Origin of the sequence: Pseudomonas fluorescens (assembly GCF_001708445.1) — a bacterium.
In the GTDB taxonomy this organism is placed as follows: Bacteria; Pseudomonadota; Gammaproteobacteria; order Pseudomonadales; family Pseudomonadaceae; genus Aquipseudomonas; species Aquipseudomonas gorinensis.
Map to the genome: position 1 here is coordinate 2451207 of NZ_CP015637.1, position 57671 is coordinate 2508877.

45 protein-coding genes and 2 pseudogenes (2 of these 47 cut by a window edge) are annotated in these 57671 nt (G+C 61.6%); 16 read left to right on the forward strand and 31 right to left on the reverse strand.

Annotated elements, in window-relative coordinates; genetic code table 11:
- Nucleotides 1–1275: the 3' portion of a TonB-dependent siderophore receptor gene (locus A7317_RS11075; protein ID WP_069075801.1), read on the forward strand. Its footprint begins 1098 nt before the window's first position; only the last 1275 of its 2373 coding nucleotides appear in the window; the start codon falls outside the window, past its left edge; it ends in the stop codon at nucleotides 1273–1275.
- Nucleotides 1276–1417: 142 nt separating this feature from the next.
- On the opposite strand, the pseudogene A7317_RS11080 reads toward A7317_RS11075, so the two are convergent.
- A pseudogene (locus tag A7317_RS11080) lies at nucleotides 1418–5755 on the reverse strand (amino acid adenylation domain-containing protein); the annotation flags it as partial.
- Nucleotides 5756–5836: 81 nt separating this feature from the next.
- Between A7317_RS11080 and A7317_RS11085 the strand changes: the two are divergent.
- A complete protein-coding gene (locus A7317_RS11085; protein WP_024076005.1) occupies nucleotides 5837–6361 on the forward strand; it encodes a hypothetical protein in 525 nt (174 codons plus the stop codon).
- A gap of 240 nt (nucleotides 6362–6601) precedes the next feature.
- Nucleotides 6602–7021, forward strand: coding sequence for a hypothetical protein (locus A7317_RS11090; RefSeq protein ID WP_069075802.1), 420 nt, complete (start codon nucleotides 6602–6604; stop codon nucleotides 7019–7021).
- Nucleotides 7022–7297: 276 nt separating this feature from the next.
- Here the strand turns inward: A7317_RS11090 and A7317_RS11095 are convergent, their stop codons facing one another.
- The gene (locus tag A7317_RS11095; RefSeq protein ID WP_024076007.1) at nucleotides 7298–7735 is read right to left on the reverse strand and encodes a DUF3995 domain-containing protein; all 438 of its coding nucleotides are present in this window, start codon (nucleotides 7733–7735) and stop codon (nucleotides 7298–7300) included.
- Between the two features lie 92 nt (nucleotides 7736–7827).
- Between A7317_RS11095 and A7317_RS11100 the strand changes: the two genes are divergently transcribed.
- Nucleotides 7828–8217 carry a DUF2946 domain-containing protein gene (locus A7317_RS11100; protein ID WP_041160960.1) on the forward strand — a complete coding sequence of 130 codons (390 nt, stop codon included), beginning with the start codon at nucleotides 7828–7830 and terminating at the stop codon, nucleotides 8215–8217.
- 94 nt (nucleotides 8218–8311) lie between these two features.
- Nucleotides 8312–10438 carry a TonB-dependent receptor gene (locus tag A7317_RS11105; protein ID WP_069075803.1) on the forward strand — a complete coding sequence of 709 codons (2127 nt, stop codon included), beginning with the start codon at nucleotides 8312–8314 and terminating at the stop codon, nucleotides 10436–10438.
- Nucleotides 10439–10638: 200 nt separating this feature from the next.
- Here the strand turns inward: A7317_RS11105 and A7317_RS11110 are convergent, their stop codons facing one another.
- Both A7317_RS11110 and A7317_RS11115 read right to left on the reverse strand, forming a co-directional pair.
- Nucleotides 10639–11649 carry an ABC transporter substrate-binding protein gene (locus A7317_RS11110; protein ID WP_069075804.1) on the reverse strand — a complete coding sequence of 337 codons (1011 nt, stop codon included), beginning with the start codon at nucleotides 11647–11649 and terminating at the stop codon, nucleotides 10639–10641.
- A 133-nt stretch (nucleotides 11650–11782) separates the two neighbouring features.
- Nucleotides 11783–12232 (reverse strand): hypothetical protein, encoded by a 450-nt coding sequence (locus A7317_RS11115; protein ID WP_051448895.1) that lies wholly within the window; start codon nucleotides 12230–12232, stop codon nucleotides 11783–11785.
- 803 nt (nucleotides 12233–13035) lie between these two features.
- Here A7317_RS11115 and A7317_RS11120 point away from each other — a divergent pair.
- Together A7317_RS11120 and A7317_RS11125 are read left to right on the forward strand one after the other, a co-directional pair.
- A complete protein-coding gene (locus A7317_RS11120; RefSeq protein WP_069075805.1) occupies nucleotides 13036–13266 on the forward strand; it encodes a hypothetical protein in 231 nt (76 codons plus the stop codon).
- Nucleotides 13267–13340: 74 nt separating this feature from the next.
- On the forward strand, nucleotides 13341–13577 hold the full coding sequence (locus A7317_RS11125) for a DUF2789 domain-containing protein (protein ID WP_024076015.1): 237 nt from the start codon (nucleotides 13341–13343) through the stop codon (nucleotides 13575–13577).
- Between the two features lie 6 nt (nucleotides 13578–13583).
- On the opposite strand, the gene A7317_RS11130 is transcribed toward A7317_RS11125, so the two are convergent.
- From A7317_RS11130 to A7317_RS11190, 14 genes are all read right to left on the reverse strand, one after another.
- On the reverse strand, nucleotides 13584–13787 hold the full coding sequence (locus A7317_RS11130) for a hypothetical protein (protein WP_024076016.1): 204 nt from the start codon (nucleotides 13785–13787) through the stop codon (nucleotides 13584–13586).
- A gap of 115 nt (nucleotides 13788–13902) precedes the next feature.
- Nucleotides 13903–15585: a methyl-accepting chemotaxis protein gene (locus A7317_RS11135; RefSeq protein WP_370531076.1), complete on the reverse strand. Its 1683-nt coding sequence runs from the start codon at nucleotides 15583–15585 to the stop codon at nucleotides 13903–13905.
- Nucleotides 15586–15680: 95 nt separating this feature from the next.
- The gene (locus tag A7317_RS11140; RefSeq protein ID WP_003191666.1) at nucleotides 15681–16085 is read right to left on the reverse strand and encodes a TraR/DksA family transcriptional regulator; all 405 of its coding nucleotides are present in this window, start codon (nucleotides 16083–16085) and stop codon (nucleotides 15681–15683) included.
- 360 nt (nucleotides 16086–16445) lie between these two features.
- On the reverse strand, nucleotides 16446–17468 hold the full coding sequence (locus A7317_RS11145) for an ABC transporter permease (RefSeq protein ID WP_024076018.1): 1023 nt from the start codon (nucleotides 17466–17468) through the stop codon (nucleotides 16446–16448).
- A gap of 58 nt (nucleotides 17469–17526) precedes the next feature.
- A complete protein-coding gene (locus A7317_RS11150; protein WP_069075806.1) occupies nucleotides 17527–19080 on the reverse strand; it encodes a sugar ABC transporter ATP-binding protein in 1554 nt (517 codons plus the stop codon).
- A 64-nt stretch (nucleotides 19081–19144) separates the two neighbouring features.
- Nucleotides 19145–20080, reverse strand: a complete 936-nt coding sequence (locus A7317_RS11155) for a sugar ABC transporter substrate-binding protein (protein WP_024076020.1) — start codon at nucleotides 20078–20080, stop codon at nucleotides 19145–19147.
- A gap of 48 nt (nucleotides 20081–20128) precedes the next feature.
- Nucleotides 20129–20308, reverse strand: coding sequence for a hypothetical protein (locus A7317_RS31030; RefSeq protein WP_081329184.1), 180 nt, complete (start codon nucleotides 20306–20308; stop codon nucleotides 20129–20131).
- Nucleotides 20309–20435: 127 nt separating this feature from the next.
- A complete protein-coding gene (locus A7317_RS11160) occupies nucleotides 20436–21464 on the reverse strand; it encodes a Gfo/Idh/MocA family oxidoreductase (protein WP_069075807.1) in 1029 nt (342 codons plus the stop codon).
- A gap of 198 nt (nucleotides 21465–21662) precedes the next feature.
- Nucleotides 21663–22673 carry a Gfo/Idh/MocA family protein gene (locus A7317_RS11165; protein WP_069075808.1) on the reverse strand — a complete coding sequence of 337 codons (1011 nt, stop codon included), beginning with the start codon at nucleotides 22671–22673 and terminating at the stop codon, nucleotides 21663–21665.
- A 19-nt stretch (nucleotides 22674–22692) separates the two neighbouring features.
- A complete protein-coding gene (gene iolD, locus A7317_RS11170) occupies nucleotides 22693–24624 on the reverse strand; it encodes a 3D-(3,5/4)-trihydroxycyclohexane-1,2-dione acylhydrolase (decyclizing) (protein WP_069075809.1) in 1932 nt (643 codons plus the stop codon).
- A 10-nt stretch (nucleotides 24625–24634) separates the two neighbouring features.
- Complete coding sequence (locus A7317_RS11175; protein WP_024076024.1) at nucleotides 24635–25450, reverse strand: TIM barrel protein; 816 nt, start codon at nucleotides 25448–25450, stop codon at nucleotides 24635–24637.
- A 23-nt stretch (nucleotides 25451–25473) separates the two neighbouring features.
- Nucleotides 25474–26262 carry a 5-deoxy-glucuronate isomerase gene (gene iolB, locus A7317_RS11180; RefSeq protein ID WP_024076025.1) on the reverse strand — a complete coding sequence of 263 codons (789 nt, stop codon included), beginning with the start codon at nucleotides 26260–26262 and terminating at the stop codon, nucleotides 25474–25476.
- Nucleotides 26262–27152: a myo-inosose-2 dehydratase gene (gene iolE, locus A7317_RS11185; protein ID WP_069075810.1), complete on the reverse strand. Its 891-nt coding sequence runs from the start codon at nucleotides 27150–27152 to the stop codon at nucleotides 26262–26264. The genes iolB and iolE overlap by 1 nt, the downstream gene beginning before the upstream one ends.
- 179 nt (nucleotides 27153–27331) lie before the next feature.
- Nucleotides 27332–29269 carry a bifunctional 5-dehydro-2-deoxygluconokinase/5-dehydro-2-deoxyphosphogluconate aldolase gene (locus A7317_RS11190; protein WP_069075811.1) on the reverse strand — a complete coding sequence of 646 codons (1938 nt, stop codon included), beginning with the start codon at nucleotides 29267–29269 and terminating at the stop codon, nucleotides 27332–27334.
- A 284-nt stretch (nucleotides 29270–29553) separates the two neighbouring features.
- Here A7317_RS11190 and A7317_RS11195 point away from each other — a divergent pair, with 284 nt between their 5' ends.
- Nucleotides 29554–30474, forward strand: a complete 921-nt coding sequence (locus A7317_RS11195; protein ID WP_024076028.1) for a MurR/RpiR family transcriptional regulator — start codon at nucleotides 29554–29556, stop codon at nucleotides 30472–30474.
- A gap of 213 nt (nucleotides 30475–30687) precedes the next feature.
- On the opposite strand, the gene A7317_RS11200 is transcribed toward A7317_RS11195, so the two are convergent.
- Nucleotides 30688–31593 carry a hypothetical protein gene (locus tag A7317_RS11200; RefSeq protein ID WP_024076029.1) on the reverse strand — a complete coding sequence of 302 codons (906 nt, stop codon included), beginning with the start codon at nucleotides 31591–31593 and terminating at the stop codon, nucleotides 30688–30690.
- 491 nt (nucleotides 31594–32084) lie between these two features.
- Between A7317_RS11200 and A7317_RS11205 the strand changes: the two genes are divergently transcribed.
- Nucleotides 32085–32768, forward strand: coding sequence for a response regulator transcription factor (locus tag A7317_RS11205; RefSeq protein WP_003219726.1), 684 nt, complete (start codon nucleotides 32085–32087; stop codon nucleotides 32766–32768).
- Nucleotides 32746–34140 (forward strand): sensor histidine kinase, encoded by a 1395-nt coding sequence (locus A7317_RS11210; RefSeq protein ID WP_069075812.1) that lies wholly within the window; start codon nucleotides 32746–32748, stop codon nucleotides 34138–34140. Before A7317_RS11205 ends, A7317_RS11210 begins: the two co-directional genes overlap by 23 nt.
- Before the next feature lie 153 nt (nucleotides 34141–34293).
- Here the strand turns inward: A7317_RS11210 and A7317_RS11215 are convergent.
- Nucleotides 34294–36744, reverse strand: a pseudogene (locus A7317_RS11215) (DUF6531 domain-containing protein); the annotation flags it as partial.
- An 80-nt stretch (nucleotides 36745–36824) separates the two neighbouring features.
- On the opposite strand from A7317_RS11215, the gene A7317_RS11220 reads away from it, so the two are divergent.
- From A7317_RS11220 to A7317_RS11235, 4 genes are all read left to right on the forward strand, one after another.
- Nucleotides 36825–38021, forward strand: a complete 1197-nt coding sequence (locus A7317_RS11220) for a hypothetical protein (RefSeq protein WP_069075813.1) — start codon at nucleotides 36825–36827, stop codon at nucleotides 38019–38021.
- Entirely contained in the window at nucleotides 38018–38782 is a 765-nt protein-coding gene (locus A7317_RS11225; protein ID WP_069075814.1) for an IclR family transcriptional regulator, read from the forward strand. The genes A7317_RS11220 and A7317_RS11225 overlap by 4 nt, the downstream gene beginning before the upstream one ends.
- 9 nt (nucleotides 38783–38791) lie before the next feature.
- Complete coding sequence (locus tag A7317_RS11230) at nucleotides 38792–40000, forward strand: amino acid deaminase (protein WP_069075815.1); 1209 nt, start codon at nucleotides 38792–38794, stop codon at nucleotides 39998–40000.
- Between the two features lie 101 nt (nucleotides 40001–40101).
- Nucleotides 40102–41010 carry a sugar kinase gene (locus A7317_RS11235; protein WP_069075816.1) on the forward strand — a complete coding sequence of 303 codons (909 nt, stop codon included), beginning with the start codon at nucleotides 40102–40104 and terminating at the stop codon, nucleotides 41008–41010.
- A 139-nt stretch (nucleotides 41011–41149) separates the two neighbouring features.
- Here A7317_RS11235 and A7317_RS11240 read toward each other — a convergent pair whose 3' ends face one another.
- From A7317_RS11240 to A7317_RS11290, 11 genes are all read right to left on the reverse strand, one after another.
- Entirely contained in the window at nucleotides 41150–41425 is a 276-nt protein-coding gene (locus A7317_RS11240) for a peptidylprolyl isomerase (protein WP_010564624.1), read from the reverse strand.
- A gap of 43 nt (nucleotides 41426–41468) precedes the next feature.
- On the reverse strand, nucleotides 41469–44006 hold the full coding sequence (locus A7317_RS11245) for a PAS domain-containing sensor histidine kinase (RefSeq protein WP_024075087.1): 2538 nt from the start codon (nucleotides 44004–44006) through the stop codon (nucleotides 41469–41471).
- A gap of 143 nt (nucleotides 44007–44149) precedes the next feature.
- Entirely contained in the window at nucleotides 44150–46102 is a 1953-nt protein-coding gene (locus A7317_RS11250) for an acetoacetate--CoA ligase (RefSeq protein ID WP_069075817.1), read from the reverse strand.
- 192 nt (nucleotides 46103–46294) lie between these two features.
- Complete coding sequence (locus A7317_RS11255) at nucleotides 46295–47068, reverse strand: 3-hydroxybutyrate dehydrogenase (RefSeq protein WP_069075818.1); 774 nt, start codon at nucleotides 47066–47068, stop codon at nucleotides 46295–46297.
- 7 nt (nucleotides 47069–47075) lie between these two features.
- Nucleotides 47076–48467, reverse strand: a complete 1392-nt coding sequence (locus A7317_RS11260) for a GntP family permease (RefSeq protein ID WP_024075090.1) — start codon at nucleotides 48465–48467, stop codon at nucleotides 47076–47078.
- Between the two features lie 292 nt (nucleotides 48468–48759).
- Entirely contained in the window at nucleotides 48760–50157 is a 1398-nt protein-coding gene (locus tag A7317_RS11265; protein WP_069075819.1) for a sigma-54 interaction domain-containing protein, read from the reverse strand.
- A 122-nt stretch (nucleotides 50158–50279) separates the two neighbouring features.
- On the reverse strand, nucleotides 50280–51851 hold the full coding sequence (locus A7317_RS11270; RefSeq protein WP_069075820.1) for an ABC transporter ATP-binding protein: 1572 nt from the start codon (nucleotides 51849–51851) through the stop codon (nucleotides 50280–50282).
- Nucleotides 51852–51861: 10 nt separating this feature from the next.
- Complete coding sequence (locus tag A7317_RS11275) at nucleotides 51862–52884, reverse strand: ABC transporter permease (RefSeq protein WP_024075093.1); 1023 nt, start codon at nucleotides 52882–52884, stop codon at nucleotides 51862–51864.
- Nucleotides 52884–53945, reverse strand: coding sequence for a microcin C ABC transporter permease YejB (locus A7317_RS11280; RefSeq protein WP_024075094.1), 1062 nt, complete (start codon nucleotides 53943–53945; stop codon nucleotides 52884–52886). The genes A7317_RS11275 and A7317_RS11280 overlap by 1 nt, the downstream gene beginning before the upstream one ends.
- Nucleotides 53945–55804 carry an extracellular solute-binding protein gene (locus A7317_RS11285; protein WP_024075095.1) on the reverse strand — a complete coding sequence of 620 codons (1860 nt, stop codon included), beginning with the start codon at nucleotides 55802–55804 and terminating at the stop codon, nucleotides 53945–53947. Before A7317_RS11285 ends, A7317_RS11280 begins: the two co-directional genes overlap by 1 nt.
- Before the next feature lie 131 nt (nucleotides 55805–55935).
- Nucleotides 55936–56217: a peptidylprolyl isomerase gene (locus A7317_RS11290; RefSeq protein WP_069075821.1), complete on the reverse strand. Its 282-nt coding sequence runs from the start codon at nucleotides 56215–56217 to the stop codon at nucleotides 55936–55938.
- Between the two features lie 487 nt (nucleotides 56218–56704).
- Here A7317_RS11290 and A7317_RS11295 point away from each other — a divergent pair, with 487 nt between their 5' ends.
- On the forward strand, nucleotides 56705–57226 hold the full coding sequence (locus A7317_RS11295) for a GNAT family N-acetyltransferase (RefSeq protein ID WP_069075822.1): 522 nt from the start codon (nucleotides 56705–56707) through the stop codon (nucleotides 57224–57226).
- A gap of 153 nt (nucleotides 57227–57379) precedes the next feature.
- Nucleotides 57380–57671 carry the start of an MFS transporter gene (locus A7317_RS11300; RefSeq protein ID WP_024075846.1) on the forward strand. It continues 1112 nt past the right edge of the window, so the window shows 292 of its 1404 coding nt (coding positions 1–292); it begins with the start codon at nucleotides 57380–57382; the stop codon falls past the right edge of the window.

Sequence of the window (57671 nt, forward strand, 5' to 3'; positions counted from 1 at the left end):
GGCCCGAAATGGGGTTCATGGGAGCAATACAGTCGTACCGCTTTCGCGACCCTGGAACACACCTTTGACAATGGCTGGGTCACCAAAGGCCAGTACAACCACCAGATCAACGGCTATAACGCGCCTCTGGGCTACATCTCCCAGGACTCCGCCACCGCCAGCTCCATCTACGCACGCAAATACGTGGGCGACACCACCAGTGACAGCCTCGATGTGTACGCCTCGGGGCCATTCGAGCTGTTCGGCCGCGAACACGAACTGGTGATCGGCCAGTCCCTGTCCATTTCCAAATGGAAAGCCAAGGACTACACCGCGACCACTTACTTCAACAACTCCTATGACTTCTACAATTGGAATGGCCAAGCCATCGAGCCGCTGTGGACCGCCACCAAGATCAATGACGAAACCACCCGCCAGACCGGTACCTACGTCACGGGTCGCTTCAGCCTGACGGACGAGCTGCACCTGTTGCTCGGCTCACGTATCGCCAACTACCAGGTCACCGGTACCAGCGACACCCAGGAAAGCGGCAAGGTGGTGCCGTATGCGGGCCTGACGTATGACCTGAACGACAATTTCACCGCGTATGCCAGCTACACCGAAATCTTCCAGCCCCAAACCCAGTACCGCACCCGCACACGCGCCATGCTTGCCCCCAACGAGGGCAAGAACTATGAGCTTGGCGTCAAGGGTGAATTCTTTGGCGGCCGCTTGAATTCCAGCCTCGCCTACTTCGAAGTGCACGAAGAAAACCGCCCGCTGGCCGACACGGCGTGGAACTCCCAGCCGGGCGTCGACTATTCGTACATCGGCACCAAGACCAAGACCAAGGGCTACGAAGCGGAAATCTCCGGCGAATTGGCCCAGGGCTGGCAACTGCAAGCGGGCTACACCCACAAGATCGCCCGCGATGACGATGGCAAGAAGGTCGCGACCTGGGAGCCGGAAGACCAGGTCAGTTTCTATACCACCTATAAACTCCAGGGCAACCTGGACAGGCTCACCGTCGGCGGCGGCGCGCGCTGGCAGAGCGCTGGCTGGCAGACCGTCAACAACTGGGGCTACCCCGGTGGTGGCCGCTCCGAGAAATTCACCCAAGACCCGTACTGGCTGGTTGATTTGATGACCCGTTACCAAGTGACCGATAACCTTTCGGCCACCCTCAACGTCAACAACCTGTTCGACAAGCACTACTACACCAACATCGGTTTCTATGACTCGGCTTACCCTGGCGACCCACGCAACGTGATGCTCACCACGCGCTGGGACTTCTAGCCCCGCAACCCGCAAAGCCCCTGGTCACTCCGTGGCCAGGGGCTTTTTTGTGCCCGCTGCGCAAGCCTGGATGAACACGCGGTATCAGACAGCAAAACGCCCCTGGCCATCGCTGGCCAGGGGCGCCCTTTACAGCAACCGCTTACTCCATCGCTGCCACAAAGCTGCTGATGAACTCAGCGTTATCCACGATCCGGTGGTGAGTCGTATCGATCACCACCGAACGCCGGATCCCCGCCTGGCCAATCACCTCGCGCATACCGGACTCGATCAACGCCTGGTGGATACCGCCCTCGCTCAGGGCCGCCCACCAGCAATTGACCGGCGCCCGGATGGCGCGGTAATCGGTGTCTTGCAGGCGCTCATCCAGCACCTGCTTGAGCGCCCAGGAGCGCTCGGTTTCGCCGCCCGACAGCAACTCATCCTTGAGCACGCGGAAGCTATCGCCCAGGGTCCGCTCAGCCCAATCGGACACCTGCTGCCATTGCTCATCCTGGCTGCCGCACGTCGCCTGCCACACCGCGTGGATCTGCTCGGCGTACGCCGGGAACATCACCGCCAGCAACTCCACGCGCCGCTCGGCCGCAGACGTCACCCGCTGATCCAACTGCGCCCCCTGCTGCCAGAACGCAGTAAAGCGGGCCGGGGGCGGCGCATCGATCCAGCCCACTGATTCCACCACGCGGCCCGCCTGTTCCAGGCGGTAAGCCACCTCCATGGCCAGGTTGCCGCCCAGGGACCAGCCGGCCAGGCGGTAAGCGCCGTGGGGCTGTGCGCTCAACAATTGCTGGGTGTAGTCCTCGACCATCTGCGCCCAGGTCGGCACTTCAACGCTTTCGTCCACCAGTGCCCGGCACATCACGCCCAACACCGGACGCTGCTCACGCAACGCCAGGGCAATGGCCTTGTAGCAATGCACCGAGCCAAAACTTGGGTGGAACAGGTACAGCGGCGTGCCCTGGGCCTGGCTATTGAGCCGGACGATCAACGAGCGCTCGCCCTCGCCCTCGAGGCAACGCGCCTGAGCCGCGACCGTCGGGTGCAGCATCAACTGGTTGACGCCCAGCGCGACACCGCACACCTGATGAATGCGGTCCTTGAGCATCAGCACCAACAGCGAATGACCGCCCAGCTCGAAGAAGTTGTCATGCAACCCGACACGTTCGACTTGCAGCACCTGCGCCCATGCCGCGGCAATCTGTTGTTCGGCCTCAGTCTGCGGCGCAACGTACTCGCGGCCAGCGGCCTCGGGCTTGGGCAGCGCCTTGCGGTCCAGTTTGCCGTTGGGGCTCAGCGGCATGTGCTCCAGCACTACCCATTGCGCCGGGACCATATAGTCCGGCAGGTGGCTGGCCAGGTGGGTGCTCAAGCGCTCGCGCCAATCGTCACCGTTCGGTTGCAGCACCACATAAGCCACCAGTTGCTTGCCATCAACCACCTGCACGCTCGCTTCACGCACAGCCGGGTGTTCCAGCAGGCGCGCTTCGATTTCACCCAGCTCGATGCGCAAGCCGCGCAGCTTGACCTGGTGATCGAGGCGGCCCAGGTATTCGATGACGCCGTCGGCACGCTGGCGTACCCGGTCGCCGCTGCGGTACAGCCGCGCCCCAGGGTGGAACGGGCAAGGCACGAAGCGCTCGGCGGTCAAGCCCGGACGCCGATGATAACTACGCGCCAAGCCTGCGCCGCCCAGGTACAGCTCACCGGCAACTCCGACCGGCACGGGTGACAGGTCGGCATCCAGCACATGGGTGCGCAGGTTGGCAATCGGTTCGCCGATCGGCACCGTGTCGTGCCCCTCGTCGACGCAGGTCCAGTGGGTCACGTCGATGGCGGCTTCGGTTGGGCCATACAGGTTGTAGAGGCCGGCTTGCGGCAGTTTGGCAAAGACTTGCTGCTGGGCGTCGACCGGTAGCGCCTCGCCGCTGCACACAATGCGCTGCAGGCTTTGGCAACGGGTCACCGCCGCATCCTGGAGGAACGCCTGCAACATCGAGGGCACGAAGTGCACTGTAGTGACCTGCTCGGCGGTGATCACACTGATCAACCGGGCCGGGTCGCGATGATCCCCCGGCGCTGCAACCACCAGGCGCGCACCGCTCATCAGCGGCCAGAAGAACTCCCACACCGACACGTCAAAGCTGAACGGGGTCTTTTGCAGCACCGTGTCGCTGGCACCGAGGCCATAGGCTTCCTGCATCCATTGCAGGCGGTTGGTCAGGGCCGAATGCCGGTTGCCCGCGCCTTTGGGCTGGCCGGTGGAGCCGGAGGTGTAGATCACATAGGCCAGGTTTTCGCCGTCCAGGACGATACCTGGGTTGCTATCGCTGTAGCCTTCGAACCACGACTCACCCAGCACCAGATGATCCAGGCCCTGGGGTATGGGGAGCTGTTGCAGCAGGTGCGCTTGAGTCAGCAGCAACTTCACCCCGCTGTCTTCAAGCATGTACGCCAGGCGCTCACGTGGATACTCGGGGTCCAGCGGCACATAGGCGCCACCGGCCTTGAGCACCGCCAGCAGGCCAACCACCATTTCGATGGAACGCTCCAGCGCCAGGCCCACCAGCACGTCCGGCCCGGCGCCAGCCGCGAGCAAACGATGGGCCAGGCGGTTGGCGCGGCGGTTCAGTTGCGCGTAGCTCAGACGCTGCTGGCCAAACACCAGGGCCGGCGCATCCGGCGTGCGCGCGACCTGTGCTTCAATCAACTGATGCACGCAACGCTGCAACGGGTAATCGCGAGCGGTAGCGTTCCAGTCGTGGATCACTGCTTGCTGTTCCTGGTCATCCAGCAACGGTAACTGGCCGATACGCTGCCGGGTGTCCTGGGTCATGCCGTCGAGCAGGTTCAGCCAATGGCCGGCCATGCGTGCCAGGGTGGCCGGCTCGAACAGGTCCGTGGCGTAGGTGAACGAGGCGGCAAGCCCCTCGGCCGACTCATGGGTATTGAGGCTCAAGTCGAACTGGGCCGTTTGGCTGTCCCACGCCAGGCCGCTGACCTGCAGGCCGGGCAACGGCTCAGCCTGGTCGGGGTCACCGGCTTGGGTCTGATGATTGAACAGCACCTGGAACAACGGGTTGAAGCTCAGGTTGCGTTCCGGCTGCAACGCCTCCACCAACTGCTCGAACGGCAGGTCCTGGTGGGCCTGGGCCTCCAGCGCGCGCTGTTTGACCTGGGCCAGTAACTGGGCAACCGTCTGCTGCCCGTCGATATCGGCCTTGAGGACCTGGGTATTGACGAAAAAGCCAATCAGGCGCTCGGTTTCCACGCGGTTGCGGTTGGCGATGGGCACGCCGACGCGGATGTCCCGCTGGCCGCTGTAGCGGTGCAACAACGCCTGGAATGAGGCGAGCAGGAGCATGAACAATGTCACGTCCTCACGCTGGGCCAGCGCGCGCAACGCGGTGACCCGTGCCGCCGGTACGTGGATGTCCAGGCTCGCGCCGCGATGGCTTTGCTGGCTCGGGCGGGCGTGATCCAGCGGCAATTCCAACACCGGTTGTTCCCCCCCCAGCAGGTCTCGCCAGTAAGCCAGCTGGCGCGCCTTCTCGCCGGCTTCCATCCACTGGCGCTGCCACACCGCATAGTCGGCGTACTGGATCGGCAGGGCCGGCAATTGCGGCTCCTCGCCCTGGCTGAAGGCGGCATACAACTGCACCAGCTCGTCGACCATCACCTGCATCGATCCCCCATCGGAGATGATGTGATGCTGTACCAGCACCAGCACGTGGTCGTCAGCAGCCACACGCAGCAGCCACACCCGCATCAGCGGGCCCTGGGTCAGGTCGAAAGGCTGCGCAATGTAAGCCTCCACCTGGCTGCGCAGGGCCGACGCATCCACATCGACCTGGGCGATCTCAACACTGGCCGGCGCGCCAATCACCTGCACCACACGCCCGTCGTCCGGTTTCAGGTGGGTGCGCAGGCTTTCGTGACGCGCAACCAGGGCGTCAAAACTGCGCTGTAGCGCCACGGGATCCAGGCGGCCTTTGAGGCGCAACGCGCTCGGCACATGGTAGGCCGCGCTGTGCGGGTCCAACTGCCAGAGGAACCACTGGCGTTCCTGGGCATAGGACAACGGCAAGGGCAGCCCTCGCTCCACTGCGACCAGGGGTGGCGCCAATGGCATGCCGCTTTCGGTCGACAGCGCTGCGACAAACCCCTGCAGCCGTGGGTGTTCGAACAGGCTTCTGAGCGCAACCTCTCGGCCCAACACATTGCGCAGGCGGGAGATGACTTGCATCGCCAGCAACGAGTGGCCGCCTCGCTCAAAGAAGTGATCATCCAGCCCGACCCGCTCGACACCGAGGATGTCAGCCCAGAGGGCCGCGACCTGTTGCTCAAGCTCCGTCACCGGCGCGACCCAGGCGTGTTGCGACTGGCTGGCGTCGGGTTTCGGCAGCGCCTGGCGATCCAGCTTGCCGTTCGGATTGAGCGGCATGCGGTCGAGGAAGATCAGGTGCGCCGGCACCATGTAGTCTTCTGATTTTCAAAACCGTTCATCCAGCCGCTTTTCGCTGCGGCAGACTCCGACGCCTTGCCTTCTGCCGAGACGTCACGGATGACCAACGCTTCCCACATTGCCCATATCGAACATGAGCTGGATGGCTTCCATCAGAGCCTGGTGACGTATCGCCAGCAACTGGGGGCCTGGTATTCGCGCGCGCTGGATTCGGTGAGCCACGCCGCTGATTTACCGTCGTTGCTGGGGATGGATCGGGTGTTGCGCGCGGGGAATTCGCAACGTTCCGTGAGCCTTTCCGATACCGACTTCTCCACCGTGGCCCGCTGCCCGGCGGGCGGTATGTTGCAGATCGAAAGCAAGTTCGAGTCGGTGTATGACGTGCCGATCGGCGATATCCCGGTTGAGGTGATCGGCCTGGATGACGGCAGTTCTACCGTGGTCATGCTCGATGAACAGGGTAAAGGCTCACACCCATGCGTCGCGGGCGCGCGCTACCAGGTACGGGTGCAAGGCGGCGTGTCGGCGCAACAGGTGGACGCGTTGTTTGTGTCCTACGCCGGGTTGACCGCAGACCTGGAGCAATGGCTGCGGTCGCAGTGGGAAGGGTTCAAGCCGCATTGACAACAGTCGACGGCCAGCGCGATTGGCAGCGGGATATTGGCCGGCAGTTGGGCGGCATACTGGCGTCGACGACAAAAAAACAACATCGTGCGTTTAAAGCTACTAGGAGCTGGAAGTGGCTACAGACCAAATAAAAAGGACCCAGACAATCCAATTTTTAATCCATCCATGAACGGCGCAGAAATGAAATTTCGTGAAGAGGGCACGCCTTTCACTCTGTTTCCAACCTCGGAATAAAAAATGTTATTTCACCCAAACTCTGACCATATCCCTTTCGACGCCAGCTTGTACTATTTCGTAGGCGTCTTTGACATTTACGACAGAGAGGAAACCAAGGGGGAAGAGCTCGCACACTACAACCCCAACAACAATAAAGACAGAGAAGCCCTCATACTTAAATACTGTCTGGGTCCTTCCAGCAAGTTTTCATATCGCCACAGATATAAATTAATGGAAAGTTTACTCAGCGCACTAAAAACCGAAAACTTTAACTTTCACTCTTATTTCGAGAATGACCCAGAGAAATACTCAACAATGGCATGGGACGAAACAGAAATAGCCGATCCACGGGGTTTCTTCGTTGATATCTACCGGTTAGCCAGCGATGCCTGGAAAGATGACCTCCAAAAAGCTAGCCTCGAAGACCAATCAGAGTGGTAACGCCACCACTTTCCCAGACCACTTCCTTTTGTGCAAGCTTGCTCGCACTGGGTGTCTAAGCGACCCCAGTCAGAAAAAGGAAAAAAGGGGACAGGAGTAGAAAGGGTACAGAACTACTTACAGGCTAAAGGTTCGATTCACTATTTGATTAAACAAATCCTTCCCCGTCTCCCAAGAGATAAACAATTAAAATCGTACATATAAATGTATCTGGAGGTGAGGCCAGAGGAAAGCATACACCCAATAAATGATGCGAGATTCACAACCTCCCCCCCATCACCCCCACGCCACCACCAACAACCCCACCCCCAACACCAAACACAACGGCGAATAAAACCACGTATCCAACCGCGCAAACCGCGACCCGCTGACTTTCTTGAAAAACCCAACCAACTCCGAATCCCCAATCGCCCTGGCAAACATGAGCACGGCAATCGCGCTGATCCCCCATTGCAATGCGCCATGGGACACCGGCGAGAAATACAGCCCTGCCCGCAGGCACACCAGCAATGCAATCGCGACCAACCCCATCGCCACCAGGAAAGTGCCCAACGCCGAGGGCTTGAACGCCGGGCGTGGCCCGCTGGCAAATTCGCCGGGCAGTTGGGGGATGGCGGCGAGACTGCCAAGTTTGCCGCCGGCGGCCCAATACAGGTGGACCATGCTGATGCAGGTAAAAATGCCGACGACCCATCGTGCAACGACGAAGCTCATGGTGGTTCTCCCTGAAAAGATGCGAAGTAGGATAGCCCCCCTGAAATTTTTTGCAGGCATTTCGTCGGCGGCTGATGGTAAAGTGCCGCCCCATGAAACTTGCCCGTGCCGACCGCTCGATCATTGCCTGGATGCTCTACTGCTGCGTCCTGTTCAATGTGTTCGCGTGCAGTATCGGGCATGGGCAGATGGTCGGGATGCAGCTCAATGGCCTCGGCGGTCAGTTCTGTACGGTGGACCCGCGCACCCAGGCGCCCACGCCGTCCAACTCCACCGATGAAAGCCTGCCAACCCTGTCCAAGGCGTTTGGTTGCCCGCTGTGTTCGACCGGCGGCATGGGCCCGGCATTCAGTTCCAGCCTGAATGTGGCGGTATTGCCACAGCCTCATGCCCCCCCTCCGGCCATTGTCGCCACCGCTGACCTCCCCGCCCGCTTTACCTGGCCAACGGCCCATCCTCGCGCGCCGCCCGCCTTTGCCTGATCCCTTTGCTTTCTGATCTGCACTGACCACCGTTTCCGCGAGGAAGTACGGCGGCCGTGCGTTGTTTCAAGCCAAGTTTTTCAGGATTCAACTCATGAAACATTTACCCCTGTTAGCAGGCCTGTTCGGCTGCCTGCCTGTCTGCGGCTGGGCCGTTGAGCTGGCCCCAACCACTATTGATGGCGAACAAACCGCCGAGCCCGGCCTGGCCTTGGACCAACCCAGCGGCATGGCGTCGCGGCTGGGCCTGAGCGTGCGGGAAACCCCGGCCTCGGTGGCCATCGCCACACGCAACGACATCGAGCGCCATGGCGCCAGGACCTTCCGCGACGCCGCCAACACCTTGCCCGGTGTCAACGCCAGTGCACCGCCAGGGTTTGGTGGTTTTGTGTCGTATCGGGGATTTACCAGCAGCCAGATCACCCAGATGTTCAACGGTATCAATGTGGCGACCGGCCTGGCGCGGCCAGTGGATGCGTGGATTTATGACCGCGTGGAACTGGTCGGCGGCCCCTCCTCGCTGATCAACGGTGCCGGCTCCGTGGGGGGATCGCTGAACTATGTGACCAAGCTGGCCAGCCGCGAGGAACAGGCCGCTGAAGGCCAACTGACCTATGGCAGCTACGATACCGCCGGCATGGCCTTCGGCCTGAACCATGCGCTCACCGAGCCAGGCGCCGACGTGCAGCACTATGCCCGCCTGGACGTCAGCCGCAACACCAACCACAGCTATATCGACCGCGACCAGCGCGACGCCTGGAGCGTGGCGTTTTCCCTGCTCAGCGACTTGACCTCCAACCTGTCCCACACCCTGGCCCTGGAATACCAGGATGAACACGAAGACAGTCCTTACTGGGGCACGCCCGTGCTCAACCCCAAGGCCGGTGAGTTGAAGATCGACACACACAACCGCTTCAATAACTACAACGTCGCCGACGGTCGTTACGAACAACGCACCCTCTGGGCACGCTCGATCATCGACTACCGGATCAACGACAGCACCACGTTGAAAAACACCCTTTACCACCTGGACAGCCAACGCGATTACCGCAACCTGGAAACCTACCAGTACAACGCCGACAACAGTGCGGTGAACCGTTCAACCGCCTACCAGGTGCGCCATCAGGGCGAACAGCACGGTAACCAGTTCGAGCTGCGTCATGAAGACCGCGTCTTTGGCCTGTCGACCACTTGGTCCGGGGGCTTCGAGTACAAGGTCAATAGCACCACCAACAGCCCGCTCAGGGCGGCCGGCAATAGCACAGTGGACCCTGATCACTACGACCCTGGGCACTTCTACGACATCCCAGGTACACGACCCGGCTTTACCAGGGACAAGACCAACGAGGTCACGACCAAGGCACTGTTCGTGGAAAACCGCCTGGGCCTGACCGATAAATTGTCACTGCTCACTGGCCTGCGTTACGACGCGATCGACCTGGACGTGACCAACCACGGCAGCGTGACCACCACAAACCCACGCCACTTCACGCGCAGTTGGGAGCCGGTGACCGGCCGGGTTGGCCTGACTTACCAGTTCATCCCCTCAGCCAACGTGTATGTGCAATACAGCACCGCCGCCGAGCAGCCGAGTACCACGACTCAAGTGTTTGACGTGTCGACAGGCAAGCAGTGGGAAGTGGGCAGCAAGTTCGACTACCTGGACGGTCGCGGTTCGGCCACCGTCGCCGCCTACAAGATCGAGCGCAAGGACTTTGCCGTCACCGATCCGCTGGACCCGAACAACAGCATCCCGGTCGGCGCGCAATCGTCCAAGGGGATCGAGTTGGCCAGTTCATTACGCATCACACCCAGGCTGCTCGCCGAAGGCAACTTCGCCTGGGTGGATGCCGAGTATGAGGAGTTCAACGAGAAGATCGCCAGCGGTGCGGTGGTGTCGCGCAAGGGCAATACGCCCACCAATGTGCCCAAGCGCGTGGGCAACCTGTGGCTGACATACGATTTTGCCGAAGATTGGCAGGGTGGCGTGGATGCGCGCTACGTCGCCGAAGTGTACGCGGACAATGCCAATACCCAGACGGTACCGGCCTACACGTTGTTCGGCACCTTCCTGCGCTACAAGGTGGACGCGCGCACCTCGGTGACGGGCCGGGTGCGCAACCTGACCAATGCGGTGTATGCCGAATTTGCCCATGTGTCGCCAGCGTATTACCTGGGGGCGCCGAGGACGTTTGAGGTGGCGGTACAGACCCGGTTCTAACGCTGTAATGCGAACAAAATGTAAAAGGGGCTTGCTCCCGACAGCGGTGCATCAGCTGGATATGGAATAGTCCTTACACGACCGCATTCTTTGTGGCGAGCGGGCTTGTTGTGGCGAGCGGGCTTGCCACAACAAGCCCGCTCGCCACAACAGGCCCGCTCGCCACATTTTTAGCACTCCCGCGGTCGAGAGAGGGAACGTTACCTCAAGCTGGCTTCGACTTTCTGCGCCACATCCTCCGTCAACCACGCCTTCCACACCTCTGGGTATTCCTTGAGGAACGCTTGGGCGACCTCCCGCGGCGCGGTGTGATTCTCGCTCATCGTCGCCAAGGCCTTGTTCAGCGGTTCAATGGGGAACTCGACCTTCTCGAAGAACCCGGCGATCTGCGGATGCGCCTTCTGGAATGGCGTGGATACGCCAATGCTCAATTTGGATGCCAGCGAACGTGTCGGTTTCGGATCGGGATTGTCCGCGTCGGTCAGGGTCTTCCAGGCCTCAGCATCAAATGGCGGTTCTTCGAGCTGGATCAGCTTGTAGCGCCCCATCAGCGGCGTCGGCGACCAGTAGTAGAACAACACCGGCTTGCCACGGCGAATCGACGAAGCGATCTCGGCGTCCAGCGCCGCGCCCGAGCCGCTGCGGAAATTCACATAACTGTCGTCCAGGCCATAGGCCTTGAGCTTCTGCTTGTTCACCACTTCGGAGGTCCAGCCAATCGGGCTGTTGAGAAAACGACCCTTGCCGGGTGATTCCGGGTCTTTGAACACGTCCTTGTAACGCGCCAGGTCCTTCACGCTCTTGAGGTCCGGTGCCAGGGGCTTGAGGCCTTTGGCAGGATCACCCTTGACCACGTATTCCGGCACCCACCAACCTTCGGTGGCCCCCTTGACCGTATCGCCCAGGCCCACCACCTTGCCTTCAGCCTCGGCCTTGACCCACACCGGGCTGCGCCCTGCCCACTCTTCGCCGATCACCTGGATATCGTTCTTGGCCAGGGCGGTTTCCAGGGTGATGGTGGTGCCTGGCAAGGTGTCGGTGGGCAGGTCATAGCCCTTCTCGACGATAAACCGCAGGACCTCGGTGATCAGGCTGCCGCTTTCCCAGTTCAGGTCGGCAAAGTGTACCGGCGCCTCGGCAGCCGATACCGAGGCCACGGATAGTCCCAGGGTGGTCAGGGACGCGGCCAACAGCGATTTCAATCCTTTCATGCCTTTGCACCTCGCATTTTCTTGCAGCCATGGCGGATGGCTTTGCTGCAATGCGCGAAGCCTCTGAATAGTTAAGTCAACTCAACTGTAGTAGAGGTTCCGAGGGACAAAGGATGTTCGTGGTATTGACCGATTACTCACTGGCCTTGAAGGTCACCAGCTCACCCTTGCGCCATTTGGCGGCCTTGCCGGTCACGGCCTTCAGGGTCTTGGTCAGGCCCTCCTGCAGTTGCTCATGGGCGGCAAATACCAGCATCACGCTGTGGCCTTCCTTGAAGACAATGCCCTGACCCTCGGCGCAGGACACAAAGGCGTAATCACCCAGGCCATACACCGTCAACTTGATATCGCGGAACTTCAATTCAAACTTGCCGCCTTCGCGACTGGGTAATACCGCGGCGCGGAAATGGTCACCGACCTTGAGTTCCAAACGCGGTTTATCATCCACCACCAGTGCGGTTTCGGTATCGATCTCGGCGATATAGATACCTTCCGGCGTCTGCTCAGTGATGTAGACGAAACGGGATTGAAACTGCTTGACCAACTTTGCGCGCAAATCACCCAGCACGAATAACGCGTGCATATCCAGATTACTGACTGCCAAGGAAACGCCCCCACATCGAAAAAAGCACCGTCCGCCAGAGCGGGCAGCACGAAAAAACGGCCGTAACGGCACGATCACACAACACATTCTTTGAAAAAAACTGAAGAAAATCCCGCTGCTGCGCCGTAAGACTAGTACAGGCGTGCACGATGGACCTCTTGCAAGGTCATCAGGCGTCACAGGAAATCACAGGTTCAACGACACGAGAATACGTGCCGACCAGCTTCAGAAAATAACCCCATTAAAAACGCAGTTTCCGACAACTCATACAAACACACACACCTTGGCATGGAACCAGGCAGCGGCCACTGGCGACAATACTAAAACAGCAACACGGGTCAAAACCACCCGAAACGCTGGTGGTGAGTCCACAAGATAGATCGACAGGAGCTGACCATGCTACGACAACAACACGACGCTACGTCTTCCCGCACTCGTTCATCATGTCACGACGAGCGCCAATACTACTGCTTGCACAGCTCCAACGGGTACTCGAATTCGGTTCTTTACCAAGTTGTTCCGGCCGGCAGGAATTTCTTTCATATCCTCGAAGTCACCAGTGGCAGGATCCGAGGATTTCGCAGCGACCACAACCAGGCCTGCGAATTGGCCAAGCAATTGGAGAGCGCCCTGCACGCCCTGCACGGCGGAATCGTTTCGTCACCTGGATGACTTTACTGCGCCACCGCCCTTCAACAACTGCCATACTGGCCCGTCCATTGAAGTTTGCCCCCCGCGGGTCAGGTTTCATCAGTGCAGTTACCTTGAAGGGAAGGCTATACGTGACGGAATTTGATATTGGCGAATTTTTTATTCATGGCGATGCCAGGGAAGTAGACGGGGAGTTTCAAGCAGTTATCGTGATGCGCGCCAAGCCGCCCTTGACCACCGTTACAACGCACCAAGTCGAAAAAGACCGCTGGTTCAAGACACTCGACACTGCCGCGATCGCGGCCAAGGAAGCCGCCAAGGCCCTCAAGACCGCCGTCGATTGCGGGGCACTGACCTCCTGACAATCCGATCGAACTCTACCGCGCCCCAAGCCTCCGATGCATACCCCACCTGAAAAACCTGCACGGAGAACGATATGGACGCGCCGATACCTACGCTGGAAACCCTATTTGCACAACTGGGCCTGGATTCAACCCCGGAAGGCATTGACGAATTCATCGCCGGGCATCCTTTGCCCGCGGGCGTGAAACTCATCGATGCGCCTTTCTGGTCGGACCGGCAGGCACAGTTTCTCAAGGAAGAGCTGCGCGAAGACGCCGAATGGGCGATCGCGGTGGATGAACTGAACCAGCGCCTGCATCAGTCGCAATAACCTCCCTCAATGCAGGCTGCCTGATTGTTCCAGGCGCAACAACGCTTGCCAGGCAGCCCTGCACGCTTGCGCTTCATCCCGGCTGGCGAAGGCGGTGCCACGCGGCTCACCGTTGACCAGCACCACCCAACACGCATTCTGGCCCAGCGCACGCAGGCTTGGCGGCACGCCACTGCCAATCATCACGGCCACATCGACTTTGTTTTGCATGAAGCTTCTCCGCAACATTAGTTAGCTGGCTAACAATATTGCCCATGCTACGGTTTTCCTCCCGTTGGAAAAAGCCATCTTCGGAACAGCTTCCTTGCATAAACCGCAATAATCCCTAGCGCGCGGCCTTGGTGCCTTCCGGCTTGTAGCCCAGGCGCAAACCGCCCCAATGCCGGCCCCGGACCATGATCGGCACCGACAGGTCGTGCATCAGCTCGCCGGTATCGCGGGTGTAGGTCTGGAGCAGCACCGCTTGCTGATGGCTGCCGCAGCGAATTCCGGTACGGTCATCGAACTTGCGCTTGGTGCGGTTCTGCACCGCATCGACCTGGGCATCGCCCGTCAAGGCCTGAGAAAACGCCTTGTTGTGGGTTGGCACATAACCTTGTTGGGTGCAGGCGATCGCAAACACCAAGCCTTCATGACGCGGCAGCAATGCTTCCTGGATCGCCGGCAGGACCTGGTCGGTGTAACCGTCGAACCGCGTGTGGTATTTGCTGGGGCTGGTGTTGGGGATCAGCGTGTAGCTGCGGTCGAACAAGTCGTCCAGGGTGATGCGGTTTTGCAGCACATCCGCCTCGAACTGCTCGGCAATCCGGCTCGCACCCTCGCGCGCCAGGTCATAAACACGCTGGTGATAGTCATCCAGCCCGACGGCGGCCAGGCGTTCGCTGATGGTTTCGGCCTGCCCTTCCATCTGCACGGCGGCGCCGGCCAATTCACGGGTTTGCTGGTCGCTCACGTCCAGGTCGCTGCGCATCTGTTCCACCGCATGGAACAGGCTGTCCAATTGTGCGCGGTTGGTGTCGGTGCCCTGGGCGATTTCATTGACCTGCCCTTCCACGTCCGCCGCCAGGCTGGCGATGCTCTCCAACTGCTCGCCTGCGTGTTCCACCTGTTCGACGCCGGTGTGCAAGTCCACCGACAGTTGGCGAATCTGCTCCACCACCTGTGTCGTACGTTGCTGGATATCCGCAACCATCAGCCCGACTTCATCGGTGGCCGTGGCAGTACGGCCGGCCAGGCCGCGCACTTCGTCGGCGACCACGGCAAACCCGCGGCCATGCTCACCGGCCCGCGCCGCCTCAATGGCCGCATTCAACGCCAGCAGGTTGGTCTGGCTGGCGATGGATTGGATCACCAGGGTCACACGCTGGATTTCCTCGCTGCGCTGGCTCAGCGCTTCGATCAGCTCGCGGCTGGCATTGGCGCGCTGGCTGAGTTGGCGCATGCGTGTGATCGACTGAGTCAGGACCTCACGCCCCTCCGTGCTGCGCTGATGGGCCTGACTGGCCGCGCCCAGGGCTTGGCGGCTGAGCTGGGAAGTGACTTTTTCAGTATCAATCATCACTTCGGCGTTGCTGACGATCTGCTTGGCGGCACTCAATTGTGATTGCACGCGAGCGGCCAATTGCTTGACCGAATAGGCCACGCCGGCAGCGGACAACGCGTTATGGCTGGTGGTATAGGAAAGATCGCGCGTCAGGTCACCGATGGCATCGGCGGCGTCGGACGACGAAAGGCTAAGGGCAGGTTTTTTCAGGCGTGGCAGCCAGATCACCAGCAAGGCCAGTGGCACGCACAGGTATATCGGCAGGCTGGCGAACGCAAGGCCCAGCAGTACCAGCACCAGGGCGGTGCTCTGCAGAAGCGGCGTCAACCAGCCGGGCAGCCCGCGCACCACCGCTTGCGGAGGCACTGCTGCGCCCATCAGAGATCCGTCTCCAGCCATCTTCGTCACCCCGCTGTTTGTCATTGTTGTCCCTGCATTAAACGCCACTATCCAGCCATTATCCATGGGCCTTTAGTGGGGTAGCTTGCAGCAGATCAATAGACGGGGGCGTAACGGTATTTCCCCGGGGCACCGCAGTCGCGGTCCCCGGCTTCAATGCATCAGGCTTGGCGCTGGTGCTTGTCGATCTGCTCGTGGCGCTCTTGCGCTTCGATGCAGTATTTGGTGGTCGGGCTGATCAGCAGGCGCTTGAGGCCGATAGGCTCGCCGCTGTCATCACACCAGCCAAAGGAATCTTCCTTGATGCGTTCCAGTGCGCGCTCCAGTTGCGGCAGCATGCGCTGGTCGCGGTCGATGGCGTTCACCAGCCAAGTGCGCTCTTCCTCGACGGAAGCGGCGTCAGCCGGGTCCGCCGGGGTGTCCAGGCTTTCAATGGCGATACGGTTCTGTTCAATGCGCTCGTGGTGTTCGACTTTCATGTCCTGCAGCAACTTCTCGAAAAAAGCGTGCTGTTCGGCATTCATGTAGTCATCCGCCGGCATGGCCAGCAACTTTTCCTTTGTCATTGATTTCTCTATAAAAAATACGTGCATTAAGGCGAATAAGGGAGCGTTCCGGTCGACCTGTGCAAGTCTCGGAAAGGCGCCGTCCATTTCAAGCGCCACCCGGCACTCAATTTACGAGGGGCGGCAGTCTAAGGCCGACTTGAGGGCTCAGCAACTGAAAAGACAGGCATTTTTTCCGGGACAACCCCCAAAGGCACCAGGACGGGCTTGGTGAACGGGTCATCGGAGTGTGTTTATAGCAAGAAATTCAATGTTGTGGAGCTATATAGAAGACAAACGGTTGAAACAGACTGTTAATCATAAAATGTGGGAGAGGGCTTCCCCCCTCCTGCATTCAGTGCTCAACAGTCGCACGTTCATTTAGCGCTTAAGCTTGCGCTTGTTGCGGTATTGGTCGATCACCACCGCGACCACGATGATCAGGCCCTTGATGATGTCCTGGATGTAAGCATCCACCCCGACGAAAGTAAACCCGCTGGCCATCACCCCAAGGATCAGCGCGCCGATCACGGTGCCGGTAATGCGCCCTACGCCGCCGGCCAGGCTCGTGCCGCCGATCACCGCAGCGGCAATCGCGTCCAGCTCATACGACATCCCCATGCCGGCCTGGCCGGTGGCCGCACGCGCCGAAGCGACCACGCCGGCCAGGCCCGCCAGCAACCCGGCAATGCTGTAGACGATGATCAAGTGACGCTTGACGTTGATCCCCGAGGTACGCGCCGCCTGCATATTGCCGCCGATGGCATAGGTGTACTTGCCGTACTTGGTGTAGCGCAGGGCGATATGGAAAATCACCGCCACGACCAGGAAGATGATCACCGGCATCGCGCCATGGCCGATGGCCGTGTAGGAGTCCGAAAGCATGCTCACTGGCTGGCCTTCGGTGTAGTAACGCGCCAGGCCACGGGCCGAGACCATCATGCCCAGGGTGGCGATAAACGGCGGGATACCGGTGACGGCAATAATGCTGCCGTTGATCGCCCCCGCCAGCAGCCCCACCCCGAGGCCCATCGCCACCGGGATCCAGACCGGCAGGTCGGTCAGGGACGGAAACACCGCCCGGGAAAAATCGGAAGTCTGTGCCAGGCTGGCGGCGATCATCGCCGATAATGCGAGCACCGAGCCGGAAGACAGGTCGATGCCGGTGGTGATGATCACCTGGGTCACACCGATGGCCAGCAGGCCGATGATCGATACCTGCAGAATCATCAGCACCAGGCGCTGGGAGTTCATCAGGAAGCTCTGGTCGCGCACGATCCAGCCGAACAGCTCAAACACCAGGCCGATACCGATCAGCACCAGGAAGATGCTCAGTTCGGTTGGCAAACGTCGACGGTGCTTGACCGGTGCCGTGGCAGGCTTGTTATCTGTTATTGCGTTCATAGCCAATCACCTTCTTATTCTATGGCGCGGACCAACCGCAGGCCCGCGCGGCTGTTCGTCAGTGGACCACCGGCAAACCGGAAGCCAGATGCATGACTTTTTCCTGGGTCGCGTCCGCACGGTCCAGGGTGCCCATCAGTTCACCCTCGTGCATCACCATGACCCGGTCGCTCATGCCGAGCACTTCGGGCAGCTCCGAGGAGATCATGATCACGGCCATGCCTTCACTGGCGAGAAAGGAAATCAGACGGTAAATCTCGGCCTTGGCCCCCACATCGATACCGCGGGTCGGCTCATCAAGGATCAACAACCGAGGGTTGGTCATCAGCCAGCGTGCCAGCAGTGCCTTTTGCTGGTTGCCGCCCGACAGGGTGTCGATGCACTGTTCCAGGGACGGGGTCTTCACCCGCAGCTTCTTGCACATGTCTTCGCACAACGCGCGCAAGGCTTTCTGCTGGATAAACCCATTGCCCGAATACAGCGGCAGCACCGCCATCTCCATGTTTTCCAGCACCGACAGGCACGGGAACAGGCCGCTGAGCTTGCGGTCCTCGGTCAACAGGGCAAAGCCTTTCTCGATGGCCATGTGCGGGTCGGTGATACGCACCGGCTGGCCATCCAGGGTGATCTGGCCGCTGGAGCTTGGGGTGATCCCGAAAAGGGTTTCCGCCACATTGGTGCGGCCCGAGCCCATCAACCCGGCGATGCCGAGGATCTCGCCGGCATGCAGGTCGAACGACACATCCTTGAACACACCGTCCAGGCTCAAGTCGCGCACCGACAGCAGCAGCTCGCCGATCGGCGCTTCGCGCACCGGGAACAACTGGCTGAGTTCACGGCCGACCATCATCGAGATCAGGCTGTCGCTGTTCATGCTGTCGGCCCGCTGCAGGCCGATATAGTGACCGTCGCGGAACACCGCCACCTCGTCGGCGATGGCGAACACTTCGTTCATCTTGTGGGTGATATAGACAATGCCTTTGCCCTGGGACTTGAGGTCGGCAATGATCGAAAACAGGTGCTCGACTTCCTTCTCGGTAATCGCCGACGTCGGTTCGTCCATGATCAGGATGTCGGAGTCATAGGACACCGCCTTGGCAATCTCCACCATCTGCCGCTCAGCGATGCTCAGGTTGCCGACGTGTTCCTCGGGGTCCAGATTAATACGCAGGCGCGCCAGCAATTCGGCGGTGCAGCGGTGCATTTCGCGGTGGTTGACCATGTGCAGGCTGTTGAGCTGCTCACGGCCGATCCAGATATTCTCGGCGATGCTCATATGGGGCATCAGGTTGAGTTCCTGGTGGATCATCGCGATCCCGGCCTTCTGCGCGGCCAACGGTGTCTCGAACACAATCGGCTGGCCCCGCAGGCGGATTTCCCCGCTGTCGGGCTGGTAGATACCGGCGATGATTTTCATCAGCGTCGACTTGCCCGCGCCGTTCTCGCCCATCAACGCCAGCACCGACCCGGGGCGTACACGCAATTGCACATCGGCCAGGGCCACGACGCCGGGAAAGCCTTTGCTGATGTTGACGATTTCCAGCAGGTAGGGTTCGTCCAGCGGCAGGGGCTGGATACCCGGAGACTGCGAGACAGTGGCTTGAGCGAGCATAAGGGGTACTCCATCTGCAGGGCGGCCGTAACCGCCCTGCCGGCTTATTGTTGTTATGTCAGGGCTACTTGAAGTCTTTGACGTTGTCCGGGGTGATCAACTGGAAAGGGATCACCACGTTCTGCTCCACCGGCTCGTGCTTGGCCATCTTGCGCGCCGCTTCCACCGAACCCACCGCCTGGCCCTTGGCATCCTGGAACGCCGATACGGTCATGTCGCCCTTGGTGATCGCGCTCAAGCCGTCCGGCGTGCCGTCGACACCCGCGATCAGCACACTGCCCTTTTCCTTACCGGCCGACTTCAGGGCCATGGACGCACCGATGGCCATCTCATCATTGTTGGCCAGCACGGCATTGAATTCGCGGCCCTGGGTCAGCCAGTCGTTGACCAGGGTCATGCCCTTGTCACGCAGCCAGATGCCGGTCTGCTCCTGTTCGATCTTGATCCCCGGGTACTTGGCCAGCACTTCCTTCACACCCTTGGTGCGGTTGGTGGTGGAGTTGTTCGCCAGGTCACCCAGCAGGATCACGATCTTGCCCTTGCCACCGAGCTTTTCGGCGATGTACTGCATTTGCAGCTTACCGGCCTCGACATCATCGGAGGTGACGGCGACGACGTCCTTGGGCAGGTCTTTCTGGTCCGGACGACGGTTGACGAACACCAGCGGAATCTTCGCGGCGGTGGCGGCCTTGATGATGTTGGCGGTCGACGCGGTGTCGACCGGGTTAACGATAATGGCGTCGACGTTCTGGCTGATGAAGTTCTCGACCTGGCTCAGTTGCTTGACCACGTCGGCGCGAGCGTCTTCGAATTGCAGTTGCACGCCATCGCCCTTGGGATAGGACTTGGCTTGCTTGTCCATGTCTTCGCGCAGGTAGGTCAGGAAGGTGTCATCGAATGCGGACATGCTCACACCCACCTTGAGATCGGCAGCCGTGGCAAAACCGCTGGCCAGCATCATGGACAGGGCCAGCGCGGTAAAACGGATCGGGGTCTTCATGAACGGTCTGTCTCCAATTTCTTGTTGGTTTTGTGGACGTTGCGTTTATCAGAGCGAATTCGAGGGCAGTCGCACAATCGAGGCCCCGGGAATACAGCAGACCAGGGCGCCTTTGTTTTCGACGCACAGCACATTAAGGAAGGAGAAGTAGAATGGCCGGGCGCGGGGCAGGCCGCGTGGCGCAAGGACGGGGCGTAAAACTCGCAGTACAGCGCTGAAGATTTTCATCTGACGGTACCTGGTTGTTTTTGATCTTGTTTTTGTTGAGTCGCCCGAATCGAGTCCGAACGTACTTTCTGCAACCTGGAAAAGACTTTATTAGAAAATAATTTCCATATCAACCTGTTTTAGAATTTTATTCCATTTTTGTTGAAACCACCTGCTGGCGCTCGGCACTGAGGCGTGCGGCATCCAGTAGCCGGGTGGTTTCCAGTGCGTCATAGGCGTCCACCGGCAGCGGTCCCCGGCCTTGCACGGCGGCTTGCAACTGCCGATAGAACTGGGTCCAGCAGCCCTTCTCCGACGGTACCCGCTCGCGCTCCGGCCCCTGTTCGAACCACCCCCAGCGCCGATGCTCCTCAGCGCCCCAGTGCTCGCCTTCGGTTTTCGGCGACTTACCGGCCATCAGCGCCTCTTCCTGGCCATCCAAACCATCGACGGTGTAGCAACCCAAGGTGCCACTGACGCGAAAGCGCGGCGCCTGGCTATTTTGCAGGGCGCTGCCCCATAAGTGGGAAATCACCCCGTTGGCGTGGGTCAGGGAAACGAAGAAGCCATGGTCGAGGGTGGGATGTTGCGGGGTGAACTGCAACTGTGCGAATACCCGATCCACCGGGCCGAACAGTTGCAGTGCCTGGTCCACCAGGTGGCTACCCAGGTCGCGCAACCAGCCGCCACCGCTGGCATTGCCCACCGCTTGCGGGCTGTAGCGCTCCACACGGGACTCGAAGCGGGTGATGGTACCCAGCGCACCGGCGTCGATCAGTTTGCGCAGGGTCAGGTAGTCCGAGTCCCAGCGCCGGTTCTGGTAGACGCTGAGTAACACGCCCTGGCGTTCGGCGGCGGTGATCAGCGCCTGGGCCTGCTCGGCGTTGGCGGCGAAGGGCTTGTCGCTGACCACCGCCACGCCATGCTCGATGGCTTCCAGCACCAGGGCCGGACGGCCCTTGAGGGTGGTGGAAATCACCAGGGCGTCGACACCGGCTTCGACGATCTGGCCGATGCTGTCAAAGGCCTTGACCCCCGGAAGATCAGTGCTCAATTGCTGGCGGCGCTCGGGTGAACGCGTCACCACGCCGACAAACGTGGCGCCTGGCAACGTTGCAATCAGCGGCGCATGAAAGAAGCGTCCGCCGTGGCCGTAGCCGACTAGTCCGATTCGCATGATCAACTCCTGAGTTGAATTGGAAACCCAATCAACGGTGGGAGGGGCTTGCCCTAATGCCAGTCATTAAGGCTTTTTTGTAGGAGCGAGCTTGCTCGCGAAAAACTCACAGGCGCCGCGTTCATTCAGGAAACACGCGTTATCGTTGACGTTCTTCGCGAGCAAACTCGCTCCTACACCTCCCACATTGACCGAGTACTAGCCGTAGAAGCGTGGGCGATCCGGCAGGCTGACCTTGACGATCTGCCCACTGCCCTGCGCTTCGATACACGCATCCGCCGCCACCGCAGCCGCAAAGCCATCCCACGCCGACGGCCCGCCGACGTGCCCCGCCAGCACGCTATCAATGAAGGCCTGCAATTCCACGTCATAAGCGCCGATAAACCGGTCTTTCCAATCCATCAGAATCGCATTGGACAGTTTGGCGCCACTGCGCAATTGCACCTGGGACGGTTCCGGCAGCTTGGCGATGCCAGTCTCCCCCACCACTTCGCACTGGATGTCGTAGCCGTACTGGCAGTTCACAAACACTTCGACGTCGATGCGCGTGCCCTTGGCGGTTTCCAACAACACGATCTGCGGGTCGCGCAGGTGGGCCAAGGCTTTACTGGTCTTGCGCGGGAACACCACTTGCACGGAAACATAATCGTCGTCGAGCAGCCAACGCAGCACATCCAGCTCATGGATCAAGGTATCGGTGATCGCCATGTCGGTCTTGTAGTTCTCACCCACCGTCGGGTTGCGGTGAGCGCAGTGCAGCATCAACGGTTCACCGATCTGGCCACTGTCGATCACCGCCTTGAGGGCGCGATAGCCTTCGTCATACGGGCGCATGAAGCCCACTTGCACCAGACGCTTGCCGCAGGCCACTTCGGCCTCGACGATCTTGCGGCAACCTTCGGCGGTGACCGCCAGGGGTTTTTCGCAGAACACCGGTTTGCCGGCGGCGATGGCGGCGAGCACGAACTCTTCGTGGCTCGGGCCCCAGGAGGTCACGAGAACGGCTTGAACTTCAGGCGAATGAATCAGTGCGTGACCATCGGCATACACCTCGGCGTCCAGCTTCAAATCGGCCACCACCTTGGCGGCCTGCTCAAGGTTGATGTCGGTCACCGCTACCACCTGGCTGTTGAGCAGGGTCTGGCTGCAACGACGAATATGGTCGCGGCCGATGGCGCCGGTACCGATTACACCTAGCTTCAAAGACATACAAACACTCCTCTTGTTATTAGTACTGCCGGGCCTTGGCCAGGTGTTCATTGAGTTTTTTCGCGGCGGCGTTGGTGCGCTCGCTGGTAGACACCTGCGCCACGCCGACCCGCCACCACGACAGGTAGCCGTGAACCATGGTCTTGGGCAGCACCTTGATATCGATCAGGGTCGAGACCGTCTGCTTGCGCGCGTCGGCCAGGGCGGCTTCCAGCTGTTCCACCGTGCTGACCTTGTAGGTCTTGCAGCCATAGGCCGCCGCGCTCATGGCGAAGTCCACCGGTACCAGGCCGCCGTCGAGCTTGCCGCTCTCGGGGTTGCGGAAGCGGAACTCGGTGCCGAAGCTGTCCATGCCATTGCCGATTTGCAGGTTGTTGATGCAGCCGAAGGCCATGTTGTCGAGCAGCACCACATTGATCTTGCGCCGCTCCTGGATCGAGGTGGCCAGCTCCGAGTGCAGCATCATGTAGGAGCCATCGCCGACCAGGGCGTAGACCTCCTTGGCCGGCTCGGCGAGTTTCACGCCAAGGGCGGCATTGATCTCATAGCCCATGCACGAATAGCCGTACTCGACGTGGTAGGTGTTGACCCCCTTGCTGCGCCAGGCCCGCTGCAAATCGCCGGGCAGGCTGCCGGCCGCGGCGACGATGATCGCGTCGTCAGCCAGGCGCTCGTTGAGTACGCCGAGCACTCGGCTTTGGGTCAGGCACGAGCCGGTCAGTTCGATAAATTCACGCAGCACGGCGCGGTCCAGGTGGTCATCGACCTCAGGCACGAAGGCATCGCCCTGGTATTCCACCGAATGCACGCGGTCGACTTCCGCCGCCAACCGGGCCTTGGCCTCGCGGACCTGCTCGCCCCAGCCGGCGCGGTAGTCGCCGAGGGCATCGGCCAGCGCTTCCAGGGCGACTTTGGCATCGCCCAGCACTTGCACGCCGTCGAGTTTCACCGCGTCGCAGGGGCTGATATTGAGGTTGAGAAACGTCACCTCGGCATGCTTGAACAGCGATTTCGACGAGGTCGTGAAGTCGGTATAGCGCGTACCGATACCGATGATCAGATCAGCCTCGGGCGCCAGCAGGTTGGCCGCCAGGCAGCCGGTTTCGCCGATACCGCCAACGTTAAGCGGGTGGCTGGACACCACCGCACTCTTGCCCGCCTGGGTTTCGGCGAACGGAATGTCAAAACGCTCGGCAAAGGCTTGCAGCGCGGCATTCGCGCCGGAGTACTTCACGCCGCCACCGCAGATGATCAGCGGTTTGCGCTTGCCCCGGAAAGCCGCCAACGCATCGCCGATCATCGCGACGGTGGCCGGGCGGCGGTCGATACGGTGCACACGTTTTTGCAGGAAGTAGTCGGGGTAGTCCCAGGCTTCAGCCTGCACATCCTGCGGCAATGCCAGGGTCACCGCGCCGGTCTCGGCCGGGTCGGTCAGCACGCGCATGGCATGAATCGCCGCGGTCATCAACTGCTCAGGGCGGTTGATGCGGTCCCAGTATTTGCTCACGGAGCGAAACGCATCGTTGGTGCTGATGCTCAGGTCGTGGAACTGCTCGATCTGTTGCAACACCGGGTCGGGCTGGCGGCTGGCGTAGACATCACCGGGCAACAGCAGCAACGGGATACGGTTGGCGGTGGCGGTCGCGGCGGCGGTCAGCATATTCGCCGCGCCTGGGCCGACGGAGGCGGTGCACGCGTAGATCTTGCGGCGCAGGTGTTGCTTGGCAAAACCGATAGCGGCGTGGGCCATGCCTTGCTCGTTACGGCCCTGGTGCACGACCAGGTCGCCGCTGTCCTGCTCCAGGGCCTGGCCCAGGCCGAGCACGTTGCCGTGGCCGAAAATGGTGAACACACCGGCGACGAACTTGCTCTGCACGCCGTCGACTTCGATGTATTGGTTGTCCAGGAACTTCACCAGGGCCTGGGCCATGGTCAATCGGGTAGTGGTCATGTGGCGTCCCTTATCGTTTTTGCAGGTGGGCGATGCTTGCCCCCAACGCCTGCTGGATATCCGTCAGCGCATGCACGCTTTCGGCAAACGGCTCGAACGACAGATAGCCGCTGTAGCCGGTGCTGAGCAAGGTGTCGATCTGGGCCGCATTGCCGAGAATGTCGCCCTCGCCCACCAGCACGCGGTGGCCGTCGCGGATCGAACTCAGCGGGGCCTCGGCCTCTTCCACGCCGGAGATATGCACCAGGCCGGTCAGTTCGGGGAAAAACGCCTGCTCGCCGGCCAGGTGGTGATGGAAGGTGTCGTGCACCAGGCGGAACACATCCAGGCCACCGATGGACTGGATCGCGTCCACCGCCACGCGTTTGTGGCGCAGGGCACACGCCTGGAAACCCAGCGGCTCGATAAAACCGAGAATCCCGTATTCGCGCAGGATCGGCGCCAGTTCGCTCAGTGCCGTGCGCAGACCGGCAGCGCGCTGGGCCTCGTCGCGGGTATCGCCGCGCTCATTGAACGGGCACATCACCAGGCCCTGGGCCCCGCATTCACGGGCGTAGGTGGCGAGCTCGATCGCCTGGGCGCGGCGTTCGGCGTTCCACACATCAAAGGGGTACAGCGCGTTGATCGACAGCACCGTGATGCCCTGTGCCGCGCACATTTCGCGCACGCGGCTGGCCGGGGTGCCGTATTCGATTTGACGGTCCTTGAGGTCGTTGCGAAGCTCGATGGCATCGCATTTCAAGGCCACGGCCAGCTGGATGAAATCCGGTAGGGACAGGTTGGGCGCGACCATACGGTTAAGGGCAAAGCGTAGAGGCGACTTCATTGTTGTTCTCCGTCCAAAACCGGTTAAAGGTCCAGCAGCCAGCTGTGCTGCGGGTCGTTATGGAAATGCCAGGCCCGCTTGGGGCCGGCCATCACGTTCAGGTAGTAGGACTCGTAGCCATACGGCACGCTGACCGGGTGATACCCCTTGGGCACCACCACCAGGTCGCTGTTTTCCACGGCCATGGCCTGGTCGATGCTGCGGTCGTCGGTGTACACCCGCTGGAACACGAAACCCTGGGGCGGGTTGACCTGGTGGTAGTAGGTCTCTTCGAGAAAGCTTTGGTGCGGCAGGTCGTCGGTGTCATGCTTGTGCGGCGGGTAGCTGGACGAGTGCCCGGACGGCGTGCGCACTTCCACCACCAGCAGGGAATGGGCCGGCTCGCTGTCCGGCAGGATGTCGCACACGTAGCGGGTGTTGGCGCCTTTGCCACGCACGCTGCGCTTGCACTGCTCGGGGCGGATCAGGCGAGGTTCGTAACCCGCCGCACCGGGCGCGGCGCAGACCGCAATTTGCACGTCGCTCAGGGCTGTCACCTGGGCGTCGGTGCCCGGCGGCAAGTAAGCGGCGAACGGCGATTTGTCTTCGAACACCGATTGGCGATCCCCGAGGTTCTGCCAGTTGAAACCTTCGCCCTGGATCGTCACGCGACCGCTGAGCAGCACCAGGCACAGCTCCTGATCGCCGGCAGTGACAGGCAGGGTTTCGCCCAGGCTCAAGCGGTAGGCGGCAAAGCCCACGTATTCCAGGCGGCCGGCTTCCAGGGCGACCATGGTTTGGCCGCGTTTGCTGCTTTTGACCAACAAGCTCATCACCGGGTCCTCTCGCTGAGAAGGGCTCGCAAGGTGTCGTAGCCCTTTTTGGCATAGATATAACTGGGCGCCACCGCCGGGTCCTGCTCGGCTTCCACCACCAGCCACCCTTCGTATCGGGCCGCCAGCAGCACGTCGAGCAGCGCGGCAAAGTCAATATCGCCATCGCCGGGCACGGTGAAGGTGCCGTTGACGATGCAGTCGGGAAAGCTCCACATCTGGTTGCGCGCCAGTTGCACCACCGGCTTGCGCACGTCCTTGAAATGCACGTGGCAGACGCGGTCGATATGCTTGCGCAGCACCTCGAGGGGTTCGCCGCCGCCCATGTAGCAGTGGCCCGAATCGAACAGCAGGCCGACTTCCGGGCCGGTGCGGCGCATCAATTCGTCGATGTCTTGCGGGGATTCGACGTAGGCGCCCATATGGTGGTGGTAGGCCAGGCGCACGCCCTGGGACAGGGTGAAGCGTGCGAGTTCCGTGAGTTTGTCGGCGTAGTCCTGCCACGCCTGCTCACTGTGGAAACGCGGGCGTTCAATCAGGCGGATGCGTGAGCCCTGGATCGAATCGGCGACTTCGCCGTACACCAGTACGGTGGCGCCGTTTTGTTTCAGCAGTTCGACGTGGCCGGCGATGGCCTCGATTTCTTCCGCCACCGAGCGCCGGGCCAGGCGGCTGGAATACCAGCCGGAGACCAGCGCCAGGTCATAGGGACGCAATACGTCGCCGACGCCCTTGGCGTCCTTGGGGAATTTGCCGTTGAGTTCAAACCCTTCGTAGCCGATTTCCTTACCTTCGCTCAAGGCAGTGCTCAGGGGCGTTTCACCGCCCAGGGCCGGCAGGTCGTCGTTGCTCCAGGAGATCGGGTTGATGCCAATTCGGATTGCGGGCATGGCTGCACCTTTATTATTTTCAGGTATCACTGAGATCTGCTTTCTGTGGGAGGGGGCTTGCCCCCGATAGCGGTAGTTCAGTTACAGAAGTGTTGTCTGACACTCAGCCATCGGGGGCAAGTCGAATCGTCGCACCGCCCCTCCCACATTGGAATTGCATTGCACATTGAGAACGGTGATCAGGTTCGGGCACTGCGCCAGGCGTCGATGAGTTGTTCGAAGGTCGCCTGGACCTGCTGAATCAACGTCTCATCATCGATCTCCCCCGCCATCCACAAACGACTCGGTTCCTGGAAGATCGTACGGCCCACGGCAAACCCACGGCAGGTGCTGCTCTGACTGGCGTTGCGGAACCCCTCGGCCAGGCTTTCGGCTGACGCATTCAGGCCCAGCAGTACCACGCCACGGCAGTACGGGTCGCGTTCCTGGATCAGCGCATCGAGCTTTTTCCAATCCTCGGCCGGCTGCGCCTCGATCTTCCACCACGCCGGGTAGATACCCAGGTTGTACAGGCGCTTGAGGCTGCGGTAGAGCACGTCCGGGTAGGTGGACGGATGATCCTTGGGCGGGATGACTTCCAGCAGCAGTTCATGACCGCTGACCAGGGATGCCTCATACACCGCCTTGAGCTGGGCTTCCTGTTCCAGGCGCAGCAATGGCTCGTCATCGGGGTGGTATTGCACCAGGCACTTGATGATCTGCTCCTGGGGCCAGGCGATCAGGTTGCTGCCGATCGACCGCCCATGCTCGAACGCCAGGGGCCGCGAGTTCTGCACCTCCACCGGACGCGCGATCCACCAACCACGACCGCTGGCGGCGTTGAGCGCGTCCTGGCCAAAGCGCTGGTCGGCGAGCAGGCCCACATCGGCCGCCACGCCCTGCTCGCGCAGCTTGTGTTCCACCCGCTCCACCGCCTGGATAAACAGTTGCTTGATCGCACTGATGCGCGTCAGGTCCTGCCCACCGCGCTGCGCCAGGTCGACCAACTGCCAGCGGTGGTCGAAGGCGAAAATGAACAGCTGTTTCCACGCCTTGCGGGGCACGCTGACGCGGTGCAGGCGTTGCAGGGTTGCGTCCTGGTCCGGGCGGGTAATCGGTACCGGGCTGTTGAACAGGTAATCCAGTTCGGCCGGCGTCGGCATGGCCGGGGCGCAGGCGTGGCGGGAGACCACCAGGCCGCCGCAGGCATTGGCCAACTGGCTGCAACGCTCGTCGCTGGCGTCGTTCAGCCAACCGCTGAGGAAGCCCGACATAAAGGCATCGCCGGCGCCCAGCACATTGAGCACTTCAACGCGCACGCCGGGGTAGATCGCACCGTCTTCCAGCCGCGCAGGGATCGCACCGTGAATCACCGTGCAACCCTGGGGGCCGAGCTTGACCACCAGGGTCGCCGGGGTCAGTTCGCGCACGGTGCGCAGGGCGGTGAGCAGATCTTCACTGCCACCGGCGATCAGAAATTCTTCTTCCGTACCGACGATCAGGTCGAAGCGCGGCAGGATTTTCTGCACATGCTGGCTGACCTTCTGGTCGGCGACGAAACGGGTCTCGCCATCGGCCTTGCCCGCCAGGCCCCACAGCACCGGACGGTAGTCGATATCCAGCACCCGCTGGACGTTGTGCTTGGCTGCGTAGTCCAGGGCCTGGATGCTGGCCTTGTACACGCCGTCGGTGGAGAAATGCGTGCCGGTGATCAGCAACGCCTTGCTGGAGGCGATAAAGGCTTCGTTGATGTCTTCGCCGCGCAGGGCCATGTCGGCGCAGTTTTCACGGTAGAACACCAGGGGGAAGGTCTCGCGGTCCTTGAGGCCGAGCAGCACCAGCGCGGTGAGGCGCTCCGGGTCGACCTTGATGCCGCTGACGTCGCAGCCCTCACGTGCCAGGGACTCCACCAGGAAACGCCCCATATGGTCGTCGCCCACCCGGCTGAGCATGGCCGACTTGAGCCCCAGCCGGGCGGTGCCGAAGGCGATATTGGCGGAGGAACCGCCGAGGTATTTGGCGAAACTGGACACGTCCTCAAGCCGTGCACCGACTTGCTGTGCATAGAGGTCGACGCCCAGGCGCCCGAGGCAAATCAAATCCAATTGACGCCCACTGGCAAAACGAGTCTGGCCCATGCTGGCTCCTGTTATTTTTATCAGCCTGCGTTGTGCCGCCGTAGCGACGGCAAACGCTCTTGGTGGAAGCAGACTAGAACGTTCAGCGCCCTCAATCAATATTTATTCCATAATTATTTTTAGTGGAATATTTTTTCCAATACGTCAGCATAGGGGCCTGCCAGCCCGCGTGGATCGTTTCAGCAGACCACGGGCCCGGTGATGCCGGGGTATTTTTTTGCGCCTACCCTGTAGACTTGCGTCCACCCATCAGCGCACCGAAGAACAAGCCAGAAGGATTGCCCATGTCCCGCACCGATCAGCCGGCCACGCCCGAGACCGCTTCCCAAGACACTCTCGCCAGCCCTCCGATCAATGCCGAACGCTTGTTGCAGCTGATCACCGATGAGTACGAAAGCCTGCCGCGCCAGCTCAAGCGCATTGCCAGTTATATGAGCCAGCAGAGCGACCGGATCATGGTCGACCGCATCAGCGACATCGCCCGCGAATGCGAAGTGCACCCGTCGGCCATCGTGCGGTTCTCCCAGCGCTTCGGCTTCAGTGGGTTCAGTGAGATGCAGGCGCTGTTTCGCGAGGCCTACACCCACAAGACCACGCCGGTGCAGAACTACCAGCAGCGCATCCGCAGCATGATCGCCAACAAGTCGCAGAAAGCCAGTGGCGGTGACCTGGCGCGCGAGTGCGTCAACGCCACCCTTTCGGGGATCGAACGCCTGGGGCTGGAGCTCGATGATGCAGCCTTCGAGAAAGCCGTGGACCTGGTGGTCAACGCTGACAATATCTACGTGGTGGGCGTACGGCGCTCCTTCGCGGTGGCCGATTACCTGGTCTACAACCTGCAACACACCAACAAGCGCATTCACCTGATTTCCGGCCTGGGTGGCAGCTACCGCGAGCAGATGCGCAGCGTACGCGCCAACGACCTGGTGATCGCCATCAGTTTCACCCCCTACGGTAAAGAGACCCAGCACTGCCTGCGCATCGCCCAGCACCACCAGGCCAAGACCCTGATCATCACCGATAGCAACCTCTCGCCCCTGGCCAAGCGGGCGAATGCGGTGCTGTTGGTCAATGAGGGCTCGTCGTTTGCCTTCCGTTCATTGAGCGCCACCTTGTGCCTGTGCCAGGCGTTATTCATTGCCGTGGCGTATCGACTGGAATTGAAGGTGGACGAAATTCACGAGCAAGTCGGATTCGACGACTGACGCTCAAACACCGCAGGCCAAATGTGAGAGGGGGCTTGCCCCCGATAGCGGTGCATCAGTCGCCTGATCAGCCGACTGTCACTCTGCCATCGGGAGCAAGCCCCCTCCCACAAATAACCGGGATCAGTGCATGAAGATCGCGATCAGGATGATCACCGGGATCGGCACGCCGAGGAACCACAGAAGTAATGAGCGCATGGTGTTCTCCTTGAATTAACGAACGTAGGTTTCGGTTTCGACGTACACCACGGCATCGCGGCGACGGCCACCAAAGGTCGCGGCGAAGCTGGCAAAGAAGGCGCCGATCAACAGGGCGACAAAGGTCCACAGTGAGGTATAGGCGGCGACCTTGGCGGCCGTATCCGCGGCTTGCTTGGCTTTGAGCTTGGCGTCTTCGACCGCTTTACGGGCATCGCCGTAGACTTTGTCGATACGCGCTTCGGCATCGGCCTGGCTGAGGTTGGTGCGCTGGCTGATCAACTGGGCCAGGTAGGCACGGTCGTCTGCGGCGAGTTGGCCATCATTGCTCAGGGTGCGGGTGAAGATGCGTGCAACCACGCCATGGGCAGCGTCATCACTGACGGCGACCGGGCGATCATCACGAAACAGGCTGTCGACGTAGTAGTCGAAGTCGCCGCCGTTAACGCCTTTGGCTGCACTGCCCGCGGCTTGAGTGATACCGTTGGCCGCGCCTGCTGCCACGCTGGCACCGGCTTTTACACCACCGCTCACGACACTGCTGACCGAACCGACCACCAGCACTGCGGTGATCAGCGTGGCGACCGCCCAGGCCAGGAAGCCATGGGCCGTGTCGCGAAAGTACACCTCATCGCCATGCATATTGGCCCACTTCACCCGCAACCGGCCGGCGATGTAGCCGCCCAGGCCCGAGGCGACGATCTGGGTAAAGGCCAGCCAGACAATGGTGGAAATGCCAAGGCCCTTGGCGCTGATACCGCTGTCAGCCCACGGCGACACCGCCGAAAAGCCCAGGCCGAAGCCCAGCAGCACCAGGATCAGGGACAACGCAGCCGCGGCAGCGGCCCCGGCGAAAATCGCCCCCCAGGAAACCCCGGAGAGCGTGCTCGACTCTTGCAGCGTGGATGAGGATGTAATCATTGTTGTTCAGCTCCCGGCAGGAAATTAAGTGTTACAAGTCTCAAAAGGGACAGTGCAGCCAGCGTGCCAGGCAGTTGGAAAAATAAAATTCATAGTTTTCAAACAGTTAACAAAATTGAACTCCCTTGAACCATGCAACTTGCAATAAATGACTGTTTCAGGCGGGCGTTATGCATTCCCTGTGGGAGGGGCTGGCCCTAATGCCAACGTACAGCCGCTTGTGTAGGAGCGAGCTTGCTCGCGAAGAACCTCAACGATAACGCGTGTTTCCTGAATCAACGCGGCGCCCGTGAGTTTTTCGCGAGCAAGCTCGCTCCTACAAAAATGCCTTGACCGACTGGCGTTAGGGCCTTCCCCCCGCCCTCACCGGCCGATGCCCGCCATGAAACTTGTGTCAGTTTTGCCAATATGAAGTTTTATTTAGGAAGCATTCAGCCATTTCTTGGCAAAATGCCCCCACTTCTAGTGTGAATCGCTCACCAGGTAATCCTATGACCCGCATTTTGACTATCGAGGATGACGCCGTAACGGCCCGCGAGATCGTCGCCGAGCTGAGTAGCCATGGACTGGACGTAGATTGGGTGGACAACGGCCGTGAAGGCCTGGTCCGCGCTGTGAGTGGTGATTACGATCTGATCACCCTCGACCGTATGCTGCCGGAACTCGATGGCCTGGCCATCGTCACCACCCTGCGCACCATCGGCGTGTCGACACCGATCCTGATGATCAGCGCGCTCTCCGATGTGGACGAACGCGTGCGCGGCCTGCGCGCCGGTGGCGACGACTACCTGACCAAACCCTTCGCCTCCGACGAAATGGCCGCCCGCGTCGAGGTGCTGCTGCGACGCAAAAGCACGGTCAAGGAATTTGAAACCGCGTTGCGCGTGGCCGACCTCGAACTCAACCTGATCAGCCGTGAAGCCAGCCGCGCCGAGCAACCCCTGAGCCTGCTGCCCACCGAATATAAACTGCTGGAATTCCTGATGCGCAACACCGGGCAGATCCTGTCGCGGATGATGATCTTCGAGGAAGTCTGGGGTTATCACTTCGACCCGGGCACCAACCTGATCGATGTCCACATCGGTCGCCTGCGCAAGAAAATCGATCCACCGGGCCTCACGCCGCTGATCCGCACGGTACGAGGTTCCGGTTATGTCATTGCTGAACCCCTCTAAGGGCTGGCGTTCTTCCAGCAGCCGCTTGCTGGCGCTGTACAGTTCGCTGTTCGTGGCCTGGAGTTGCATCCTCATGGGGGTGCTGTACTACGAGGTGTCGGGTTACCTGGGCGACCTGTCGCGCCATTCGCTGATGCAGCGCCAGCATCTGTTCCAACGCTTCGACGGCGAAGAACTGGTCGAAGCCCTGACCACCAGCATGACCTTCGACATGAAGGGCGTGGACGCCTATGGCCTGTTCGACGAGCAATTTCGCCCGTTGAGCGGACCGATCCGCGCGATCCCGCCAGACCTTCCGAGGGACGGCAAGATCCACGCCCTGGTCAATTGCGTCGACTCTGACGACCCGAAACTGCCCAAGGACAGCTGCGACGCCGTGGTGACCCATACCGACGACGGCCGCTGGCTGGTGCTGGTGCGCGCCAACGGTTCGCTGTTCGGCGTGACCCGGATCATCTGGCATGCGTTGTTGTGGGCGCTGTCCCTGACCATCATCCCCGGCGCGGCCGGCTGGCACCTGTTGCGCCGCCGCCCGTTACGGCGAATTCGCGGGATCCAGGCCAGCGCCGAAGCCATCGTCGCCGGCGACCTCACCCACCGTTTGCCGCTGTCGAATCGGCGTGACGAGCTCGATATGCTCGCCGCCATCGTCAACGCCATGCTCGACCGTATCGAGAAGCTGATGAACGAGGTCAAGGGCGTGTGCGACAACATCGCCCACGACCTGCGCACCCCGCTGACCCGCCTGCGGGCGCAGCTCTACCGTATCCGGCAGGAGGCAGAGAAAGACTCGGGCTACGCCGTGAAACTGGACGACGCGATTGCCGAGACCGACACCCTGATGGCGCGCTTTCGCGGGCTGTTGCGCATCTCGGAACTGGAAGACCACCAGCGCCGCTCCGGCTTCCTGGTGATGGACCCCCTGCCCCTGTTACGCGAACTGCATGACTTCTACCTGCCCTTGGCCGAGGAAGGCGAATTGCACCTCAGGCTGGATGTTCCAGAGTCCCTGCCGTGGATCACCGGCGACCGTGCCCTGTTGTTCGAGGCCCTGTCCAACTTGCTGAGCAACTCGATCAAGTTCTCCCCACCGGGTGGCGAAGTGATTTTGCGCGGGCTCAATGACGCCGGCAGCACACGCATCGAAGTGCACGACTCCGGGCCAGGCATACCGGCAGCGGAGCGTGATGCGGTGTTCCAACGTTTCTATCGCGTGGACGAAGGCGACCAGCGAGGAGGCTTCGGGCTGGGCTTGTCGATTGTCGCGGCGATCATCAACTTGCATGGGTTCAAGTTGGAAGTCGGTACCAGCGAGCAAGGCGGTGCGCGCCTGGTCCTTGAATGCCGCCAGCAGCTGATGCCCGAAGCCTGAGAGCCTGTGGGAGATCCCCCTCCCTGTGGCGAGGGGGCTTGTTGTGGCGAGCGTGCTTGTTGTGGCTAGCGGACCTGTTGTGGTGAGCGGGCTTGTTGTGGCGAGCGGGCTTGCCCCGCGTTGGGGCGCGTAGCGGCCCTAAAACCAGTCTCCCGGTTCTACCAGAAGAAATGCGGTGGCCTTATTGGGGTGGGTAATGCCGATCAGCCGATGCTGGCAGTCGTAGCGGTATTCGGTGACGAGTTGGTGACCCTTGCCGTTCCGTTCGCGGATCAGGTTGCCGAAGGCGTCGTAGTCGTAATGGCGGTCGCCCTGGATCATCAGGCGGTTGCCGGCGACGATGTCGGGGCCGGGGCGGTCTTGCATGAGCAGGTTGCCGGCCGGGTCGTGGGCGAAGCGTTCGTGCGGGGCTTGCGTGTGGTCGGCGCGGGTGAGGCGGGCGAGGGGGTCGTAGTGGTAGTGGTGTTCGCCTTTGCGGCTGTCGACTAAACGGGTGAGGTTGCCGGTTTTGTCGTAGTCGTAGTGGCGCTGGTAAAGGTGGGTGTCCTGTTGCGCGACGGTGTGGGCGTGCAGGCGGTGTTGTTCGTCGTAGTGGTAGTGGCTGAGGAGCTGGCCCTGTTGGCGTTGGTGTTCTTGGCCGGCCTTGAATAGATGAGAGGTCAGCAGTGCGCCATTTAACTCGACGGTGGCGAGGTGGCCGCCTTTGCTGTGGTTGAACACCACGCGGTTGTTGTCGGGCAGGCGCAGGTTTTGAAGCTGACCGCAGGCGTCGTAGCCATAGCGCAAGGTGCCCCAGCCTTGGTGTTCGGCGGTGAGACGGTTTTGTGGGTCGTATTCGTAGGCTAACGCCCAGTGGCCGTCGTCGACGCTGAGGAGGTTGCCTTGGCGGTCGTAGGTATATTCAACAAGGTTGCCGTCGGGCAGGGTTTTTCGTACGAGGCGTCCGGCGTGGTCTCGCTCATAACGAGTAACGAGCTGACTGCCATCGTCGCCGTGTTCGGTCTTTTCCTGCAGGTTGCCGTTGAGGTCATAGGCGTAAGCGGTACGCTGCCCATCAAACCCGACTTCCTGCTGGATCAGGCCGTTGGGGTGGTAGTCGAGCCGGTAGGTCTCGCCAACCTCGTTTTCGATCTCGGTCAGCAGTAGCCGGGCGTTGTCGTAGCGGTAGTGGACCTGGGTGCCATCGGCATTGATACGGCGGCTGATCAGGTGCAAGCCGTCGGCGTATTCGTAGCGGGTGACGCGCCCGAGTTCATCGCGTTCGGCGGTGATTTTTCCGTAGGGGTTGTAGCTGTATTCGCGCGTAGCGCCGTCCGGTTGAGTTAGCTTGACCAGGCGCCCGGCGGCATCCCATTGGTACTGGGTCAGCGCGCCATGCTCATCCTCGCGGGCAATCTGTCGACCCAAGTCGTCATAGCGATAGCGCCGCACACCGCCATTGGGCAGCGTCTGCTCCAGCAGTTGCCCGCGCTCATTCCACACCAGCCGCTGGCAGCTGTGATCGGGGTGCCAAACCCCAACCAGTTGTCCGTATTGGTCGTAGCTGTAGTCGGTGACATGCCCATCGGGATCGGTCTTACGAATGACATCGCCCTGGTCATTGCGCTCGTACTTCCAGACCGCCAGACCCCGCCTTACAACCCGTACGAAGCCATTGTCATGCTCGTAGGACGTCGGCTCGTCATCCCCCGGAAACAGCGCGACCAAGCGCCCGGCTTCGTCATACTGATACGCCGTCACCGCGCCCAGCGGATCTTGCTCAATCGTCAGCCGACCTTTGTCATCGTAGGATTTGAAGTGCTGCGCACCGTCCGGATCAATCCGCTGCACCAAGCGCGCACGCTGATCGTGGACATACACTTCCTGGCTGCCATCGGCGTTATGCACCGTGACACGGCCGTCATCCCCCCAGGCATACCGCGTGTCCATCTGCGAAAAGCTTGCCCAATGCCGGACACATCGCGCCGCCTTGCCGGCCCGTTCCCACGCCCAGAAGAAACTCGCCCCACCGGCCAATTGCCGCTCGAGAATGACGTGCTTATCGTCGTAGCGGTAAACCTCGCTTTCGCCGACGGCATTGGTCGCCGAGACCAGCCGTCCAGCGTCGTCATAGGCGTAGGCAACAAGGTGCTGCTCCGTCACCCATACGTAGGGTTCATGCCCTTTGGCGCGCTGAACCTGGTAGTCCACCGCCACAATGCGGCCCCGTTCATAGCGCAAAAACAGCGACCGGCCCGCGCCGTTATCCAACCGTTCGATGCGCCCCAATACGTCGCGGAAAATTCGCAGGCGGTTGTCATACGCATCACTGATCGAGACCAATACACCGTCGCGAAAGTGATAAAACCGCGCCGCCTGGGCCAGCACCAGTTCATCCGGCGAAGCGCCCAGATAGATCGCCGCTTCAGCCAGGCTGTTGGTGATCGCGGGGCGAGCCGCGGTGGGCAGCGGGAACTCAGTCGTGCGGTTTTCATGGTCAATCCAGACGACCGAATCGCCCACCACAGAAAGCCTGTGCGCCAGCGCGTGACTCCAGCCAAACCCCAACCCGCAATCCACTTCCACCGCACTGGTGCGGTACAACCGGGTCCACTCGAACGGCATTCTGATTTTCAAAACCGTTCATCCAGCCGCTTTTCGCTGCGGCAGACTCCGACGCCTTGCCTTCTGCCGAGACGTCACGGATGACCAACGCTTCCCACATTGCCCATATCGAACATGAGCTGGATGGCTTCCATCAGAGCCTGGTGACGTATCGCCAGCAACTGGGGGCCTGGTATTCGCGCGCGCTGGATTCGGTGAGCCACGCCGCTGATTTACCGTCGTTGCTGGGGATGGATCGGGTGTTGCGCGCGGGGAATTCGCAACGTTCCGTGAGCCTTTCCGATACCGACTTCTCCACCGTGGCCCGCTGCCCGGCGGGCGGTATGTTGCAGATCGAAAGCAAGTTCGAGTCGGTGTATGACGTGCCGATCGGCGATATCCCGGTTGAGGTGATCGGCCTGGATGACGGCAGTTCTACCGTGGTCATGCTCGATGAACAGGGTAAAGGCTCACACCCATGCGTCGCGGGCGCGCGCTACCAGGTACGGGTGCAAGGCGGCGTGTCGGCGCAACAGGTGGACGCGTTGTTTGTGTCCTACGCCGGGCTGACCGCAGACCTGGAGCAATGGCTGCGGTCGCAGTGGGAAGGGTTCAAGCCGCATTGGCAACAGTCGACGGCCAGCGCGATTGGCAGCGGGATATTGGCTGGCAGTTGGGCGGCGATTCGCGAGGTGTGGGACAGCATCCAGTTGGTGCAGGCAATTCTTGAAGACCCGTTGAAGTACGTCGAACAGCTTGGCGCCGAAGCGGCCAAGCTGGCGGATTTGGCCGCCAGCGCCCCCAAGGTCATGGAACAGGCGATGTTGCTCGCCAGTGATGAAGCGGCGCTGTTCCTGCTGGTGCGCACGGCGATGATCTGGTTGGACGCATTGCCGCCCAGTGAGATTGCGCAAGTGGCGGCTGGGTTTGTGGTGTCGCTGCTGATCGACCTGGTGATGGGTGCGGTGCTGACCATCGCATTGCCGGCGGCGGCTGTGGCGTATTTGAGCCTGCGGCTGGCCAGGTATGGCGCGCAGATGGTTAAGGCGGCGGTGGGTTTTGTTCAGGGCGTGCTGGCGATTCTGACGAAGTTCATGCAGGCGGTGGATCGCTACAAAGCGGTGGCGGTTCGCGGCGTGGTCGGCGGGCTCAAGCAAGGCACGCTGCAGATACGCTGGCGGGCGCGGCAGAACACGGTGCTGAAGCAAAAAGAGCACGTGGATGATGCGCCTTTGCCCCCCTCCCACAATGGACCTGCGCCAGCCCCACCCTTTCGACCGGATCGAAAATTGCCATGACCGAAGACACCATCAAACGTCGCGCCAAAGGCCTGGACCGTGCGTTCGATATCCTCGACTTTCTCAAGGAAATCGGGCAGCCCCTGCGCCCGAATGATATTGCCAACGGTATCGGCAGCCCCAAGTCCACCGTCTACGAACTGGTCGCGTCCTTGCTGGAACGGCGCATTCTCGAAACCGTGGGCAAGGACGGTCACGTCTACCTCGGCCGCCAGTTGTACTTTCTCGGCCAGGCGCATTTGCGTCATTTCGACCTGACCCGCGAGGCTGACCACGCCTTGCAGGAGATCGTCAGCCAGACCCACGAAACCGCGCAGATGTGCCTGCTCAACGGGCGTAAATACACGGTGGCGCTGATGCGCGAAGGCGAGCGGCATTTCCGTATTTCTTCGGATATCGGTGAGAACGCGCCGATCCCGTGGACCGCGTCCGGGCGCCTGCTGCTGGGGCACTTGAGCGATCAGCAGATCGTCGACCTGATCGACCCTGAGGATTTCATCCTGCCGGACGGTCAGCGCCTGCCGCTGGAGACCTTCCTCGCACAAATCCGCCAGGCCACGGTCGATGGCTTCTTTTCCTTCGACAGCGTGGCCGACACCTTCACCCATTGTTTTGCCGCCCCGGTTCGGGACGCGCAAGGCATCAGCATTGCGACCTTGTGCATCGTCGCCCCGAGGGCCGATGCCAGCACTCATTACAACGACTATCGCCGGGTGTTGATCGAAAGCGCCAACAACCTGGCCCGTCGCATCAACGAATAGGAGCTTTCCATGTCTGCCATCAATGCCGTTGAAAAGGGCGCCGCTGCTGTCGGTGCCCACCTGGTCCGTGACGTCAGCCTGCCAGCGCTGGTCCTGCACCGCGATGCCCTGGAGCACAACATCCGCTGGATGCAGGATTTCGTCAGCCACAGCGGCGCGCAGCTTGCGCCACACGGCAAGACCAGCATGATGCCGGCGCTGTTCCAGCGCCAGCTGGCGGCCGGTGCCTGGGGCATTACCCTGGCCACCGCGGTGCAGACTCGCGCGGCTTATGCAGGTGGCGTGCGGCGTGTACTGATGGCCAACCAACTGGTGGGCGCGCCGAACATGGCGTTGATCGCCGACCTGCTGGCCGATGGGGATTTCGACTTCCACTGCCTGGTCGATCACCCGGACAACGTCGCCGACCTGGGGCTGTTCTTCGCCGCCCGTGGCCTGCGCCTGAACGTGATGATCGAGTACGGCGTGGTCGGCGGCCGTTGTGGCTGCCGCAGCGAGCAGGCCGTGCGAGACCTGGCCAAGGCGATCAAGGCCCAGCCGGCCCTGGCCCTCACCGGTATCGAAGGCTATGAAGGCGTGATCCATGGCGAGCACGCCATCAGCGGCATCCGTGACTTCGCCGCCAGCCTGGTACGCCTGGCCGTGGACTTGCAAAACAACGGTGCGTTCGACTTGGCCAAACCTATCATCACCGCCTCGGGCTCGGCCTGGTACGACCTGATTGCCGAGTCGTTCGAGGCGCAGAACGCTGCCGGTCGTTTCCTCAGCGTGTTGCGCCCTGGCAGCTATGTGGCCCATGACCACGGTATCTACAAAGCGGCGCAGTGCTGTGTACTTGAGCGCCGCAGCGACCTCAGCGAGGGCCTGCGGCCGGCGCTGGAAGTCTGGGCCCATGTGCAATCGCTGCCCGAGCCAGGCTTCGCGGTGATCGCCCTGGGCAAGCGCGATGTGGCCTACGACGCCGGCCTGCCGGTGCCGCTCAAGCGCTACCGAGCGGGGATCCTGCCAGCGGAAGGGGAGGATGTGAGCGCCTGCAACGTCACGGCAGTGATGGATCAGCACGCGTTCATGACCGTGGCCCCGGACGTTGAACTGCGCATTGGCGACATCATTTCCTTTGGCACCTCCCACCCTTGCTTGACCTTTGACAAGTGGCAGGTCGGTTGCCTGGTGGATGAGCAGTTGCAGGTGATCGAGTCCCTGCATACCTGCTTCTAGACCGTGTCGCGCCTATCGGGGGCAAGCCCCCTCCCACATTTGAAAGGTGTGGGAGGGGGCTTGCCCCCGATGAGGCCATCAGCCCCCCCGAGACAGCAACCATGACCACCCATCCCCGCATCGCCTTGATCGGCGAATGCATGATCGAACTGCAACACCGCGCCGACGGCAGCCTGCAACAAAGTTTCGGCGGCGACACCCTCAACACGGCGGTGTACCTGCGCCGTGAGCTGGGCGACATCGGCAGCGTCGACTATGTCACTGCCCTGGGCGACGACAGCTTCAGCGATGCGATGTGCGCGCAATGGCAGGAAGAGGGGCTTGGCCTGGGCCGGGTCCAGCGCCTGCCTGGGCGTTTGCCGGGGTTGTACTGCATCCAGACGGATGCGCACGGCGAGCGCAAGTTTCTCTATTGGCGTAATGAAGCGGCGGTACGTGACTGCTTTACCACGCCGGCCGCCGCGCCGATCCTGGCGGCATTACCCGGTTATGACGTGGTGTATTTCAGCGGCATTACCCTGGCGGTAATCGGTGATATCGGGCGCGCGCGTTTGCTCAAGGCCCTGATCGAAACCCGTCGGCGTGGCGGCAAAGTGGTGTTCGACAACAACTACCGGCCGCGGCTGTGGGCCACGGTGGACGTTGCCCGTGAGGCGTATCGCACAGTACTGGCCGAGGTGGATATCGCCTTGCTGACCGAAGATGACGAGCTTGCATTGTTTGGGTACGCCGACAGCGAACAGGTGTTCGCGGCGTATCCGGCGATTGCCGAAGTGGTACTCAAGCGTGGTGCGCAGGCCTGTTTGATCCGTTGCGACGGTAAGCGCTTTGCCGTGCCGGCGCTGAAGGTGGAGACGGTGGTGGATACCACGGCGGCGGGGGATTCATTCAGTGCGGCGTACTTGGCCAGTCGGCTCAAGGGGGGCTCGCCGGAGGCGGCGGCGTTGGCCGGGCATCGGTTGGCGAGCCGGGTTATCCAGGTGCCGGGGGCGCTGATCCCCAGGGAGTAAGTGAATGGCCGCCTGCGGCGGATCGGGGGCAAGTCGAATCGTCGCACCGCCCCTCCCACAGCTGGCCGCATTCCTCCAGATGAAATGCGGTCAAGTGTGGGAGGGGGCTTGCCCCCGATGGGGGTCTTAAGTCATAGCCTCAATCGCGGTAAAACACCTGCACTAGGTGATAGCCAAACTTGCTCTTGATCGGCCCGTGAACCACCTTCACCGGCTTCTTGAAGATCACCGCATCGATCACCCCCACCATCTGCCCCGGCCGCACTTCGCCCAAGTCGCCGCCGCGCTTGCCGGACGGGCAGGTGGAGTATTTCTTGGCCAGCACATCAAAGGCTTCGCCCTTGGCGATGCGCTGCTTGAGTTGTTCGGCTTCTTCGCTGGTTTTCACCAGGATATGACGGGCTTGGGCTTTCATGGTTCTCTACCAGGTGTGCGACGGCGCGCGATTATGCCTGAACTCATTCGACCACGCTGATCATGCTGCGGATCTTGGTCGCCAACAGGTCGATGGAAAACGGTTTGGCCACCATGTCCATGCCGTCCTCCAGGAACCCCTGGCGTTCGGCGGCTTTCTCGGCGTAACCGGTCATGAACAGCACGCGCAGGCCCGGGCGATGCTGGCGGGCGATTTCCGCCAGTTGCCGGCCGTTCATGCCGGGCAGGCCAACGTCGGTCACCAGCAGGTCCACACGCAGGTCCGACTCCAGCAGCGGCAGCGCAGCACGGGCATCCGCCGCCTGGTGGGCGGTGTAGCCCAGCTCGTCGAGCACATTGACCACCAGCATGCGCACGGCGGGGTCGTCCTCGACGACCACGACCGCTTCACCGGCCAGGGCCACTGGCGCTTCGCTCGAGTGCGGCGGCAGGCTGCTTTCCAGGGCGGTGCCGTGCAGCCGCGGCAGGTACAGGCGCACGCAGGTGCCCTGGCCCGGTTCGCTTTGAATGGTCACATGGCCGCCGGACTGCTGGGCAAAGCCATAGATCATCGACAGGCCCAGGCCGGTGCCCTGGCCGATCGGCTTGGTGGTGAAGAATGGATCGAACGCCTTGGCAAGGATCTTCGGCGCCATCCCGGAGCCGTTGTCGCTCACGCCGAGCATCACGTAGTCACCGGCCTTGACCGGTTCGAGGGTGGTGATGTCGGTGCCGTCCAGGTAGCTGTTGGCGGTTTCGATCAGCAGCTCGCCGCCGTCGGGCATGGCGTCGCGGGCATTGATCACCAGGTTGAGCAGGGCGTTTTCCAGCTGGCTGGCATCGGTGTTCACCGGCCAGATATCGCGGCCCAGCTGCACGTTCAGGGTGATATGCGCGCCCTTGGTGCGGCGGAACAGGTCCTCCAGGGAGGCTACCAGTTGATTGGGGTCGGTCGGGCGCCGGTCCAGCGACTGGCGCCGCGAGAACGCCAGCAAGCGGTGGGTGAGGGCGGCGGCACGATGGGCCGAGGCTACGGCGGCGTCGGCAAAGCGGCCGATATCGTCGCTGCGCCCGGCGGCGATATAGCGTTGCATCAGGTCCAGGCTGCCGATAATGCCGGTGAGCATATTGTTGAAGTCATGGGCAATGCCGCCGGTGAGCTGGCCCACCGCTTCCATTTTCTGCGCGTGGCGCAGGGCGTCTTCGGCGCGTTCACGCTCGAACATCTCGTTTTGCAGGCGCTGGTTGGCCTCGGCCAGTGCCTGTGTGCGCTGGGCGACGCGTTCTTCGAGGTTCTCATTGAGGTTGCGCAGGGCTTCTTCGGTGAGCTTGCGTTCGGTTTCATCGATCACAAAGATGTAGAAACCATTGACCGAGCCGTCATTGCTGAAGCGCGGCAGGTACTTCATCAACGCATGGCGCGGCCGGCCATCGTGATGGGGGGTAATGGTGGTGAAACTGCACGCCTTGCCCCCCAGCGCAGCGGTGATCATGTCCTCGCGCCCGGCATACACCTCATCGCCGAGCACTTCGCGGATGCTCTTGCCGTACAGCTCCTGGGGCGTCATGCCGTACCAGTCGAGGTAGGCACTGTTGTTCAGGCGAAAGCGTTGCTCATGGTCAACGTAGCCGATCAGCACCGGCATGGCGTTGATGATCAGTTGCAGTTCGGTCTGGCTTTGGCGCAAGGCCTGTTCGGTATGCTTGCGTTCGGTAAGGTCCAGCGCGGCACCGAGGAAGCGTGCCGGGCGGCCCTGCGGGTCCTTATAGCAGCGCCCGCGCGCGAATACCCAGCGCACCTGGCCATCGGCTTGCAGCAGGCGGTATTCCTCGGCGTATTCGGTGCCATGGGTGATGCAATGCTTGATGCTGCGCGCCACCGTGCCACGGTCTTCCGGGTGCACGCCTTGCAGGTAATCGCTGATGGGCAGGAGGCTCGCTTCGTTGGGGTCGACGCCATGCAGGAAGGCGAAGTGCGCGTCGGCGATAAAGCGGTCTTCGCCGATGTCCCAGTCCCAGGTGCCCACTGCATCGGTGGCGGCCAGCGCCAGTTGCAGGCGTTGTTCAGTGTTGTGCTGGGCCTTGAGGCTGTCTTCGGAACGCTGTTGCAGTTCGAGGGCCTTGCGGCGGCGTTCGTTGGTCTCGATGGCGGTGACCAGGATGCCGGCCACGGCGCCGCTTTCGTCGCGGATCGGGCTGTAGGTCAGGTCGAGCCAGATTTCAGTGTCGCGATGATCGCGTTGCAGTACGAAACGCTGCTCGGTGAACGTACGCACCTGGCCGCCGAGCACGGCGTCATAGATCGGTGCGGTGAAGTCTTGCAGCTCCGGCCAGGTCGCGTGTGCCGGCTGGCCCAGGGCGCCGGGGTGTTTGTTGCCCGCCAGGCGCGCGAAGCCATCATTGTAGAGCTGGATAAGTTGGTCGCCCCACAGCAGGAGCATCGGCATCGGCGAGTTGACGACGATATCCACGGCGGTACGCAAGCTCTGCGGCCAATCATTGGCCTCACCGAGAGGGCTGCGCGCCCAGTCCAGCCGCGCAATCAATGCAGCGGCTTCGCTGTCGGTGGATGTTCCCTTCATGACAATGCCCTGAGCGTAACGCTTTGAAAATGACAAAGAACAGATTATCCCGTGAGTCGGGAACGGCTGGCTACCCCTCGAAAAGTAGCATGCATTTGGGCGTTGTCTTCAAATGAGTGTCTCAGGGCTGAAACCGTTCAACCTCAAGCCAGCTCAGGACGGTCGCGAAATTGCGCCAGGGCCTGGGGGTTGGCCAGGGCGTCGGTGTTTTTCACCGGCTCGCCATGCACCACGTTACGTACCGCCAATTCCACGATCTTGCCGCTGATGGTGCGGGGGATATCGGTGACGGCGAGGATCTTCGCCGGCACATGGCGTGGCGTGGTGTTGGCGCGGATCACCTGGCGGATTTGCTGCTCCAGGGCCGCATCCAGTTCAACGCCATCGTTGAGGCGCACGAACAGCACCACGCGCACGTCGTCCTGCCAGCGTTGCCCGATGGCCAGGCTCTCCAGCACCTGCGGGACTTTTTCCACCTGGCGATAAATCTCGGCGGTGCCGATGCGCACGCCGCCGGGGTTGAGCACTGCGTCGGAGCGTCCATGGATCAGCAGGCTGCCATTGGGGCGTTGCTCGGCATAGTCGCCCTGGGCCCAGACGCCCGGGAACTGGCTGAAATACGAGACGCGCAGTTTTTGCTGCTGCGGGTCATTCCACAGGCCGATGGGCATGGCCGGGAAGTGCCGGGTACACACCAGTTCGCCTTTTTCACCGATCAAGGGTCGGCCCTGGTCGTCCCACACTTCGATCGCCATCGCCAGGCTCTTGCATTGCATTTCGCCGCGGCGCACAGGCAGTACCGGGTTGCCGATCACAAAGCAGGAGACGATATCGGTGCCGCCGGACATCGACGACAGGCACAGCTCTGCCTTGATCTCGCGGTACACATAGTCGTAGCTCTGGGGCGACAGCGGCGAGCCGGTGGAAATCAGCCCTTTGAGGCTGCCCAGGTCATGGCTCAGGCGCGGTTGCAACCCGGCCTTTTCCAGGGTGACGAGGAACTTGGGGCTGGTGCCGAACACGCTGATTTTTTCTGCGTCGATCAGGTCAATCAAACGCTCGGGGCCGGGGTGGAAGGGCGAGCCGTCATACAGCACCGCCGTGGCACCCAGGGCCAGGACCGAGACCAGCCAGTTCCACATCATCCAGCCGCAGGTGGTGTAGTAAAACAAGCAGTCCTCGCCGGACAGGTCAGCATGCAGGCCGTGCTCCTTGAGGTGGGTGAGCAGCACGCCGCCGGTGCCGTGGATGATGCACTTGGGCACGCCGGTGGTGCCGCTGGAATAGAGGATGTACAGCGGATGGTCGAACGGCACCGCGACGAATTCAGGTGCGCCGCCGGGTTGGTAGAAGTCACTCCACAGCGCGACGCGGGCCTCGGTCCGATAATCCTCGACCCGCGCCTGGGGCCGGGCATACGACACGATGATCAACTGCTGCAGGGACGGCAGGCGTGCGAGGATCTCGTTGAGTTTGGCGCTCTGGTCGATGTCCTTACCGGCGTAGCGGTAACCGGCGCAGGTGATCAGCACCTTGGGCTCGATCTGGCCGAAACGGTCGATCACACCTTGGGTGCCGAAGTCCGGCGATGAACACGACCAGATCGCGCCCAGGCTGGTGGTGGCAAGCATGCCGACCAGGGTTTGCCAGGTGTTGGGCATGCATGCCGCCACCCGGTCGCCCACCCCGACACCGGCCGCGCGCAGGCTTTTTTGCAGGCCGGCGACGTGGGCGGCCAGTTCGGCGTAGGTCAGTTGTTCGCGCTGGCCGTCTTCGCTGATGGCGACCACGGCGGGGTGATCGTCGCGACGGCGCAGCAGGTGTTCGGCAAAGTTCAGGGTCGCGCCGGGGAACCACTGGGCGCTGGGCATCTCGGCGCCTTCGATCAGCGCCGCGCTGGGCGGGCTGCGAAACTGCACGTCGAAAAAGGCCACGATCGCCTGCCAGAAGTCCGGGCGCTGGTCGATGCTCCACTGGTGCAGGGCCGGGTAGTCGCTGAGCTGCACGCCGTGGCGATCATTGATAAAGCGCCGGAACTGGTCCATCCGGGTGCTACGGATGCGTTCGGGGGAGGGTTGCCAGAGGATCTCGGACATCAGCAAGGTCTCTTGTTCTTGTACAGGTCTTCCAAACGATAGAGTTCCAATGTGGGAGGCGCGGTGCGACGATTCGACTTGCCCCCGATAGCGGTGAGTCAGTCACAAATGCATGTGCTGACACTCCCTCATCGGGGGCAAGTCGAATCGTCGCACCGCGCCTCCCACAGTTTAGATCTCCAGTGTCAGGTTTTATTGAGCCAGCCAACCACCATCGATATTCCACGCCGCGCCCCGCACCTGGGCGCCGGCCTCACTGCACAAAAACAGCACCAGTTCGCCCAACTGCGGCGGTGTCACGAACTCCAGCGACGGCTGCTTCTCGGCCAGCAAATCATGCTGCGCCTGTTGCGGGTCGACGCCACTGGCCGCGCGGTCATCGATCTGCTTCTGCACCAGCGGGGTCAGCACCCAGCCTGGGCAGATTGCGTTGCAGGTCACGTTACCGGTCGCGGTCTCCAGGCCCACCACCTTGGTCAGGCCGATCACGCCATGCTTGGCCGCCACATACGCGGCCTTGCCCACCGAACCGACCAGGCCGTGCACCGAGGCGATATTGACGATACGCCCCCAGCCCTTGGCCTTCATGCCCGGCAGGCTCAAGCGCGTGCTGTGGAATACCGAAGACAGGTTGATCGCAATGATCGCGTCCCAGCGTTCCACCGGGAAGTTTTCCACCGCTGCCACATGCTGGATGCCGGCGTTGTTCACCAGAATGTCCACGCCGCCGAATTCGCGCTCGGCATAGGCGATCATGTCGGCGATCTGCGCCGGGTCGCTGACGTCGGCGGGGTGATGCCCGACCTTGCCGCCGAACGCCTGCACCTGGGCGATCACCGCGCTGGCGTCGCCAAAGCCGTTGAGGATCAGGTTGGCGCCGGCCTTGGCCAGGCTCAAGGCGATGCCCAGGCCGATACCGCTGGTGGAGCCGGTGACCAGGGCGGTCTTGCCGTTCAATGTCGTCATGAAAACCTCACACAATGCCGGTGGCATAGAAAGTACCGATCACCACGAACACCGCGAGGGTCTTGATAATCGTGATGCCGAAAATGTCCTTATAGGCTTCGCGGTGGGTCAGCCCGGTGACCGCCAGCAGCGTGATCACCGCGCCGTTGTGGGGCAGGGTGTCCATGCCGCCGCTGGCCATGGCCGCGACCCGGTGCAGCACTTCAAGGGGGATATTGGCCGCATGGGCCGCTGAAATAAAGCTCTCGGACATGGCCGCCAGGGCGATGCTCATGCCGCCGGACGCGGAGCCGGTGATACCCGCCAGCAGGGTCACGGTAATCGCTTCGTTGACCAGCGGGTTGGGGATGCCCTTGAGCCAGTCCGCCAGCACCAGAAAGCCCGGCAGCGAGGCGATCACCGCGCCAAAGCCGTATTCCGAGGCGGTGTTCATCGCCGCCAGCAGCGCACCGCTGACCGCGCTTTTACTGCCTTCGGCCAGCTTGCTTTTGATTGCCGACCAGCCAAACACCAGCACGATCACGATGCCCACCAGCAATGCCGCCTGCACCGCCCAGATCGCGGTGAGCTTGGCGATTTCGGTCGTCACTGGCGTACTCATGCCCGGCAGGCTGAGGCTGTGGGTCTTGCCGTACCACAGTGGAATCCAATGGGTGAACAGCAGGTTCATCACCCCCACCAGGATCAGCGGCGACAGCGCGATCCACGGGTTGGGCAGGGTCAGGTTCTCGGCGGTTTCCGGCTCGTTGCGCAGCTCGGTGCCGTAGCCTTCGCCGGCCCGTTGCGCTTTGTTGCGTTGGCGGGCGAGGTAGAGCATGCCGGCGCAGAACACGAAGATCGTACCGATCAGCCCCAGCCAGGGGGCCGCCCAGGCGGTGGTGTTGAAGAAGGTGCTGGGGATGATGTTCTGGATCTGCGGCGTGCCGGGCAGGGCGTCCATGGTGAATGAGAACGCACCGAGGGCGATGGTCGCCGGGATCAAACGCTTGGGGATATTGCTCTGGCGGAACATCTCTGCCGCGAACGGGTACACCGCAAACACCACCACAAACAGCGACACGCCGCCGTAGGTGAGCAGGGCGCAGACCAGCACGATCACCAGCATCGCCTGGCGCGTACCGAGCAAGCGGATCGCCGCGGCCACGATCGAGCGCGAGAAGCCCGACAGCTCAATCAGTTTGCCGAACACCGCACCGAGCAGGAATACCGGGAAGTACAGTTTGATAAAGCCAACCATTTTTTCCATGAACACCCCGGTAAACGCAGGGGCGACAGCGGATGGGTCGGTGAGCAGGACAGCGCCGAGGGCGGCGATGGGGGCAAACAGGATAACGCTATAGCCACGGTAGGCAGCCAGCATCAGCAGCGCGAGGGCTGCCAGGGCAATGATCACACTCATGGTGTGTCTCCATCGGATTGTTATTGTTGTGGGTAAAGCTGTGGGGAGGGCTATAGCGAGATGTATGCCAATTATTTAACTTGTTGAAATATATGGGCATTTTTTAATTTTTCGGGCGGGGCCCCAGATTCTGTCTCAATTTGGAGACAAACACAGCTCAAATGTGGGAGGGGGCTTGCCCCCGATGAGGGAGTGTCAGTCACTTATTTGTTAACTGATCCGGCGCTATCGGGGGCAAGCCCCCTCCCACAGGGATTGTCTTTGTCTGGAGAATAAAGTCTCTACTTTGAGACTAGGCGATGCCCAGTGCGACCATCTTCTTGTACAACGTCGACCGCCCGAGCCCCAATCGCTTGGCCGCCTCCACCACATTCCCTTCACAGGCCTCGAGCGTCGCCGCAATCAGCTGCCGATCGAACCGCGCTCGCGCCGCCGCGAACGTCTCGCCTTCGACCGTTTTCACTTCGTTGCGGGCTACCGGGCTGAACGTGCCGATCGCCGCGCGAATCTCGGCGGCATTCAATACCAGGTCATCGCTCAACAAGGCTGCCCGCTCCAGCACATTGCGCAGTTCACGGATATTCCCCGGCCACGCATGCTGCGCCAACAACACGAGGGCTTCACGGTCCAGTTCATGCTGGCTGTGCAGTTCTTCGAGGATCGCTTCGCTCAGCGCGGGAATATCCTCCAGGCGCTCACGCAATGGCGGCACCTGAATGGGCAGCACATTCAGGCGGTAGTACAAATCCGCGCGAAACTCACCGCGCTTGATCGCCGCCTCCAGGTCCATGGAGGTGGCGGCGATGACCCGTACATCACTGTGCAGCATCTCGTTGGAGCCCACCGGTTCGAATTCTTTTTCCTGCAACACCCGCAGCAGCTTGCTTTGCAGGGGCAGGGGCATGTCACCAATTTCATCGAGGAACAGCGTGCCGCCCTGGGCGATCTGGAATTTGCCGGGCCGGCCCTTGCGGTCGGCACCGGTAAACGCGCCGGGGGCGGTGCCGAAGAACTCGGCTTCCAGCAGGTCGTGGGGGACGGCCGCGCTGTTGATGCTGACAAACGCCTTGTGCGCACGCTTGGATGCGCCGTGGATCGCCTGGGCCAGCAGCTCTTTGCCGGTGCCGGTTTCGCCGAGCAGCAACACCGGCGACTCGGCACTCGCACTGCGCCGCGCCCGGCGTTTGACGTCGAGGCTGGCGGCGCTGGTGCCGATAAAGTGTGCAAAGTTGTACTTGCTCTGCCGCGAACGCAGCAGCGAGCGGGTGGAGGCCAGTTCCGCCTGCATGCTCAGGTAGCGCTCGATCAGCGGCGACAGGTTGCGCAGCTCATCGAACAGCGCAAAGCCAATCGCGCCAATCACCGTGCCGGCATTGTTGTGGATCGGCAGGCGCATCACCACCAGCGGGCCTTTGGGCGTGTCCTGGATATCCAGCAGAATCGGTTGGTCGTTGCGCACCACCTGGCGCAACAGGCTGTTGGAGATCACCTGTTCGCAGGGCTGGCCGATGGCTTCGTCAGCGCTTTTGAGGCCGAAGCGCTTGGCGTAGCGCTCGTTCATCCACACGATATTCGCGTCGCGATCGACAATCACCGTGCCTTCGCTGGACTGCTCGATGATCTCGAACAGCGAATGGATCGCCAGGCCGCGAACCTGTTCGTAATCCTTGAGGTTTTCGGTGATGTTCATGCCGGCAGAATCCTGTAGGAGCGAGGCGGACGGCTAGTCCTTGCTCGCGAAGGTCGTCAACGATAACGCGGTACATCTGGAAGAACGTGGCGTACTTGGATTCTTCGCGAGCAAGCTCGCTCCTACAAGGGGATGTGCGCGGCGGCCAGCAGTTCCTTGGTATAGGGATGTTGTGGCGATTCAAATACCGCATGGCTCGGCCCGCGCTCCACCACCTTGCCATCCTTGATCACGATCATGTCATGGGCCATGGCGCGCACCACCGCCAGGTCATGGCTGATAAACAGGTAGGTCAGGCCGTATTTTTCCTGCAACTCGCGCAGCAATGCCACCACTTGCTTCTGCACCGTGCGGTCCAGGGCCGAGGTGGGTTCGTCGAGCAGTATCAGCGCCGGCTTGAGCACCAGCGCGCGGGCGATGGCGATACGTTGGCGCTGGCCGCCGGAAAACTCGTGTGGGTAGCGATGCCGGCTGGCGGGGTCGAGGCCGACCTCCTTGAGCACCTGGATCACCTGCGCTTCGCGGTCGGCCAGGCTGCACGGTGCATGCACTTCCAGGCCTTCGCTGATGATCTGCTGCACCGACATGCGTGGGCTGAGGCTGCCGTAGGGGTCCTGGAACACCACCTGCATCTGCTTGCGCCACGGGCGCATCTGGTGGTGGTTGAGCGGGTCGAGGGCTTTACCCTGGAAGCGGATGCTGCCGGTGGAGTCGAGCAGGCGCAGGATCGCCTGGCCCAGGGTGGATTTACCCGAGCCCGACTCACCGACGATGCCCAGGGTCTTGCCGCGCTGCACGCTGAGGCTGATGCCGTCCACGGCGCGCAGGTAGGTCTTGCGCTGGAACAACCCACCGCCGAGAGGAAATTGCACGGTCAGGTCGTCCACCTGCAACACGGTCTCGCGCTCCTCGCCGCACAACACGTCGCCCGTCGGCTCCGCATCCAGCAGCAGGCGGCTGTAGGGATGCTGCGGCGCGGTGAACAAGGTCTCGCAGGCGGCCTGCTCGACAATCTCGCCGGCATGCATCACGCACACCCGCTGGGCGATGCTGCGCACCAGGTTGAGGTCGTGGCTGATCAGCAGCATCGACATGCCCAGGCGTTGTTGCAGGGACTTGAGCAGCAGCAGGATCTTGCGCTGCACGGTGACGTCCAGCGCGGTGGTGGGTTCGTCGGCAATCAGCAGTTGTGGCTCGCAGGCCAGGGCCATGGCGATCATCACCCGTTGGCGCTGGCCGCCGGACAGTTGGTGCGGATACGCCTTGAGGCGTTCCTGGGGTTTCTGGATGCCCACCAGGCCCAACAGTTCCAGGATGCGCGCCTGCGCCGCCTTGCCGCCCAGGCCCTTGTGCAGCAGCAGGGTTTCGCCGATCTGCTTTTCGATGCTGTGCAACGGGTTGAGCGAGGTCATCGGCTCCTGGAAGATCATCGCGATGCGATTGCCGCGCAGCTTTTGCAGGGTGGTCGCCGGCGCGCCGATCAGTTCCTGGCCGCGATATTTCACCGAACCGGTGGTTTGCGTACCGGCCTCGGGCAACAGTTGCAGGATCGAGTGAGCGGTCACCGACTTGCCCGAGCCCGACTCGCCCACCAGCGCCAGGCACTCGCCGGGGCGCACGTCCAGGCTCAGGTTGTGCACCACGGTCTGGCCACTGAAGGCGACGCACAGGTCACGAATTTCGATCAGGTTCATCTGCAGTCACTCATGAACGGGGGTCGAAGGCATCACGTAATGCCTCGCCGATAAAGACCAGCAGCGACAGGATCAGCGCCAAGGTGAAAAACGCCGTCAAGCCGAGCCACGGCGCTTGCAGGTTCTGCTTGCCCTGGGCGATCAACTCACCCAGCGACGCGCTGCCGGCCGGCATGCCGAAGCCGAGGAAGTCCAGGGCGCTCAAGGTGGAGATCGCCCCGGTCAAGATAAACGGCAGGTAGCTCAGGGTGGCGGTCATCGCGTTGGGCAGGATATGCCGGCGGATGATCTTGCCGTCGCCCAGGCCCAATGCCCGTGCGGCCTTGACGTACTCCAGGTTGCGCCCGCGCAGGAACTCGGCGCGCACCACGTCCACCAGGGCCAGCCAGGAAAACAGCGCCATGATCCCCAGCAGCCACCAGAAATTCGGTTCGACAAAGCCCGACAGGATGATCAGCAGGTACAGCACCGGCAGCCCGGACCAGACTTCGAGGATGCGCTGGCCAAGCAAGTCGACCCAGCCGCCGTAGTAACCCTGCAAGGCGCCGGCGGCGATGCCGATGCTCGCGCTGATCGCCGTGAGCGCCAGGGCAAACAGGATCGACACCCGTGCGCCAAAGATCACCCGAGCCAGCACATCGCGCGATTGATCGTCGGTGCCCAGCCAGTTCACCGCCGAGGGCGGGCTCGGGGCAGGGCGGGTCAGCTCGTAGTTGGGCGTGTCGTCGCTGAACGGGATCGGCGGGAACAGCATCCAGCCGCCGTCCTGCTTGATCAGCTTCTGTACGTAGTCGCTGCGGTAGTCGGCCTGGAACGGCAGTTGGCCACCGAACTGCTGCTCGGTGTAGCGTTTGAACACCGGGAAATACAGCTCGTTTTTGTAGCTGAGCACCAGGGGCTTGTCGTTGGCGATCAACTCGCCGCCCAGGGTCAGGATAAACAGGCCGATGAACAGCCACAGCGACCACCAGCCGCGCCGGTTCTGTTTGAACCGCTCGAAGCGTCGACGGGCCACGGGAGACAGGTTGAGCATCAGGCGTTCCTCGCGGCGAAGTCGATACGCGGGTCCACCAGGGTGTAGCAGAGGTCGCCGATCAGTTTTATCAAGAGGCCGAACAGGGTGAAGATGAACAGCGAACCGAACACCACCGGATAGTCGCGGGACACGGCGGCTTCGTAGCTCATGCGCCCGAGCCCGTCGAGGGAAAAGATCACCTCGATCAGCAGCGAGCCGGCAAAGAACACGCTGATAAACGCCTGGGGAATCCCGGAGATCACCAGCAGCATCGCATTGCGAAACACATGGCCGTACAGCACGCGGCGTTCGCTCAGGCCCTTGGCACGGGCGGTGACCACGTACTGGCGTGTGATTTCATTGAGAAACGAGTTCTTGGTCAGGATGGTCAAGGTGGCAAACCCGCCGATCACCAGTGACGTGACCGGCAATACCAGGTGCCAGAAGTAGTCGGCGATCTTGCCCACGGTGCTCAGCTCGTCGAAGTTTTCCGAGACCAGGCCCCGTACCGGGAACCAGTTCAGCGACGTGCCGCCGGCGAAGACCACGATCAGGAACATGGCAAACAGGAACGCCGGCATGGCATAGCCGATGACGATGGCGGTGCTGCTCCACACATCGAAGTTGCTGCCATGGCGCACCGCCTTGCGAATGCCCAGGGGGATCGACACCAGGTAGGTGATCAGCGTGGCCCATAGGCCGAGGGAGATGGTCACCGGCATCTTTTCCAGGATCAGGTCGATCACCGTTGAACCCCGGAAGAAGCTGTTGCCGAAATCCAGCTGGGCGTAGCTCTTGAGCATCAACCACAGGCGTTCCGGGGCCGGCTTGTCGAAGCCGTACTGTTTCTCGATGTCCTTGATCAGTTTCGGGTCCAGGCCACGGCTGGCCCGCGAGCCGCTGCTGAGGCCTTCGCCGGAGGAACCCCCGACGGCACCGCCGCCGATGCCTTGCAGGTGGGCAATGGCCTGTTCCACCGGGCCACCGGGCGCCGCCTGTACGATCACGAAATTCACCAACAGGATGATCACCAGGGTTGGGATGATCAGCAGCAGGCGCCGCACGATATAGGCAAACATCAGCGCGTCCCCCCGCGTTTTTTCAGCTCGGCATTCATCTGTTCATTCGTCAGTGGCGTGGGGCTGATTTCCCACCAGGTTTCCAAGGCCTCGTCGTTCTTGGCCTCGATGGCCGGGCGCCCGAAGCGGTTCCACCACGCGGCAGAGGTGCCGGGTGGGTAGTAGTTGGGAATCCACAGGTAATTCCATTGCAACACGCGGTCCAGGGCGTGGGCATACGTGAGCATCTGCGCCTGGGTGTCGGCCTTGACCAGGCCCTTGATCAGCGTGTCGACGGCCGGGTCCTTGAGCACCATGTAGTTGTTCGCGCCCGGGTCGAACGCAGCGCTGGAGCCGAAGTAGTTGTACAGCTCCATCCCCGGCGAGGTGGTGACCGGGAAACCGGTGACGATCATGTCGTAGTCGCGGGTCATCAGGCGGTTGACGTACTGCGAGGAGTCGATGCGGCGGATATTCAGGGTAATGCCGATCTGCGCCAGGTTGCGCTTGTAGGGCAGCAACAGGCGTTCCAGGCCGGCCTGGGCATTGAGGAAGGTGAACTCCAGCGGCTCGCCTTCGGCGTTGACCAATTTGTCGCCTTCAGGCTTCCAGCCGGCCTCTTCCAACAGGGCCAGGGCTTGCAGCTGCTTGTCGCGGATCATGCCGCTGCCGTCGGTGACCGGCGCCTTGAACACCTGGGTGAACACTTCGTCGGGCACCTGGCCGCGCAGCGGTTCGAGGATTTTCAGTTCTTCCTGGGTGGGCAACTGGCTGGCGGCCAGCGGGCTATTGGAAAAGTAGCTCTGCTGGCGGATGTACAGGTTGCGCATCATCTGCCGGTTGGCCCATTCGAAATCCCAGAGCATCGCCAGGGCCTGGCGCACGCGGCGGTCCTTGAACATCGGTTTCTGCACGTTGAACACATAGCCCTGGGCCGGTTGCGGCATTTCCTTGGCCAGGTGTGCACGTTGCAGGCGCCCGTCATCCAGGGCCGGGCCGTTGTAGCCGATGGAGTAACCGGTGGCGGAGAATTCGCGGTTGAAGTCATAGGCGCCGCCGCGCAATACCTGGCGCGCGACTTCGGTGTCGCCGAAGTATTCCAGGCTCAGGTGATCGAAGTTGTACAGGCCGCGGCTGACGGGCAGGTCCTTGCCCCACCAGTCTGGGTTACGGGTAAAGGTAATGGTGCTGCCCGAGTCGATCTTGCCGACCTTGTACGGGCCGCTGCCCAGTGGCGCTTCGTAGCCGCCGCCATTGGCGAAGTCGCGGGTCTTCCACCAGTGCTCGGGGAACACCGGCAGGGTGGCGATATCCAGGGGCAGGGTGCGGTTTTCATTGCTGGAAAAATCGAAACGCACCTGGCGCTCGCCTTCGACTTCGACATGTTTCACGTCTGCGAACAGGGTACGAAAGCGCAGGCTGCCCTGGGTCATCAGCAAATCGAAGCTGTAGCGCACGTCTTCGGCGGTGATCGGCTTGCCATCGGCAAATCGCGCCTTGGGGTTGAGGTAGAAACGCAACGACAGGCCGTCGTCGGCCCGTTCCATCTTTTCGGCCACCAGGCCATAGACCGTGTAGGGCTCGTCGAGGGAGCGCAGGGCCAGGGGCGAATACAGCCAGCCGTCGACCTGGGACACGCCGATACCTTTGTCGATATAGGGCAGCACATGGTCGAAACGCCCGATCTCGATCGCCGAGCGCCGCAGGCTGCCGCCCTTGGGCGCGTTGGGGTTGGCGTAGTCGAAATGGGTGAAGCCGGCAGCGTACTTGGCCGGTTCGCCGTACACCGTCAGGTAGGTTTGCGGGGCCGCGATCACGGCCGTGCTGGCCAGCAGCAGGGCCAGGGCGGAACCAAACAGAGTCGAAAAAGCCAGTCGCATTATCAGCCTTGAGCGCCGGGTGAAGAAGAATAGGGATTTGTACGCTAACGGCCAGGGCATCGCCAGTCATCCCATGCACAACGGCCCACCAAAAAGGCGGGCCGTTGTTTCAAGCATCAGCGCGGACGGGATCAGTCCTGACGGCTGGTCACTTCCAGCAGGTGATAACCGAACTGGGTTTTCACCGGGCCTTGCACGGTGTTGACCGGGGCGCTGAACACGACGGTGTCGAATTCCTTGACCATCTGGCCTGGACCGAACGAACCCAGGTCGCCGCCTTGGCGGCTGGACGGGCAGGTGGAGTTGGCTTTGGCGATTTCTGCGAAATCGGCGCCGCCTTCGATTTGGGCCTTGAGTTCGTTGCACTTGTCTTCAGTGGCAACCAGGATGTGACGGGCGGTGGCTTTGGCCATGGGAGTAACTCCTTGAATAAAAAGGTGAGCGTACCGGATTCAGGTGGTTATTTGTTGGCAAAGTTCCCTTGGGGTGGTGTTCTCTTGGTGGGTGGGTTGGAGGTTTGGGGGCATATCCGTTGCTGCGGTAACGGCCACCTATGGTTCCGCTCTTACAGCGGGTCACTTTTGGCAAACGCCCGGGATGCCGGCCCAGCCAAAAGTAACCAAAAGGTCTGTGCTTGCTCGCGAAAAACTCACAGGCGCCGCGTTGATTCAGGAAACACGCGTTATCGTTGACGTTTTTCGCGAGCAAGCTCGCTCCTACAGAAGGCGATGTACTCTTAACTGAACGGCATTAGGGCTTGCCCCGCGTTGGGCTGCGCAGCAGCCCCCATCAGCACAACGGTTAAACATCAGGTACGCCGAGGCGCCTGGTTTTGGGGCTGCTTCACAGCCCAACGCGGGGCAAGCCCGCTCGCCACAGTTTTGAAGAGGACTGATCCCGATGCCCGCCACCACTTCCCGTCTTGTCTACCGTCAGCCACTGCCTGGGGACGTGCAGCGATTGTTTGCGATCTTCGGCGATTCCCAAACCAACCTCTTCAATCCCGCCGGGCCCATGCCCAGCCTGTCCGCTGCCCAACACCTGCTCGACCACTGGATCGCACAGTGGGCCACCCACGGCTATGGCTGGTGGGCGATTGCCCATCGGCAAGCCCCGGAGCACATCATCGGCTTCGGCGGTATTGCGCCGTTCAACTACCTCACGCAACCGCGCATCAACCTGGGCTATCGCTTCGCCGTGGAAGCCTGGGGGCAGGGCTATGCCACAGAGTTGGCACGCGATGCCCTGGCGCTGGCGTTTGACACCCTCGGTTTACCGGAGGTGTTCGGCCTGGTGCGGCCCGACCACGCGGCGTCGATCCGTGTGCTGGAGAAGGTCGGCATGCAGCCATTCGGTGTGCTCGATGATGTGCCCGGCAAAGCGCCGAGCCGGGTGATGCGCGTTTGTTGTCCTACAACATAGCTGCGTTGACGTTTTTCACCCCCGCGCGATAGCCCACCAAAGCCTCAATATTTCACATTGACAGCGGAAAGGCAGCCCGATATAAAAGCCACAGTTGTACGACGACATATGACGTTACATGTGTCCTACCTAACAAAAATAAAAAGTGATGCCATGAACTTGATCGAGCCCATCAACGCCCAGCGCGTTGGCCAAGCTGTAGGCAACTATCGCTGGACCATCTGCGCGATGCTGTTCTTCGCCACCACCGTCAATTACCTCGACCGCCAGGTGCTCAGCCTGTTGGCGCCGCAGTTGTCCACGCAATTCGGCTGGAGCAACACCGACTACGCCAACATTGCGGCGGTGTTTCAGTTTGTCTATGCGATTTCCATGCTGTTTGCCGGGCGGTTCGTCGACAAGATCGGCACCAAGGCGGCGTACGTGATCGCGATTGCGATCTGGT

Coding starts and splice junctions, on each gene's coding strand:
- A7317_RS11085 (WP_024076005.1), top strand. CDS start 5,837: ATGACCAACGCTTCCCACATTGCCCATATCGAACATGAGCTGGATGGC.
- A7317_RS11090 (WP_069075802.1), top strand. CDS start 6,602: ATGTTATTTCACCCAAACTCTGACCATATCCCTTTCGACGCCAGCTTG.
- A7317_RS11095 (WP_024076007.1), bottom strand. CDS start 7,735: ATGAGCTTCGTCGTTGCACGATGGGTCGTCGGCATTTTTACCTGCATC.
- A7317_RS11100 (WP_041160960.1), top strand. CDS start 7,828: ATGAAACTTGCCCGTGCCGACCGCTCGATCATTGCCTGGATGCTCTAC.
- A7317_RS11105 (WP_069075803.1), top strand. CDS start 8,312: ATGAAACATTTACCCCTGTTAGCAGGCCTGTTCGGCTGCCTGCCTGTC.
- A7317_RS11110 (WP_069075804.1), bottom strand. CDS start 11,649: ATGAAAGGATTGAAATCGCTGTTGGCCGCGTCCCTGACCACCCTGGGA.
- A7317_RS11115 (WP_051448895.1), bottom strand. CDS start 12,232: ATGCACGCGTTATTCGTGCTGGGTGATTTGCGCGCAAAGTTGGTCAAG.
- A7317_RS11125 (WP_024076015.1), top strand. CDS start 13,341: ATGGACGCGCCGATACCTACGCTGGAAACCCTATTTGCACAACTGGGC.
- A7317_RS11130 (WP_024076016.1), bottom strand. CDS start 13,787: ATGCAAAACAAAGTCGATGTGGCCGTGATGATTGGCAGTGGCGTGCCG.
- A7317_RS11135 (WP_370531076.1), bottom strand. CDS start 15,585: ATGGATAATGGCTGGATAGTGGCGTTTAATGCAGGGACAACAATGACA.
- A7317_RS11140 (WP_003191666.1), bottom strand. CDS start 16,085: ATGACAAAGGAAAAGTTGCTGGCCATGCCGGCGGATGACTACATGAAT.
- A7317_RS11145 (WP_024076018.1), bottom strand. CDS start 17,468: ATGAACGCAATAACAGATAACAAGCCTGCCACGGCACCGGTCAAGCAC.
- A7317_RS11150 (WP_069075806.1), bottom strand. CDS start 19,080: ATGCTCGCTCAAGCCACTGTCTCGCAGTCTCCGGGTATCCAGCCCCTG.
- A7317_RS11155 (WP_024076020.1), bottom strand. CDS start 20,080: ATGAAGACCCCGATCCGTTTTACCGCGCTGGCCCTGTCCATGATGCTG.
- A7317_RS31030 (WP_081329184.1), bottom strand. CDS start 20,308: ATGAAAATCTTCAGCGCTGTACTGCGAGTTTTACGCCCCGTCCTTGCG.
- A7317_RS11160 (WP_069075807.1), bottom strand. CDS start 21,464: ATGCGAATCGGACTAGTCGGCTACGGCCACGGCGGACGCTTCTTTCAT.
- A7317_RS11165 (WP_069075808.1), bottom strand. CDS start 22,673: ATGTCTTTGAAGCTAGGTGTAATCGGTACCGGCGCCATCGGCCGCGAC.
- iolD (WP_069075809.1), bottom strand. CDS start 24,624: ATGACCACTACCCGATTGACCATGGCCCAGGCCCTGGTGAAGTTCCTG.
- A7317_RS11175 (WP_024076024.1), bottom strand. CDS start 25,450: ATGAAGTCGCCTCTACGCTTTGCCCTTAACCGTATGGTCGCGCCCAAC.
- iolB (WP_024076025.1), bottom strand. CDS start 26,262: ATGAGCTTGTTGGTCAAAAGCAGCAAACGCGGCCAAACCATGGTCGCC.
- iolE (WP_069075810.1), bottom strand. CDS start 27,152: ATGCCCGCAATCCGAATTGGCATCAACCCGATCTCCTGGAGCAACGAC.
- A7317_RS11190 (WP_069075811.1), bottom strand. CDS start 29,269: ATGGGCCAGACTCGTTTTGCCAGTGGGCGTCAATTGGATTTGATTTGC.
- A7317_RS11195 (WP_024076028.1), top strand. CDS start 29,554: ATGTCCCGCACCGATCAGCCGGCCACGCCCGAGACCGCTTCCCAAGAC.
- A7317_RS11200 (WP_024076029.1), bottom strand. CDS start 31,593: ATGATTACATCCTCATCCACGCTGCAAGAGTCGAGCACGCTCTCCGGG.
- A7317_RS11205 (WP_003219726.1), top strand. CDS start 32,085: ATGACCCGCATTTTGACTATCGAGGATGACGCCGTAACGGCCCGCGAG.
- A7317_RS11210 (WP_069075812.1), top strand. CDS start 32,746: ATGTCATTGCTGAACCCCTCTAAGGGCTGGCGTTCTTCCAGCAGCCGC.
- A7317_RS11220 (WP_069075813.1), top strand. CDS start 36,825: ATGACCAACGCTTCCCACATTGCCCATATCGAACATGAGCTGGATGGC.
- A7317_RS11225 (WP_069075814.1), top strand. CDS start 38,018: ATGACCGAAGACACCATCAAACGTCGCGCCAAAGGCCTGGACCGTGCG.
- A7317_RS11230 (WP_069075815.1), top strand. CDS start 38,792: ATGTCTGCCATCAATGCCGTTGAAAAGGGCGCCGCTGCTGTCGGTGCC.
- A7317_RS11235 (WP_069075816.1), top strand. CDS start 40,102: ATGACCACCCATCCCCGCATCGCCTTGATCGGCGAATGCATGATCGAA.
- A7317_RS11240 (WP_010564624.1), bottom strand. CDS start 41,425: ATGAAAGCCCAAGCCCGTCATATCCTGGTGAAAACCAGCGAAGAAGCC.
- A7317_RS11245 (WP_024075087.1), bottom strand. CDS start 44,006: ATGAAGGGAACATCCACCGACAGCGAAGCCGCTGCATTGATTGCGCGG.
- A7317_RS11250 (WP_069075817.1), bottom strand. CDS start 46,102: ATGTCCGAGATCCTCTGGCAACCCTCCCCCGAACGCATCCGTAGCACC.
- A7317_RS11255 (WP_069075818.1), bottom strand. CDS start 47,068: ATGACGACATTGAACGGCAAGACCGCCCTGGTCACCGGCTCCACCAGC.
- A7317_RS11260 (WP_024075090.1), bottom strand. CDS start 48,467: ATGAGTGTGATCATTGCCCTGGCAGCCCTCGCGCTGCTGATGCTGGCT.
- A7317_RS11265 (WP_069075819.1), bottom strand. CDS start 50,157: ATGAACATCACCGAAAACCTCAAGGATTACGAACAGGTTCGCGGCCTG.
- A7317_RS11270 (WP_069075820.1), bottom strand. CDS start 51,851: ATGAACCTGATCGAAATTCGTGACCTGTGCGTCGCCTTCAGTGGCCAG.
- A7317_RS11275 (WP_024075093.1), bottom strand. CDS start 52,884: ATGCTCAACCTGTCTCCCGTGGCCCGTCGACGCTTCGAGCGGTTCAAA.
- A7317_RS11280 (WP_024075094.1), bottom strand. CDS start 53,945: ATGTTTGCCTATATCGTGCGGCGCCTGCTGCTGATCATCCCAACCCTG.
- A7317_RS11285 (WP_024075095.1), bottom strand. CDS start 55,804: ATGCGACTGGCTTTTTCGACTCTGTTTGGTTCCGCCCTGGCCCTGCTG.
- A7317_RS11290 (WP_069075821.1), bottom strand. CDS start 56,217: ATGGCCAAAGCCACCGCCCGTCACATCCTGGTTGCCACTGAAGACAAG.
- A7317_RS11295 (WP_069075822.1), top strand. CDS start 56,705: ATGCCCGCCACCACTTCCCGTCTTGTCTACCGTCAGCCACTGCCTGGG.